Below are 44846 nucleotides of genomic sequence, written 5' to 3'. Positions count from 1 at the left end.
TACTGCTGGAGAAGCGGTTCGCGGAGCGCACCCGGGACGAGTGGGCGGAACTGTTCGAGGGGACCGCCTCCTCCTCGTGTACGCCTCGAACCAGCAGATTGTCAGGGCGCGTCGAGGGCGTTCGTGATCGCCTTCACGCCACCGTGGGCCGCGTAGCCGCCGTCCACCGTGATCTCCGCGCCGTTGACGTACGACGCCTCGTCCGACAGCAGGTACACGACCAGGGGCGCCACCTCGTCCGTGGTGCCGGGGCGGCCCTGGGGCGTCATCGCGAGATGCGCACGCACGAACACCGGGTTGGCGGTCGCCATCAGCGGTGTCTCGATGTACCCGGGGTGGATCACGTTCGTACGGATGCCACGCGGCGCCAACTCCAGTGCGGCCACCCGCGACAGGCCCCGCAGCGCCCATTTGCTCGCCGTGTACGCGACCGCGTGATGGGCCGTCAGACCGGCCACCGAGCCGACGTTGACGATCGACGAACCGGACGGCATCAGCGGCGCCAGCGCCTGGATACCGAGCAGCGTACCCGTCGTGTTCACCGCGAACGCCCGGTTCCAGTCGGCGAGTTCGACCTGACCGAGCCGCGCCCGTACGGCGATGCCCGCGTTGTTCACCAGCCCGTGCACGACGTTCAGTGAGGCCGCGAGGGCTGCCCAGTCGTCCTCCGACGACACGTCCAGGTGTCGGTAGGTGACATCGAGGCCGTCGGCGCGCAGGGCGGCGGCGAGCTTCTCGCCGGGCTCGTCGAGGACGTCGGTCGCGATCACCGACGCGCCCTCCCGGGCGGCTGCCGTGACCTCGGCGGCGCCCTGTCCCTGCGCGGCTCCGGTGACGACGACGGTACGGCCGGCCAGACGCGTACGGCTCACGGTTCCTCCAAGGGGGCTCGGGACTCCCCTCCCACGCTAGGAAGCGGGCGCCAGCTCCGGAAACGCACGTTCCTCATGGCTGGCATCCGTGTCCACGATCCCGTCGGTACCGTCGGCCTCCGGCTCCTCGTCCAGGGAGGCGCCCACCCTGCGCATGGTCTCGCGCAGCCAGCGGTGCGCCGGGTCGGAGTGCCGGTTGTGGTGCCAGTACATGGCCTCCACCAGCGGTACGTCCGGGAACGGCGTCGGTACGGCGACACAGCGCGCGAAGCCCTCGTAGCGCCGCGCGAGCCGCTCGGGCACCAGGGCGACCAGGTCGGTGCCTCCCACCAGGAACGGCAGCACGCTGAACCCCGGCGCGCTGACCTGCACCTTCGGCACGATACCGAGGGTCTCCAGCTGCCGGTCCGCGGGCGTCTGGCTCTTCCCGAACGCGGAGGCGGCATGCGGCATCTCCGCCAGGTCACGGAGCGTCAGCCGGCCGTCGACGAGGCGCGGGTTGTCGGGGTCGACGATGCACACGAACCGGTCGTGCATGACGGCCTCGCTGATCCCGGGCAGCCGGTAGCCGAGCGGCACCACCATCAGGTCGTGGCAGCGCAGATGGGTCTCGTTCTCCGGCTGGCCGTGGACCAGGGGGTGGAAGTCGATGCGTACGCCGGGTGCCTCGTCCGCGATGGCCCGCAGCAGCGGCTCGACGAACACCGTCATCACGTAGTCCGACATCACCACCGAGAACCGCTGCCGACTGTGCTCCGGATCGAAGCGCCGGGTCAGCGACAGGGCCTCCTCGGCCTTGTACAGGGACGCCTGTACGACCGGCAGCAGCCGCTCGGCCAGCGGGGTCAGCTCGTACTCGCGACCCACCCGCACCAGCAGCTCGTCGTTGAAGTGCCGGCGCAGCCGGGCGAGCGAACCGCTCATCGCGGACTGGCTGGTGGAGAGGCGGACGCCGGCGTGCGTGACGTTCTTCTCCTCCAGCAGGGCCTCCAGCGCCACCAGAAGATTGAGATCGATCGCTCCCAGACCCACGGATGTCCCCTTCCGTCCCGCCTGGCGGCAGGCGCCGGCCACGTCGTCGTACGGCCGTGAAACCGGAGCGTAACCAGCGGGAGAGGGCATGAGGAAGGCTCGTGCCCGCATTCTCAGGAAGACGGATGCGAGGCATCGCGGCCGGGAATACGCGCAGGTCGGCTGGCCTGCGCGCACAGGGGCGACGTACAGGCCGGCCTCCGTGACCGCACAGGATTCCGTGCTAGGGCCGTGGGGTGCGGCCCCGCTTCCGGGCGCGCGGAAGGTACACGTCCGTACGTCCGGTGACGATGCGGTTGGAGAGGCTGCCGAGGCGTTCCACGGTGAGCGTCACCTCGTCGCCGGGCGCGAGCGGCGGGGGAGTGCGCTCGCCGACGCGGCCCCAGAACTCCGCCAGGGCGCCCCAGCCGCAGGTGCCCGAGCCGAGGATGTCGCCGGGGCGTACCCAGGTGTCCCTGGCCGCGTAGGCGACCATCTCCTCGAAGGTCCAGGAGACGTTGGCGAGCGTGTCCCGGCCGATCAGCTCGCCGTTCAGGGTCGCGGTCATCTCCAGGTCGAGGAAGCCGTCCGCGTCCCTGCGGTCCTCGACCTCGTCGGCGGTGACGAGATACGGGCCGAGCGTGTTGGCGAAGTCCTTGCCCTTGGAGAAGCCGAGGCCCAGGTTCTTCTCCGGTTTCTGCAGGTCACGGGCCGACCAGTCGTTGAAGACGAGATAGCCGGCGATGTGCTCACGGGCCTGCTCGGGCGTGAGGTCGCGCCCCGCCCGCCCGATGACCGCGCCCACTTCCAACTCGAAGTCGAGCACCGAGCAGCCCGCCGGTATCGGCACCTCGTCGTGAGCGCCGTAGGCGGCGTGCGGGTTGGTGAAGTAGAAGTTGGGCGCCCGGTACCACTCCTCGGGCACATGCTCCAGCCCGTCGAGCGACTTGGCGACCCCCTCGATGTGCGCCTCGAAGCCGACGAAGTCCCGGATGGACGGCGGCTTGAGCGGCGGCAGCAGCCGCACCTGATCCACCGTCAACTCGCTTGCCCGGCCCAGTGCTTCGGCCCCGGCCGCGTGCAGTGTCGCCGTCTCGACGAGCGAGAGGACGGTGACCCCGTCCGGCAGTGGGTGGACGGTCTGCCCCTGGACGACCCCGGCGCGCTCCACGCCCTCGTACTCGTATGTCGCGAAACGCATGCCTCACTGCTCCCAGTGGTTGGTGTTGGTGACGGCCCCGGTGCTCAGATATCCCGCGAAGAGGCCCTTCGGGTCGCGCGCGGCCCGGATCTCGCCCAGCCGCCGCCACTGCGCGTCACCCATGAACCTGACCTGCCGGACGGTGAAGTCGGAGTCCCCGAGGTACTGGCCGGCGGTCACCGGCCGCATCTCCGCCATCGCGTCGTCGAGCCAGGCCCGCAACTCCTCGTCCCGCTCGGGCTCGTCGTGCACGACGTACGTGGCGCAGTAGATCTCCGACTGCAACGAGAAGGCCATGTCGGGGAGTTCGCGCAGCGGGGCCATCGAGAACCAGATCGTGAACGTCTGCCGAGTGGGCTGCTCGGTGAACGCCTTCTGGATGGCCGGCACGACCTCCTCGGCGGGCCCGGTCAGCCAGGCGTTGTCGACGAGATAGCGATGCCCCTCGGGGTTCGCGGTCCGCTGGTTGAGGAGCTGCTCGGCGAGCGTGGTCGGCTGCGCCTCGACACGGAAGACGGCGCGGTCGGCGTACGGACTGGCGTGCAGCGGTGCCAGCGCCTCGGCGGCCTGCTCGGCGGTGTCGGTCATCGACACGCCCGTGACCAGCAACAACGGCTCGTCGTGGCCGGGCGGGGTCTGAGTGAGGGCGACGATCTCGACCAGCTCCGACACCGTGTGGTGCATCCCGTGCAGCCAGGTCATGACCTCGTCGAAGAGGGCGAGCGGGTACGCGTGGACCGTGTGCGCCAGCCGCTTCGGCAGGGGACGGGTGCGGAGGTGGAACCGGGTGACGACGCCGAAGAAACCCGGGCCGGCACCCCGCGCCGCCCAGAACAGGTCGGAGTTCGTCGTCTCGTCCGCGCGCACCAACTCGCCCTCAGCGGTGACGACATCGATTGCCACGAGGTTCTCCGCGGCCCAGCCCCAGCCGCGCGCGTTCCAGCCCTGGCCGCCCTGGAGCAGGAACCCTCCGATACCGACCGAGGGGCAGTGCCCGCCGTTGAAGAAGCGGCCGAACTCGCCCAGGAACGGGTTGAGTTCGTCGCCGCCCTTGATACTGGGGGTGGCCGTGACGATCCCGGTCGTGTCGTCGTACGTCATCTCGCGCAGATCCCCGAGGTCGATCAGCAGTGCGTCCGTACGTACCGACCATGCGGCCCAGCTGTGCCCGCCGGAACGGACGGCGACCTGCCAGCCCCGCTCCAGGGCGAGCCGTACGCCCTCGACGACGTCCTGCTCGGTCGCCGCCCGCAGTACGGCGGCCGGTGAACGGTCCGACGGGCGGCGGGCGTTGAAGACGCGACCGAAGCAGGCCTCGTCGAAGTCCTCGTCACCGGGGAGGTGGAGGGTGCCGGAGAAACGGTTGCTCTGCGGGGGTTCGGGGGTCGTCCCCCGATTGATGACAGTCATCGACTTCGTACTCACTTGACCTCCCCCTTGGCCGCTCACTTGACCGCGATCGGGTTGACGGGGGCGCCCACTGCGCCGGTCACCGGCAAGGGTGCCGCGACCAGCAGGAACTCGTACACGCCGTCCGCTGAGCAGTCCTCCGACAGCTCCTCCAGGTCCCACATCTCGCCCAGGGGCAGACCCATGTTGGGGATCGCGATCTGGTGCAGCGGGGACATCGCCCGCTCGGCGAACTCGTACGGCCGTACCTCAAGTCCCCACGTGTCGGAGGCGATTGCCGCGATCTCCGTGCGGTGCAGCCAGCCGAGGGTGGTGAAGGAGAGGCCGGGGGCGTCGCCGGCCGCGTAGCCGCCCCAGTCGCCGAGCCGTCGTACGCGGCCGAGCTGTCCCGTGCGGACGAGGACGAGGTCGCCGCGGCGGACCGTCGAGGTGGCGCCCTGGGCGTCGATCGTGGCGCGCAGGTGTTCCTCCAGGATGGGGAAACCGTCGGGGAGTTCGCCGTGTTCGTCACCGATCGCGCGGCCGACGTCGAGGAGGACACCACGGCCGGTGAAGGCGTCCTTCATGTGCTCGATGCCCGTGACGGAGTCACCGTCGCCGTTGACGATCGTGCACGAACGGCCGTTCCACGCCTGCTTGTTGTCGAAGATATGGCCGAGCCCGTCCCACTGCGTGGACGCCTGGAGCGGCATCACCACATGGTCGTCGGCCCCGCCGAACCCGTGCGGAAAGCCCTGCGTGCCCGCCGCCGCGTCCGAACCGGTGTCCTTCATGTAGTGGACGGGGTTGATCCGGCCCCGGAAACCGCGCTGTGGGCCCTGCTCGTTGAACTCCTGCGCGAGCGAGAAGGGCCGCCCGCGCCGCACCAGACCCACCGCGTGCGCGCGCATCGCGTCGTCGATGTGGTTGAGGGTGCCCAGCACGTCGTCCGGTCCCCAGCGCCCCCAATTGCGGTACGCGGAACGGGCCTTGGCCAGCTCTTCCTCAATGGGACCGAGATTGGGACCAGGATTCGGGCCGGCGTTCATCGGACGCGTCCTTTCAGGAGCAGGTCGTAGGCGTTGCCCCCGGCTACGGCGGACCGGTCGGCGGGGATCAGCCCGGCGGCGCCCAGGCGGTCGAGCGGGTCGTCCACCCCCATGTCGAAGGGGTAGTCGGTGCCCAGGACGACCCGGTCCGCGCCCACCTCCTCGACCAGATGGCGCAGCGCGCGCGGGGTGTACACGAGCGAGTCGAACCACATGCGCCGCAGATACGCGCTCGGCGGCTCGGCGCACCCGCGTGCGTCCTCGCGGACCCGCCAGGCGTGGTCGGAGCGCCCGATGTACGTCGGCAGATAGCCGCCGCCGTGCGCGACGACCAGCTTCAGCCGGGGGAACCGGTCGAGGACGCCGGTGAAGATGAGATGCGAGAGCGCGACCGTCGTCTCGACCGGCTGACCGACCGTGTTGCCCAGGTAGTTGGTGGCCAGGCGGGTGCCGAGCGAGCAGCCCCACGGATGTACGAACACGACCGCGCCCAGCTCCTCTGCCCGCCGCCACACCACGTCGTGCGCGGGATCGGCCAACTCGCGCCCCTCGACGGTCGTGGACACGCTGATCCCGTACAGGCCGTGGTCGACGACCGCCTCGCCCAGCAGGGCGACCGCGAGGTCCGGGTGCTGGAGCGGAACCGTGCCCAGCCCGTACAGCCGCTGCGGCGCCTCGGCACAGTGCGCGGCCACCGCCTCGTTGACGGTCCGGGTGAGTCGTACGGCGAGTTCGAGGTCGGCCCAGTAGTGGTGCATCGGCATCGGCCCGACCACCTGGGCGTCCACGCCCATCGCTTCGAGATCGGCGAGCCGAGCGTCGACGTCCGTCAACTTGGGTGCCAGGCACTGGAGTTGGGCCCGGTTGACGGCGAGGGAGGCGGGGGAGTGGGCGCGCTGCTCGGCGGCGAACTCGGCGGCGAGACCGGGCGTACGCGCGCACAGCGCGTCGGCGGCCGGTACCGCGAGATGCCCGTGGAAGTCGACGACGGGCCCGCTCACGCCGCCACCGTCAGGGAGTTCAGCGTCCGCGACATGATGCCCGCCGGATCGGCACCCGGTGTGCCCGGGGCGATCTCCCACGCGGCCAGCTGCAGCGAGTTCTCCAGCACCATCCGCACCCTCGGCAGCCGCCGCGCCATGAAGTGCTCCAGCGCCTGCTCCACCGGCTCGTCCCCGGTGACCAGTTCGGCCAGCAGCACCGCGTCCTCCGCGCACATCGCCGCACCCTGCGCGATGAGCGGCGGGCACGCGTGCGCCGCGTCGCCGATCACCACCGTACGGCCGCGATGCCAGGCTTCGTCGACGAGGATCGCCTCGATCCAGCGGTAGTCGACCGTCGTGTCGTCGGGCAGCGAGGCGAGGATCTTGCCCCAGGTGCCGCCGTACCCAGTACCGCGCTCGCGCAGCAGCCCGAGGGGAGCGCGCGGGCCGACGAGGGAGGCGTCGAGGTTCTCGTCGAGGAGGTAGGCGTAGCACTGGTCCGGGGAGATCGGGCTGTAGCCGGCCTTGTAGCGGGGGCCGCCGTAGTACACCTCCGCGCAGTCCATCTCGGCGGGACGGTCGGCGACGACCCGGAAGATCGACATACCGACCGGGTGGGGACGCGTACCGATACCGAGGTGCGCGCGCATCCGCGAGTTGATTCCGTCGGCCCCGACCACCAGGTCGTACCGCCCGGTCGAGCCGTCCGTGAAGGTGACGTCGACGTGGTCGGAGGACTGGTCGAGCCGCTCGACGCTCAGCCCGAGCCGGACCCGTACCCCGTGCGCGTACACGGCGTCGCACAGCGCGTTCTGGAGATCGGTGCGCAACGCGCCTGCTGTGGACGGCAGTTCGGGTCCGCCGGTGTGGGGTGTCGGCAGCTCGGTGATCAGCTCCCCGTCGGCGCGGCGCAGCCGCATGATGTCGAACGGCACCGCCCGGGCCAGCACCCGTTCCAGAACGCCCACGGAACGCAGCGCCTTGAGGGCGTTGCCCTGGAGGGTGATGCCGTGCCCCACCCCGAACCACTGGGGCGACAGTTCCACCAGCTCGGCCTCGGCACCGCGCTGGGCCAGCGCGAGGCACAGCACGCTTCCGGTGATGCCGCCGCCGACGACGAGCACCTTTTCAACGGGCATGGAGATCCTTGCGAATGTAGAGGGGGGAGGTATGGGTGCCGGCAGGGTCAGCCGGTGAAGCGGGCGGCGCGCTCGCTGTAGTGCTCGACCACCGGCGGCGCGGCGAAGAACGGGCCGACCAGCGCACGCCAGTGGGCGAAGCGTTCGGACTCGCGGAACCCGACCGTGTGGTGGGCGACGGACTCCCAGCCGACCAGCAGCAGATAGGTGTCCGGCCGCTCCTCGCAGCGCAGCAGCTCGGTCCAGCGGAACCCGTCCGCCTCGGCGAGAACGAGGCGGGCCTTCTCGTACGCCTCCTCGAACGCCCGCTCACGCCCGGCCTCGACGGCCAGCTCGGCATGCTCCACGATCATGGCTAGCTCCTCGGCCTCGGTGGGTGGTCCGAGCCTGCGTGGGTGGTGGACGCAGGGTCAACGGATCGAGGCATCGGCAAGGGGCACGTCATCCATTGCGCATGGCGATGGGCCCCTGATCACGGGCCGTACGGGCCGCTGATGCCAGGCATCGCGAATCACCATTTCCGCCGCCGGGCCGCGCTGCCTAGCGTCAATGGCAGCCAACGCCCCCGCTCACCGGTCCGCCCGCCCGTACGTCGTCCGAGGAGACAGCCCGTGCCCGACCGACCCCCCTCCCACGCCGGCCCGTTCGCCCTGGGCACCTTCGAGGCCGGCACCGGCACGTTCCCGGGCCTGGTCGTGGGGCCGAGGGTGCGCGATCTCACCGACCTCGCGCCGTCCGTGCGCGCGTTCGTCGAGGACTGGGACACCTGGCTGCCCCGCCTCCACGACCTCGCCGCGACCGCCGACGGCCCGTGGCACGACCTGGCGGCGTTCCAGGTGCTGGCCCCGATCGAACCCGGCCAGATCCTTCAGAGCGGAGCCAACTACCGCAAGCACGTGGTCGATCTGGTCGCCGCCGAGAAGGAGAGCGTGCACGGCGCGACCCCCGAGGCGGCTCGCGCCGACGCCGAGAAGATGATGGACGTACGGGCGCGGAACGGTGTCCCGTACGTCTTCCTCGGCTCGCCGCGCGCGATGTGCGGCCCCTACGACGACATCGTGCTCCCCGCGCTCGGCGAGCAGCACGACTGGGAACTCGAACTCGCCCTCGTCATCGGTAAGTCGGGCAGGAACATCCGCACCGAGGACGCGATGGAGTACGTCGCCGCCTACACGATCTGCAACGACCTCACCACCCGCGACCGCCTCTACCGGCCCGACCTGAAGGCCATCGGCACGGATTGGTTCACCGCGAAGAACGCCGACACGTTCCTGCCGACCGGCCCCTTCCTGGTGCCCGCCGCCTTTGTCGGGGACCCTTCCGACCTGCGGATCACCCTGCGCCACAACGGAGTTGTCCGCCAGGACGAGTCCACCAAGGACATGATCTTCGACATCCCGCGGCTCATCGCGTACGTCTCCACGACCACCACCCTGCGTCCCGGCGACCTACTTCTCACCGGCTCCCCGGCGGGCAACGGCGCGCACTGGGGCGTGTTCCTCAAGCCCGGGGACGTCGTGGAGTCGGAGATCACCGGCCTGGGCCACCAGCGCAACACCGTCAGGAGCCACGCATGAGTACCCCGGACACCGTCTTCCAGCCCATCACCCACCTCCGCCATGTCGACCTGGCCGTACCGGACTTCGCGGCCCAGCGCGTCTTCTTCGGCACCACCTGGGGCCTGACCGAGGTCGCGAACGACAACGGCATCGCGTTCTTCGCCGCCGAGGGCAGTCCCGAGCAGTACATCGTGCGGATCCGCCAGGACGAGCGGAAACGGATGGACCTGATCGCCTTCGGAGCCGTCTCGCCCGCCGCCGTCGACGAACTCGCGGTACGGCTGGCCCGGGCCGAGGTCCAACTCATCGCCGAACCAGCCGAGTTGGACACCCCGGGCGGTGGCTACGGATTCCGGTTCTTCGACCCGGACGGACGCGTCGTCGAGGTCTCGGCCGACGTCGCCACCCGTGCACACCGGAAGATCGAGGAACGCGAGGCCATCCCCGTACGGCTCTCGCACTGCGTGGTCAACTCCCAGGACCCCGAAGGGCTGCGGGACTTCTACGTCCGGCACCTCGGTTTCCGGCTCACCGACACGCTCTGTTCGACGCACATGGGCGACCTCATGTACTTCCTGCGGTGCAGCCCCCTCCACCACTCCTTCGCCATCGCACGCGGCCCCCATGTCTCCCTGCACCACGCCTCGTTCGAGATGCGGGGTGTCGAGGAGTACATGCGCGGCACAGGGCGTGCGCTGCGTGCCGGGACCCGGCTCACCTGGGGCCCGGGCCGTCATCTGGCCGGCGACAACACCTTCTCCTACTTCCACGACCCGCACGGCAACACCGTCGAGTACACGACCGAACTCGCTGTCCTCGAAGAGGACTTGTGGCACCCCGGCCGCCATGACGTCGACGACCCGATCACCCAGGACCAGTGGGGGACGGCCGACCCGATGAGCGAATCGGTCGCGAAGGAGCAGTTCAACGACCCCGACGTGCTGTTCACCGCGCCGCCCGTCTGAACCGAACTACCCACGGAAAGGCCGCAGTTGTGGCAGAGATCCTGAAGCACGCCGTACCCGGGGCCGAGGTGGTCGCCTCCCTCGCCCAGGTGCGCGAGACCGTGACCGGTGTCATCGCGGACATCCGCGAACGCGGTGACGCGGCCGTGCGCGAGTACTCCGAGAGGTTCGACGACTGGAGCCCGGACTCCTTCCGGCTCTCCGCCGAGGAGGTCGAGAAGATCGTCGCGTCGGTGCCCGAGCAGGTCATCGCCGACATCCGCTTCGTCCAGGACCAGGTCCGCGCCTTCGCCCACCAACAGCTGGACTCCCTGCGGGAGTTCGAGGTGGAGACGCTGCCGGGTGTCCGGCTGGGGCAGAAGCACATCCCCGTACAGGCCGCCGGCGCCTACATCCCGGGCGGCCGTTACCCGCTCACCGCCTCCGCCCACATGACCATCGTCACGGCGAAGGTCGCGGGCGTACCGCGTGTCGTAGCCTGCACGCCGCCGATCCGTGGCGAGATCCCGGCCGCCACCGTCGCCGCGATGCACCTGGCCGGCGCGGACGAGATCTGGCTGTTGGGCGGAGTACAGGCGGTCGCCGCGATGGCGGTCGGGACGGACTCGATGCGGCCCGTGAACCTGATCGCCGGGCCCGGCAACGCCTATGTGGCCGAGGCCAAGCGGCAGTTGTTCGGCGGGATCGGCATCGACCTGTTCGCCGGGCCGACGGAGATCCTCGTCCTCGCCGACGAGAACGCCGACCCGTTCGTCTGCGCGGTCGACCTGCTCTCCCAGGCCGAACACGGCCCCGACTCCCCGGCCGTCCTCATCACCACCTCCCGCGAGATCGCCGAATGGACGATCACCGAGGTGGAACGCCTCCTGCCCGGCATGCCGACCCGAGACTTCGCCGGGCCGGCCTGGCGCGACCACGGCCAGGTGCACGTCGTCGACACCCTGGACGAGATGTACGCGCTGGCCGACGACTTCGCCTTCGAACACGTCGAGGTCCTCACCGCCGAACCACGCCTGGCCCTCGACAGGATGACCCAGTACGGCGCCCTGTTCCTCGGCGAGGGCACCTGCGTGTCCTTCGGCGACAAGGTCATCGGCACCAACCACGTCCTGCCCACGCGCGGCGCCGCCCGCTACACCGGCGGCCTCTGGGTGGGGAAGTACCTCAAGACGGTGACGTACCAGGAGGTCACCGACTCCGCCTCGCAGGCACTGCTCGGCCGTCTCTGCGGGCGCGCCTCCCGCGTCGAGCTGTTCGAGGGCCACGCCCGCTCCGGCGACGTACGCGCGGCGAAGGCCGAGGGCGACGCCCTGCCGTGGAACGGCGCATGAACCCACACACGGACCTGCACGGGCGTACGGCGCTGATCACGGGCGGGGGAGGACCGCTCGGCCGGGCGTTCGCGTCGTCCCTGTCGGACGCGGGCGCCCGGGTGATCCTCGTCGGCCGCGACGAGGCCGCCCTCGCGGACGCGGCGGCCCGGATCACCAAGGAGGGCGGCGAGGCACGCACGGCGGTGTGCGACGTCTCCGCCCCGGAGTCGGTACGCGCATTGTCCTCCCAACTGACCGACGAGAACGTGTCGTTGCTGGTGAACAACGCGGGCGTCGCAGGCCCCGTGAAGCCGCTCGTCGACATCGAACCGGACGAGTGGGACGACGTGTTCGCCGCCAACGTCCGGGGTGTCTACCTGATGTGCCGGGCCTTCCTGCCGCCGATGCTGACGGCGGGCCGAGGCGACATCGTCAACATCGCCTCGGTGAGCGGCAAACGCCCCCTGCTCCACCGCACCCCGTACACGGCGTCGAAGATGGCCCTCCTCGGCCTCACCCGCACCCTCGCGGGCGAGGTCGGCCCGCAGGGCGTCGCGGTCAACTCCCTTTCCCCGGGCCCGGTTCGAGGCCCACGCATGGACCGCAACTTCCGCCTGACGGCCCAACTGACCGGCTGCACACCGGAGGAGGCGGAACGGGACTTCGCCTCCCGGGCGGCACTGGGCCGCCTGGTGGAGGCGGACGAGGTCGCCCGGGCCCTGCTGGCGATGCTCGCGATGCCGGGCCTGTGCGGGGCGGACATCGACCTGTCGGCGGGGATGATCGCCCCGGCGTAACGGACCGCGTTCGCCTCGCCAACAGGCACTGTGGCCACTCTGTGTGAACGCCATGAACCGGGCTGCGCGATCCGAGGCATCGGGTTCCGGGGATGTGTACGCCGGGTCCCTTCTCCCCGATGTGCAGGGCTGATTCACTCCCAGGAGTGCTTCATCGGGCCCCAAGTCCGAGCCGTGGCCGCCGTGTTGAGGCGGCAGGACAGTCACTCTGCGCGATTCCGCATCCGTGTCCACTCGGACCGCACCGCGCATTCGATCCCTGGGAAGGCATGCCATGACGCTGATCACCCGACGTTCGATTCTCATCGCCGGTACCGCGACCGCCGGTGTCGTACTGGCCCCGGTGACGTCCGCGACCGCCGCGCCGGCGACCGCTCGGGGCACGCGGATCACGGTCGCCGCCGGGGAGACGTACGAGTTGTCCGCGACCACCCGGGTGGCCCGACTGTCCATCGCTGAGGGCGGAAAGGTCGTCGCCCCCGACGGCCACAGCGTCACCCTGACCGTCGACGGCGTGGAGACGGGCCAGTCGCTGACCGAGACCGGCGGTACGGAGACGCTGATCCAGGCCGGTACCTACCGGGGCGATGTCGTCCTCACGGTGGCCGAGGCGAACCCGGTGACCTACGAGACGCTCACCTTCCCCTTCCGGCAGGCCCTCTACGTGGACGCCGACGGCGTGGCGCGCGCCAAGTCCGTGTTGACCAGCGTCATCGGGGGCCGGCTCACCGACACCGTCGCGAAGAACGTGTCGATCACCTCGACCGGCGAGTGCTTCGACGGCGTGTATGTGAAGGACGCCGAGTACACGCTGGAGCGGCCCTTCATCTCCTTCACCGGGAACGGGCGTTCCGACTTCGCCGGGTACGGTGCCGCCGTGGTCGGTACCGGATCGGCGACCACGCTCGTCCTCGACGGTGCCCGGATCGCGACCAAGGGCGTCGTACGCACCGGTGTCATCGCCGACGCCGGTGCGAACGTCGTCGTCAAGAACTCCCGGATCCACACCCGTAACGGCGTTCTGCCCGCCGACTACCAGGCCACCGTCGAGACGCCGTACATGCAGTCGGTGCCCTGGATGCTCGGCCTCGACGGGAACGTCCGCGCCACCAACCTCATCGGGGCGGGCAGCCGGGCCACCTATCTCAACTCGACCGTGTTCTCCGAGACTTGGGGCGCGCTGTCCGTGGAGGGCGGCCGGGGGCTCAAGCTGACGGTCGTCAACAGCCAGGTCGGCAACACCGGTTCGTACGGCTACGGCACCTACGCCATCGGCGACGCGACCGTCCGCGTCCTCGGCTCCCGGTTCGACGTCGGCAGCTACGCGACGATCATCGCCGGCCCGGCGGCGGTCGTGCACTACGGCGACAGCACCCGCGAAGCCGTCGCCGCACTCAACACCGAACTCGAACTGGGGCTCAGCGCCGCCGAGTTGAGGGCCGTGCCCGCCCGGAACACGGTCGTGAACTCGGGGCACTTCGGCTACATGTTCTTCGGCGCCGGAACGCTGACGCTCGACGGCGGGACCGTCGTCAACTCCGAGAAGGCCACCTTCCTCAACAAGGGGCAGCAGACCACCATCACCGTCGACGGCTCGCAGGGCGCCCGGCTCAACCCGCGCAACGGGATCGTCCTGCAGATGATGGAACTGGACGACCCGGGTCCGGTCCCCGTCGACGGCAGGATGATGAACGTCGGCGTCTACACCGAGCCCACCGGCGACCCGGCCAAGGACACCACCTTCGACGTCACCGCCGTCCACACCACCGACGGGGCCGCCACCTTCACCTCCATCGCGCTGAAGGGCGACTTCTACAACGGCATGCGCAACGGCAAGAACCTGGTCCTCACTTTCGACGACAGCACTGTGAAGGGCGTCATCTCGGCCTCCAGGACCCAGCACCGCGTCTCCACGATCGATGCGTCCACCTTCTACGAGCTGGGCGAGGTCACCAACACGACCCGGGCGGCCGTCAACAACGGGGTGATCGTCCAGCTGGGCGCCGGTTCCGCGTGGACGGTCACCGGCACCTCGTACCTGACGAAGCTCACCCTCGCGGCCGACGCCGTGGTCGAGGCACCCCGTGGCAGGAAGCTGACCATGACCGTCGACGGGACCGTCACGAGCCTCGCGGCCGGACAGACGTACGCCGGAGCGATCACGCTGACCGTGGCCTGAGAACGCCCCTAGGGGAGGTCCGGGGTCCGCTCAGGCGGACCCGGCGGCCTGCGCCTCCTGCGCGATCCGCTCGAACTGGGCGCCCATGGCCGCCGACAGCGCCTGCGCGGCCGACAGCGGGCGGACCATGACCGTCAACTCGTCGATCAGACCGTTCTCGTCGAGGTGCAGGAAGTCGCAGCCCTGAAGCGTGCGCTCGCCGACCCGCGCCGTGAACACCAGCGCGTGGTCACGGCTGTCGGGCGCGCCGATCTCCCGCTCGTACCGGAAGTCCTCGAACACCCGGGTCACGCCGCGCAGGATCGCCGCGGTGATCGCCTTGCCGGGGTACGGCCGGAACGCGACCGGACTGGTGAACACGACGTTCTCCGCCAGCAACGCCTCGACGGCGTCGAGGTCACCGGCCTCCACTGCCTCACGAAATGCACGCATCCGCTCACCCTAAAGGGTGAACCGCTCGACCGAGTGCCCCAGGTGGAGGCCAGTCGGCTCCCCCTAAGCTGAGCCGATGTTCAGCCCCGAAGGACCCACCCTCCGCGAACTCGCCGTGCAGGCCCTGTCGTCCGTCGAGCGCGGCTACGACCTGCTCGCACCGAAGTTCGACCACACCCCGTTCCGTACGCCGGACACGATCCTCGACGCCGTGGCGTCGGCGCTCGACGGCCTCGGGCCCTTCGATGACGGCCTCGACCTGTGCTGCGGCACCGGCGCCGGTCTGGACGTGCTGTCGCGGGTGTGCCGGGGGAGTGTCACCGGGATCGACATCAGCGCGGGCATGCTGGAGATGGCCCGGCAGGGGGCGGGGACCGGGGCGGGCGAGCGGGCCGGTGGGCCCCGCGTCTCCCTGGTGCGCGGCGACGCCCGTGCCCTGCCCTTCGGCACCGCACCCACCCCCGCCTTCGATCTGGTCGTCAGCTTCGGGGCGTTCGGGCACTTCCTGCCGGGCGAACTGCCGGGGCTGTTCGCCCAGGTCCACTCCGTACTGCGGCCGGGCGGGCGCTTCGCGTTCCCCGTCGTGGCGCCGGCCCGCCCGGGAACACGCGCCTACTGGGCGCTACTCGGCTTCGACGCGGTGATGCGGGTGCGCAACGCCGTGTGGAGGCCGCCGTTCGTCATGTACTACCGGGCCTTCCGACTGGCCGACGTACGCAGGGAGTTGACGCACGTCGGATTCGACGTCGAGACCTGCGCGCTGCCCGAGTTCGGGCGGCGGCCGGACGGCAGTCCGCGCTGCCGGATGGTGGTGGCGACGCGGACACCGGCTGGGTAGCCCGTCAGCTCTGGATGAACTCCAGCAGATCGGCGTTGAACGCCTTCTCGAAGTCGCCCACCAGGCCGTGCGGGGCGCCCGGGTAGACCTTCAGCGTCGCGTCCTTGACCAGCTGTGCCGTCTTCTCCGCCGACGCGGCGATCGGCACGATCTGGTCGTCGGCGCCGTGCGCGATCAGCGTCGGTACGTCGATACGGCCGAGGTCCCCGGTGAAGTCGGACTCCGAGAACTGCCTGACGCAGTCGTAGGCCGCCTTGAGGCCGACCTGCATGCTCCACAGCCAGAACGAACGGCGCAGACCCTCCGACGGGGTCGAGTTCGAATCCGGCCGGTTGAAGCCGAAGAAGGCCTCGCTCAGGTCCCAGTAGAACTGCGAACGGTCCGCCTCGACGCCCGCCCGGATGCCGTCGAAGGCATCGATGGGCGTGCCCTCCGGATTGGCGTCCGTCTTCAGCATCAGCGGCGGCACCGCGCCCAGCAGCACGACCTTGGCGACCCGCGCCGTCCCGTGGCGGCCGATGTAGCGGGTCACCTCGCCGCCGCCGGTCGAGTGCCCGACCAGGATCACGTCGTTCAGGTCGAGCGACTCGATCAGCTCGGCCAGGTCGTCCGCGTACTGGTCCATGTGGTTGCCCTGCCACGGCTGACCGGAGCGGCCGTGCCCGCGCCGATCGTGCGCGACCGCGCGGAAGCCGTGGTCGGCGACCAACCGCGCCTGCCCGTCCCACGTGTCCGCGTTCAGCGGCCAGCCGTGGCTGAACACCACCGGCTGCCCCGTGCCCCAGTCCTTGAAGAAGATCTCGGTGCCGTCGGAGGTGGTGAACGTGCTCATGGGGGTGTGCCTTTCGAGAGGTGGGACATCATCCGACGGGCGCGCGACCCGCCGCGCGTCATCGGATGCCATGCCCCGACGCTATGCGCCCGCGGCCCCCGGGGAATCTGTCATCCGACTGCGTCTTCCTCCCCCTCGGTACGGCTCACCACCCACTCACGGTCCTTACCCCGTCAGAGCGCGCTGTACAGGGCGTCGACCAGCGCCATCTTCCGCGGGTCGTCGGCGATACGGGTGCCCATGCGGTTCATGACGTACCCCAGCGACACGCCCGCCTCCGGGTCGGCCAGCCCGCAGGAACCGCCGAAGCCGTCATGGCCGTAGGCCCTCGGGTTCGGCCCGTACGAGCCGTTGGGGCCGCTCAGCCACAACCCCAGCCCGATCTCCGTCTCGTGGTCGAAGCCCGCGCCGAGCACCAGGTCGCGGCAGCTGCCCTGCCCCTCGCGCACCCGCTCGGCCGCCTCGGGGGAGAGGACCTGCTGTCCGCCGTACGAGCCCTGCCCGGCGAAGACGCCGTACAGCGCGGCGACCGCGCGTGCCGTGCCGTGGCCGTTGGCGGCCGGTATCTCGGCGGCCCGCCACTCGGGGCTGTTCGCCTCGGCGGCGCCCAGGAGGGGATTGGCCAGGGCTGCGATCGCGGCGGGCGTCAACTGGGCGAAGATCGCGGCCTGTTCACTGGACGAGGCGGCCGGCGGCTGCACCAGCTCGGCCGCCCGCCCCGCCTCCTTCTCCGGCAGCCCGATGGTGAAGTCGACGCCCAGCGGCCCGGTCACCTCCCGCTCCAGGAAGGCGCTCGGCAGCAGCCCCGACACCCGGCGGACCACCTCACCGACCAGAAAGCCGTACGTGGACGCGTGATAGCCGGACCGTGTCCCCGGCTCCCACCAGGGCTCCATCGCCGCCAGCCGGCTGGTCGTCAGCTCCCAGTCGTAGAACTCGGCGAGCGTGTGCGGCTCCCGCAGACCGGACAGACCCGCGCGGTGCGACAGCAGATGCCGTACGAGCACGCCCTCCTTGCCGGCCGCCGCGAACTCCGGCCAGTACGTGGCCACCGGGGCGTCCAGGTCGAGCAGCCCCCGGTCGGCGAGGATGTGCGCGCACAGCGCCGTCGGGCCCTTCGTCGTCGACCACACGTTGACGAGCGTGTCGCGCTCCCACGCGCGCGTGCGCTCCGCGTCGGCCCAGCCGCCCCACAGGTCGACCACCGTCTCGCCGCCGACTGTGACACTCACCGCCGCGCCCAGCTCCCCGCGCTCGCGGAAGTTGTCCTCGAACGCCGTCCGCACCGCCGAGAAGCGTGCGTCGCAGTCACCGTGAACGTCTGGCACGTGCTCGGCCATGGGCCCTCCGTCGTCCGTCGGAACACCGGGCCACGACAGTGTGACCCGGCACCGCCGAACATACCGACTGGTCGGATCGCGGGGAAGGCATCGGAATCGACCAGTTGGGCCGCCTGCCGCCTGCGGACCGGTCAGGCGTACGCGCGCAGCCAGCTCACCTTCGCCGCCTCCTGGAACGGGCCGCCGCCCTCGTGGTCGTTGAAGTCGTAGACCTCGACCGTCTTGTCCTCGTGCGCCCAGGCGTTGAAGGCTGCGAAGACCGTGGACGGCGGGCAGGTCTGGTCCTCCAGGGCCGCGGAGAAGAGAGCCGGGGCCCGGCCGCGTGCCGCGAAGTGCACACCGTCGAAGTAGGCGAGCGTGTTCAGCACGTCGGCGCTGCGGCCCCGGTGGGTCTTGAGGTAGTTGCCGATCTCGCGGTACGGGTGGCGGTCCGTGAGGGTCGCCGCGCGCGGGAAGTCGCACAGGAACGGCAGGTCCGGGGCGATCGCGACCAGGTCCGGGACCAGCCCGCCGACCGCGATCGTGATCCCGCCGCCCTGGCTGGTGCCGATGGCCACCGTGCGCGCCGGGTCGGCCAGGGGATGCGAACGGGCGGCCTCCACCGCGCGGACCGCGTCCGTGAACACCCGCCGGTAGTAGTAGTTCTCGGGGGCGTCGATGCCACGGGTCATGAACCCGGGGAACGCGGGCGCGTTGCCCACCGGGTCCGCCGTCCCGCCACCGCCGCCCCAGGCGCTGCCCTGGCCTCGCGTGTCCATGACGAAGTGGGCGCGGCCGGTCGACGCCCACAGGAGATGCTCGTGCGCCAGGCCGCGCCCGCCGCCGTACCCGATGAACTCCACCACCACGGGCAGCGGCTCCGAGGCACCGGCGGGCAGCCGCAGCCAGCCCTTCACCGGGTGGCCGCCGAAGCCGGCGAACGTCACGTCGTACACGTCGACCGTGGACAGACCTGTGTCCACCGGCTCGAAGCGGACGTCCAGGTCGTGCTCCCGGGCTTCCTGGAGGGTTTTGGACCAGAAGGCGTCGAAGTCCTCGGGCTCGGTGGACGCGCTGCGGTACGCGTGGAGTTCGTCGAGGGGGAGGTCGAACTGTGCCATGCAGGACCGCCTTTGTGGGGTGAAAGCAAGCGATTGCGGGTGATCACACCGTACGTGGGAGGCCTGGACGCCCGCCAGGCCTCATGCCCCGGACGGGACCCGGACGCAGCCCGGACGCGGGCCTGGACGAGGTCCCTTAGGGGGCTCGCGCCGCTCTACGATGGCGCCCATGTCGATTCCTGTGGAACTGCTGGTCAGGGACGCCGAACTGCTCGTCGTGGACGGCGCGCGCGAGATTCCCGGCGGGTGGGTCGCCGTCGACGGCGGACGTGTCACCGCCGTGGGCGCCGCCGGGACCGAGCCCGAGGCCGGGACGACCGTGTCGGCGGCCGGGCGCCTGGTCACCCCGGGCCTGATCAACACGCACCACCACATCTACCAGAACCTCACCCGCTCCTACGCGCCCGCCGTCAATGGGACGTTGTTCGACTGGCTGACCACGCTCTACCCCCTGTGGGCGGCGCTCGACGAGGAGGCGGCGTACGTCTCCGCGTACGTCGGCATGGCCGAACTCCTGATGGGCGGCTGCACCACCTCCTCCGACCACCTGTACGTCCATCCGCGCCCCGGACTCGTCGACGCCGAGATCCGCGCCGCCCGCGACATCGGCTTCCGCTTCCACGCCACGCGCGGCTCCATGACCCGGTCCGTGGAGGACGGCGGCCTGCCGCCCCGGAGCGTCACGCAGACCGAGGACGAGGTCCTCGCCGACAGCGAACGCCTCATCAAGACCCACCACGACCCGGAACCGGGCGCGCTCATCCGGGTCGCCCTCGCGCCCTGCTCACCCTTCTCGGTGACCAAGGAGCTGATGACGGCCACCGCCGAACTCGCCGAGCGCCACGACGTACGCCTGCACACGCACCTCGCGGAGGACCACGACGAGGACACCTACTGCCTGGAGACCTACGGCTGTCGGCCCGTCGAGTACTTCGAGGAGGCCGGGTGGATGAGCGACCGCACCTGGGTCGCCCACTGCATCTATCCCAACGACGCCGAACTGCGCCGCCTGGCCGCCGCGGGCGTCGGTGTCGCGCACTGCCCCAGCTCCAACATGCTCATCGGTGGCGGCACCGCGCGCGTGAAGGAGATGCGCGAACTGGGCCTGCCCGTCGGCATCGGCTGCGACGGCTCCGCCTCCACCGACCACGCCTCGCTCTGGATGGAGACCCGCGGCGCCCTGCTGCTCGGCCGCTACCGGGGCGGCCCCGGTGCGATGACCGCGCGCGACGCCCTCGACATCGCCACCCGGGGCTCGGCGCGCTGTCTGGGCCGCGCCGACGAGATCGGGCATCTGCGGCCCGGGGCCTGCGCCGACCTGGTCGTCTGGGACCTGCACGAGGTCGCGCTCGCCGGTGCGCTCAGCGACCCCGTGGAGGCGTGGCTGCGCTGCGGACCCGCGCGCGCGTGGACGACGGTCGTCGCCGGGCGCGTCCTGGTCGACCGGGGCGAACCCGTCCTGCCGGGCCTGCGGGACGCGCTCACCGACCACGGCCGGATCGCCCGCCGGATGCAGGAGCTGGTGTAGGGCCTGTTCGTCACGCCCAACGCCCGGTCCACTCCGGCCCGGTGCGCGCCCATGCGCGTTCCCACTCCACGAGCCGACGCTGAACGACCGTACGGTGCACGGCGGTTCGGGCGAGGAGGGTGATGCCGACGGTCGCGCCCGCGGCGCAGATGCCGACCGCGACCGCGTGCTGCCGGACCGCGGCGGCGCCGGGCGGCGGTGCGACGGTCCGCCCGCGCGCGTCGAGCCACAGGTCGACGGCGTCACCGCGCCGCGTACCGGCCGGCACGTGCGCCGTAGCCGTACGCGCCCCCGCGCCCGGCTCCGTCCACAGGACCCGTACGCGGTACACGTGCTGTCTGCCGACGAGTGCCGAAGATGCTCCGGGTCCGGCGACGGCCACCGCGCGGACCCGGTGCCGCTCCGTCCGCTGGGCGTCGGCCGCCGCTTGCGCCTCGTCGTGCGCCCACCCGGCCGCGAGGGCCCCGACCAGGGGCGCGCCGACGCACAGCACCACGGCGACGGCGAGCACCGTCCACGCCTCCACGACGTCCGATCGGCGGCGCAGCGGATTGCGCCGCCAGCGCCAGCCGTACACCCGCGTTCGCCTTCCCCTTCGGACCTCCACCCGCCCATCGTCGCGCGCGACACCGACCGGAGGGGAGCCGCGTACGAGGGTTCGGGCGCACGACCGGACCGCGCCCCCGTGGCTCCGGCGCACCACCGTGGCCGTGGCCTCAGGTGTGCTCGGGAAGGTGCGGGGGCCGCACACTCACGCCGGGAGGCTGTCGACCGCCCGCCCCGCGCACCCGCGGGCGCATGGGGCACCGCCAGGGGGCCGGGTCCTCAGCCGAAGCGTTCGATGCGGATCCGGTCCACGGGCTGGCCCGCCGCCACCAGCAGCCGTGAGGCGTGCTCGGCGAAGGCGTTGGAGCCGCACACGTACGCCTCCCAGCCGCCCGGCGGCTGCTCGGCGCCCAACAGCGGTGCTACATGGGACGCCGCCAGTCGCCCGACCGGTACGCCTTTGGGCGCCCGGCGGGTGAAGACGGGCGTGGTCTCGGGGCCGTACTCGCGCGCGTAGATCAGGTCCTCGGGCCCGCGCGCGGACACCAGCAGCCGCAGCGGTACGGACAGGGCACGCGCGCGGTGGTGGCGGATCATCGACATCAGGGGTACGACCCCGGAGCCGGCGCCGATCAGCAGTGCGGGGCGGTCGCCCGGCCAGGCGAAGAAGCCGCTCAGGGGGCCGCGCACCTCCACCTCGTCGCCGGGCTTGGCCACCGAGTGGAACCAGCCGGAGACCTCGCCGCCCTCGACATGGTCCAGGGTCAGCTCGATGTGCCCGGCGTCGTCCGGGGACGAGGCGATCGAGTAGTGGCGCTGGGCCGTGTAGCCGTCGTCGGCGGTCAGCCGCAGCATCAGGTGCTGGCCGGGCAGATGACCCGCCCAGCCTGGCACCGCGAACCGGAACGTGGACGCCTCGGGCGTCTCCCGGCGGACCTCGGTCAGCGTGGCCGTCTGCCAGAGGGCCGCCGCGCGGTTGCTGACGGCGATCCGGCCGGGGACCGCGAACCGCGTCACCGGCACGAAGTCCGGTTCGGCCACCCGGGTGTCCGCGCCCGGAAGCGGCGCGGTCGGCCACGACGCCGCCGCGGACGGCCGACGGCCCGTCGCGGAACTTTCAGCGGAGCGCTCAGTCACCGGAGTACCTCTGTTCCTCCCACGGGTTCCCGCGCGCGTGATAGCCGTTCTGCTCCCAGAACCCCGGCTCGTCGTGGTCGAGGAGTCGCAGCCCCGCGATCCACTTGGCGCTCTTCCAGAAGTACAGATGCGGCACCAGCAGCCGCGCCGGGCCGCCGTGCTCGGCGGGCAGCGGCAGGCCGTCGTACTCCCAGGCGATCCATGCCCGGCCGCCGGTCAGGTCGGCGAGCGGGAGGTTCGTGGTGTACCCGGTGTGCGAGTAGGCGACGGCGTGCGTCGCGGACGCGTCGGGCCGTACCGCGTCGAGGAACGCGTCCAGGGACACGCCCCCGAACCGCACCCCGAACTTCGACCAGCTCGTCACACAGTGGATGTCGCCCTCGTACGCCGAAGCGGGCAGCGCGTGGGCCTCCGCCCAGTCCCAGGTGCGCGGTGCGGCCACCAGGCCGTCGATCCGGAAGGACCAGTCCGCGGGCGCCAGATCCGGGGTGACCTCGGCGGACAGGACGGGCCAGTCGTCGCCCGCGTCGTACTGGCCGGGCGGCAGGCCGGCGTTGTGGACGCGCGGGCGTCCGGTGAAGCCTCGGGTGACGTTCATAGGGTGGGCGCCTCACGGTCAGGCCTGGTCAGTCGGTACGCGTACCACCGTACGGGGTCACCGCGCGTGCCCCGGACCCCGGGCCCGTGGTGATCATTGCGGCCGTATGAACTCTCAGCCGTCACGGGAATAGCACTCCGGCGATCCACCTTGCCCTGAATACCGGCTCCGGTGATCGGCTGATCCGGTGTGAGCGAAGGAGAGTGGGAGCACATGCCCAAGGCGTACGTCTTCACACGGTTCGGCGGTCCGGAGACCGAGGCGTTGGTCGACGTGGACCGGCCGCGCCCCGGCCCCGGTCAGCTGCTCGTGGCGGTGCGCGCGGCCGGTGTGAACCCCGTCGACTGGAAGCAGCGCACCGGTTACGCCCGCGCGGGCGGCGGGGCGCGCGAGCTGCCCGCCGTCTTCGGCAACGAGGTCGCCGGGGTCGTCGCGGAGGTCGGTGAGGACGTCACCGGCTTCGCCGTCGGGGACGAGGTCTTCGGCAACCCGGTCGCCGGCGGCTACGCCGAGTACGCGCTGCTGCCCGTCACGGTGACCGCCCACAAGCCCGCCGGGCTGTCCTTCACGGACGCGGCGGCCCTGCCCGTCGCTGCGGCGACCGCGTACGACGGCATCGCCCAGCTAGCCCTGCCCGAGGGCGCGACCCTGCTGGTCACCGGCGCGGGCGGCGGGGTCGGCGCCGCGATCCTCCAGATCGCCCGGACCCGAGGGCTGCGGGTCGTCGGGGTCGCGAGCGACGGCAAGAAGGACTTCGTCGAGTCGCTGGGCGCGGTCCACGTGCCGTCCGGGCCCGACCTGGCGGCACGGGTGCGGGCGGCGGCCCCGGAGGGCGTCGACGGCGTCTACGACCTGGTCGGCGGTGAGGTGCTCGACGAGGCCGCGACCCTGCTGACCGACCTTGCGAAGCTGATCACGGCCGGCGCGTCCGCGGAGGTCGTGGAGCGGCTGGGCGGCGCCCGTGTCGTCCGCGCCCGCGACGCCGCCGTCCTCGACGCGGTCGCGGACCTCGTCGTACGCGGCGACCTGGACCCGTATGTGACCCGGACCTTCCCGCTCGACCGGGCCGCCGAGGCACTGCGCACGGTCGAGGAGGGCCATGCGCGCGGCAAGACGGTCATCACGGTCGGGGGTGCCCGATGAGCGACCGCACTCCGCACGTCCTCGACAACCCCGCTCTGGCCTCGCTGACCGGCCCGCACGCCCATTTCGCCGAGCGGCGCGGCCGGGTGCTGCGCTACCCCGTCGACGTGTCGCCGTGGCTGGCGTTGCCCGACCAGCCCGACGCCGACGACTGGGCCGATGCCGCCGCGCTCGCGGGCCCCGGCGCCGAGGTGCCCCTGGCGGGCTTCGTGGGACAGGTCCCGAAGGGCTGGGAGATCACGTTCGAGGTCGACGGTGTGCAGTTCGTGGACGACGGCATCGCCGCCGCACCGGACCCGGAGGCGGTCCGCCTCGGTCCCGCCGACGTGCCCGAGATGCTCGACCTCGTCGAACGAACCCGGCCAGGACCGTTCCTGCCCCGCACCGTCGAGATGGGCACCTATCTGGGCATCCGGCGGGACGGCGCCCTCGTCGCCATGGCGGGGGAGCGGCTTCACCCGCCGGGCTGGACCGAGATCAGCGCGGTCTGCACCGACCCCGCCGTTCGTGGCCAGGGCCTGGCGACCCGGCTGATCCACGCGGTCGCCCACGGCATCCGGGAACGCGGCGAGACGCCCTTCCTGCACACCGGAGCCGGGAACACCCACGCCATCCGGCTCTACGAGTCCCTCGGTTTCCGGCTGCGCCGTAGAACCGCGTTCCTGGCCGCCCGCGTACCCGAACGCCTCGGCGACGAGCGGGAGTTGGCGGTGCCGTAGCAGGAGTGTCGGGTGAAGGAGGGCGTGCGCCCGACTGTTCGGGTAATGTTGCCGTCCGGCTGTGGAACGCCCCAGCCGGACGTCATCTGGGAGGTGAGACCCATTACCGCTGTGTCAGGTCGGGTGCTCTCACCTCAAGGCAACGCGGACCGCCTCCGCTAGGCGGCCGTGAGAGCGCCCTTCGGCTTCCCGAAAGGCTCTCGGCTCCATGCCCCCCAGTTCCTCCGGTTTTTCTTCGCTCGATTCCTCCCCGGCCTCCGTCGTCGCCGCCCTGCGTGCCGCCGGGTGTGTCTTCGCCGAGGACGAGGCACGGTTGATACTCTCCTCCGCCCGTGGCCCGGACGAGCTGGCCGACATGGTCGCCCGCCGCGCCTCGGGCCTTCCGCTCGAACACGTCCTCGGCTGGGCCGAGTTCAGCGGTCTGCGCATCGCCGTCGAGCCGGGCGTCTTCGTACCGCGCAGACGCACCGAGTTCCTCGTCGCCGAGGCCCTCGCCCAGGCCCCGGACGCCTCCGTCGTCGTGGACCTGTGCTGCGGCTCCGGCGCGGTCGGCGCCGCGCTGGCCGCCGTACTCACCGGCGTCGAACTGCACGCCGCCGACATCGACCCCGTGGCCGTGGACTGCGCCCGCCGCAACGTCGCCGCGTACGGCGGCCATGCCCACGAAGGCGACCTGTTCGACGCGCTGCCCGTCGGTCTGCGCGGCCGGGTCGGCATCCTTGCCGCCAATGTGCCCTACGTCCCGACCGAGGAGGTCGGACTGCTGCCGCCGGAAGCGCGCGACCACGAACCGCTCGTCGCTCTGGACGGCGGTGGTGACGGGCTCGACGTGCTGCGCAGGGTCGCTGCGCGGGCCTCGCAGTGGTTGGGCCCCGGGGGGTGCTTGCTCGTGGAGACGAGTGAACGCCAGGTGCCTTCGGCGGTTTCGGCGTTCGAGAGGGGTGGGTTGGATGTGCGGCTGGCGGTGTCGGAGGAGCTGTACGCGAATGTGGTGATCGGGGTTCGGAGTTGAGGGGTTTGTGGGGGCTTGTGCTTCGGCTGCTGCGCCGTCGTGGCTGGTCGCGCAGTTCCCCGCGCCCCTAGCGGGCGCGCTGGCGCGCCCCGCCCCGTCCCCGTCCGCCGGTCCGGGGGACGGGGGACGGGGACGGGGCGGGTGGCTCAGAGGCGGTACGGCTTTGCGCGGCGACGCAGTACCCACGCCGCCGCCACCGCGCCGCATACCACCAGGGCGCCGCCTGCCGCGAAGGTGAGGGTGCCGTAGTCCTTGGTGGTGCCGCCCAGGCCGCCCATGACGCCCCGGGAGGGGGAGGCCGTGGCCGAGATGGTGGGGGTGGAGGCGGCGCTGACGATGACCGCCTGGGAACCGGCGGTGTCGCCGTTCGCGCAGCGCACGGTGACGGTGTGGGTGCCGGTGCCGACGTCGGACCAGACGGCGGACTGGCTGGCGCTCGTGCCCGAGAGCGTCACCACACGCCCTTCGTTGAAGGACCGCTGACTGCTGTTGAGGAGGGAGGCGCTGCCGTAGCCGCTGCCGCTGCTGGTGGGGCACGCGGTGGTGGTCACCGAGACCGTGGACCCGCTGGTGCTCACGGAGATCCCGGCCGCCGAAGCGGTCTGGGCGGTCAGGGCGAGCGGAAGCACGGCGGCGGCCACGGTCAGGCCTGATCGGAGGAGTAGTGGAACGGTTCGCATGTGGACTGCCCTCCGGCGGCACGGTTGGCGGTACGTCCCATGCGCCGCCGAGGGTCGGGGATCGCCCGTGCTGCCTCGGGGCCAGCCAACGGGCCCTCGCCCCGGCCCGCACCCGGACGTCGACCGGGCAGGTGACGGATTCGTTCGTACGGCGCACCGGTGAGGGGCCGGCAAGGTGATCCGGGGTCGTCGGAGGGCTCGGCCTCTACGGTGCCGTCACCGCCGTCCGCTCCGCCGAGAACCCGCCCCACGTCCCGTCCGGCAGCCGCGCCCTGATCCGCACCCGGTACGAGACCCCCGCCTCCCGGCCCACATAGAAGCTGTACGACGCCCGCCCGCTCGGAACCGGCCCACCCCACACCAGCGAGGTGGCAGGACGCCCGTCGAGCTGGATCTCGTACTCCGTGATCACGCCGTCCGCGCGCGGCGGGATCCAGGACAGGTCCAGGTAGTACGCCCCGTCGGCCCGATGGGTCGCCGCCCGGAAGGCGGTGGGGGCGGTCCCCTGTCCGGTGTCGGTGCCCGGGGCGGTCGTGAGCCGTACGGGGGCGCCGGCCGCGGAGACGTTGTCGGCGGCGTCGCGGGCGCGGACGGTGAAGGTGTAGCGGGTGCCCGGTCGCAGCCCGGTGACCACGGCCGTCGTCCGGTCCCCGCCCACGGTGTGGATTCTCGACGCGCCCTGGTGGATGTCGTACGAGGCCACGCTCCTGTCGTCCGTCGACGCATCCCAGGACAGCCGCACCGACCGGCTGCCGGTGGTCTCGCCCCGGGTGCGGTCGGGGCGGGTCGGGGCGGTGGTGTCCGCCGCCGACGCTGCCGGGGTCGTCGCGCGGACGCTCTTGCTGCGGGGGCCGGAGTGTCCGTCCGTGTTCCGGGCCCGGACCGTGAAGACGTACGTGGTGGACGGGGTGAGTCCGACGACGTCCACCATGTGCTCCGACCCGGGGACTTCCTTCACCTTCGCCGTGCCGCGATACACCTCGTACGCGGAGACCTCGGGCCCGTCCGGCGCGCGGTTCCACATCACGTGCACGCTGGTCGCGCTGCCCGCGGCGGCCGTGACCCCGGCCGGGGCGGGCGGGAGCAGGCCCCCCGTGCCGCTCCCGCCCGTGTCCCCGGTCCAGGTGCAGGAGGCGGTGAGCAGCAGCGCTCCGCAGACGTACGTGACGTACCGGGCGACGCGTCGCACAGCTGTCCCCTCCTCCGCCCCTCCCGCACGGTATTGGTCCGGACCAATATGGACCCGGTGGGGCGTGTGCATCAAGAGGGGTGCGGTTGCTCCGTGTCCGCCGTGATTACGTATGCTGACCTTCGTCAAGGCTGAACTCGCCCCGCTGTCAGGGCAGTTCATGTCAGAGGCGCGGAACCGCTGTCGTCGCAGGACCCGCGCCGGCGCGGGTGGCCGGGCGGCCGGAGCCGACACGGGCTCAGGCGCCCGGCCCCTGTCGCGAGTTCGGGGCATGCACCGTACGGCCCCCTAACGGTGGACGCGTGATCGGACCGGTACCAGATTGGGCCGAGTGTCCGTCAGATCCCCCAGGAGAGGGCCCCTATCGTGCGTGTCCACACGCTGACGCTCGCCGCGGCCGGCGCCGCCCTGCTCGCCCCGACCACACTGCCCGCCGCCGTCCACACGAACGAGCCGGCGCGGTACGAGGGCAGCGTCCGGGCCGCCGACCTGCTGGCCAGGGTGCAGGGCTGCACGCCCGTGTCCAACGGCAACTACCGCAGCGACGCCGGATCCCGCGCGGACATCCCGGTCTGCGGCACCGAGGAGGCCGTCTACTGGACGGCCGACATGGACATCGACTGCGACGGCCAGGCCGGCCCGCGCTGCAACGCGAGCACCGACCCGTACTTCGCCGACACCACCGCCTACCAGCAGTCCGACGGCCGCCAACTGGACGCCGAACGCCTGCCGTTCATCGTCGTACCCATCGCGAGCAGCATCTGGAACTACCGCGACTACGGCATCCGGGGCGGCTCGGTCGCCGCCGTCGTCTACAAGGACCGTGTGCAGTACGCGGTCGTCGGTGACACCGGCCCCCGCGACATCATCGGCGAGGCGTCCTACGCGACCGCCGACGCGCTGGGCATCAACCCCGACCCGCACGGCGGCGGAACGGCCTCCGGCGTCACGTACATCGTCTTCAAGAACTCGAAGGTGTCGCCGATCGAGGACCACGCGGCGGCGGTGGAGGAGGGCGAGCGGCTGGCGAAGCAGTTCGTGGGCGAGGGCATCGGCCGTGCCGGGGCCGTGGACGGCGGCTGAGCCGACCCTTGAGGGACGGCGGGCCGGTCCTCGAACCGGCGCCCGCCGCTCCCGACCCCTCTACACCTTGCGGTACGTGTACGCCTCCATGGCCGCCGCCTCCACCGCCGCGAGGTCGGCTCCCGTCGACGCCGTGACGACCGCCGCCACCGCTCCCTCGACGAACGGGGCGTCCACCAGGCGGGTGCCGTCCGGGAGTTCGTCGCCCTCCGCCAACAGCGCCTTCACCGTGAGGACCGCGCTGCCCAGGTCCATCAGCACCGCGACCCCGGCACCCCGGTCCACGGAACGGGCCGCCGCGCTGATCAGCTCGGGACTCGTGCCGAGTTCGCCGGACTCGGTGCCGCCCGCCGCGGCGACGGGAACGCTCGCACCGCCGCCGACCAGCCCCCGGGCCAGGTCCGCCACCGAGGCGGCCACCGCAGCACTGTGCGACACCAGCACGACCCCGACCAGGCCGGTCCCGTCACTCACCGGCGGTCTCCGCGAGAGCCGCGATCAGCAGCGCCGCCGAGGTGGCCCCCGGGTCCTGGTGACCGATGCTGCGCTCGCCGAGATAACTCGCCCTGCCCTTGCGGGCCTGGAGGGGCGTGGTCGCGAGGGCGCCCTGTTCGGCGGCCGTGCGCGCTGCGGCGAACGAGTCGGCGAGGGCGTCCACAGCGGGTACGAGGGCGTCGATCATCGTCTTGTCGCCGGGCGCCGCACCGCCGAGCGCCATCACCGCGTCCACCCCGGTGCGCAGCGCGTCCGTGAACTGCTCCGCGCTCACCTCGGCCGCCTCGCCGAGCGCCTTGCCGGTGCGGCGCAGCAGCGTTCCGTACAGCGGCCCCGAGGCGCCGCCGACCGTCGAGATGAGGGTGCGTCCGGCGAGGACGAGGACGGCACCGGGCGTGTCCGGGGCCTCCTTCTCCACGACGGCTGCCACGGCCTTGAAGCCGCGCAGCAGATTGCTGCCGTGGTCGGCGTCGCCGATCGGCGAGTCCAGGGCGGTGAGCCGTTCCGCCTCATGGCCGACGGACACGGCCGTCGCCGCCAGCCAGCGGCGGAAGAAGTCGGCGTCGAGCACAGGATCTCCTTGCGTGGTAGGTACGTCGGTCACTGCTGTACCCGAGTGCGTGCCGGGCAGTCGGCCCGGGCGGCGACCGCCATGCGTACACGGCCGGGCCCGGGCTCACATGCCCCAGCGCAGACCCGCCGTCCGCACCGGCGCGTCCCACAGCCGCAGCAGCTCCTCGTCGATCTCGCACAGGGTCACCGAAGCGCCCGCCATGTCGAGCGAGGTGACGTAGTTGCCGACCAGCGTGCGGGCCACCGCGACCCCGCGCCCGGCCAGCACCCGGTGCACCTCCGCGTTGAACCCGTACAGCTCCAGCAGCGGCGTCGCGCCCATCCCGTTGACCAGGAGCAGTACGGGATTGCGCGGGTTCAGATCCTCCAGCACCGCTTCCACCGCGAAGTCGGCGATCTCGCCCGAGGTCATCATCGGCCGCCGCTCCCGGCCCGGTTCGCCGTGGATGCCGACGCCCAACTCCAGCTCACCCGGCGGCAGATCGAAGGTGGGGCTGCCCTTGGCCGGGGTGGTGCAGGCGCCGAGCGCGACGCCGAAGCTGCGGGAACTGTCGTTGACCTGCTGGGCGATGGCGCGCACCTGCTCCAACGGGCGCCCCTCGTCCGCCGCCGCGCCGGCGATCTTCTCCACGAACAGCGTGCCGCCCGTACCGCGTCGGCCGGCCGTGTAGAGGCTGTCGGTGACGGCGACGTCGTCGTTGACGAGGACCTTCGCGACCTGGATGCCCTCGTCCTCGGCGAGTTCGGCCGCCATGTCGAAGTTGAGGACGTCGCCGGTGTAGTTCTTCACGACGAACAGCACGCCCGCTCCGCTGTCCACGGCCGCCGCGGCCCGCACCATCTGGTCGGGCACGGGAGACGTGAACACCTCACCCGGACAGGCCGCCGACAGCATCCCCGGTCCCACGAACCCGCCGTGCAGCGGCTCGTGCCCCGAACCGCCACCCGAGACCAGGGCCACTTTTCCGGGTACGGGAGCGTCCCGCCGTACGATCACCCGGTTCTCCACGTCGACGGTCAGCTCGGGATGGGCCGCCGCCATGCCCCGCAGCGCGTCGGTGACCACGGTCTCCGGAACGTTGATGAGCATCTTCATGGGTACCTCCTGGTGACTTTGGTGATGGTTCGTCAGGTTTGGCTGGAGTGCAGTCAGGCGGTTCTGGAAACCCCCTCACGAAAGTATCGACGCTGAGTGAACGGGGGGCACGTGTGCGGACGCCAACGGGATTGCGCGGGTTGCGCGGCCGGGGAAGCGGCGAGCGCAAGCCACGGACCGGCCGTGGGTGAGGGTGCCAGACACCCGGCAGTGGGGCATGACCGATGCTGGAGGCGCTCAGTAAGTGGTGTGTGGATGCGTGAGGGCCAACGCGGTTACGTTACGACGCGGGGACGGGGTTCCTTCGGGGCCGTATCCGAGGCGGATCACCATGTGGGCGTGGGCGGGGCCGGTGGCCGTCGAGGAGACGAGCTGTCGGCGTATGTCGGGCCATTCCAGCGCCTGGTGCAGGAGCGACGCCCGGATGCCGTTTGCGGTGGCGACCAGCAGGACTCGCTGAAGGGCCTGCCCCGCCCGCAGCCAGTCCGCCCTGCGGTCGTGCAGGGTGGACAGGACGGCGATGGCGGGCCGTTTCTCGAAGGGGCGGGCGGGCAGCCCGTCGGGAGTTCGGTGGGCGCTGAAGTCCCGCATGGGGACGATGTCCCGGAAGTCCTGCGGGCCGAGTACCTCGGGCGGGATTCCGAGGCCGGTGCCGTCCTTCTCGCGCACCCAGCGGCGGGTCTCGGCCGCTCGGTCGTGATCGATGGTGTTTCGGCGTTCCGCGTCGCCGGTGAGCCGGAGAACGCGGTCGGCATCGGTGCGGGAGAGGTGTGTCAGGGCGGCGCCTTCGGAGTGGGCCGCTTCGGTGAGTTCGGCCAGCGCCGCGGCGGGCACGGGGCGCTCGGAGAACGGGAAACGGCTGCTGTGCCGGCGCCACAGAGCGTCGTAGAGACCGGGAGAGGAGCCTCTGACGAGGCCACCGAGCCGAATGGCCGCGAGCAGGTCGGGCTGGTCGGGGCGCGGCAGCAGGCGGGTCACCGGCTCCCAGCCGAACTGCGTGATCGCCACCCTCAGATTGAGGACGGCGCAGCCGACCGAGAGATGGAGGGCGCGGCCGGCCGGGTCGGTGTGCCGAAGGCCGCGGTCCGTGGCCGCGCGGACCTGCAGTGTGACCGTGTCCGCGTCGAGCCTGAAGCGCCAGGGCTGGGTGTTGTGGATCGAGGGGGCTGTCACGGCGGCGGAGATCAGCGTTTCCAGGGTCCGGACATCGAGTACGGCGGAAGGCATCGGGGGCTCATCCCCTCACTCTGCTCACGGGTGCCGCCGGTATCGGCGGTCGCCCCAGCGTCCCTGGTGGGGGAGCGCCGGGACAGAGGCCGTCCGGCCCATCGCGCGGTCCCGATGGGCCCGCCCTTCCTCACTTGGGCCGCTGTTCGCCTGCCTCGGTCTGCCCCAGGTGCGAGGCGAGGACGGCGGCCTGGACCCGGCGCTGGACGCCCAGCTTGGCCAGCAGGCGGGAGATGTGGTTCTTGACGGTCTTCTCCGAGAGGTAGAGCCTCTTGCCGATCTCGCGGTTGGTCAGGCCGTCGCCGATCAGAGCCAGGATGTCCCTCTCACGCGGTGAGAGGCTCTCCAGCTCGGACGGCACTGACGGGGTCTGAACCGGGTCGGCCCGCAGCGACTGCATCAGGCGGGCCGTGGTCGCGGCGTCCAGCATCGACTGGCCCGAGGCCACCGTGCGTACCGCCGAGACGAGGTCGGAGCCCTTGATCTGCTTGAGGACATAGCCGGAGGCGCCGGCCATGATCGCGTCGAGCAGGGCCTCCTCGTCGTCGAACGAGGTCAGCATCAGGCAGGCCAGCTCCGGCATCTGGCTGCGCAGCTCCCGGCAGACCGAGATGCCGTCGCCGTCCGGCAGACGCACGTCGAGAACGGCGACGTCGGGGCGCAGAGCGGGGCCTCGGGCGAGCGCTTGGTCGACGGTGCCGGCGTCGCCGATCACCGAGATGTCGGGTTCGGCGTCGAGCAGATCGGCCAGGCCACGGCGGACGACCTCGTGGTCGTCCAGCAGAAACACCCGGATCGGGTTCTGCTCTGTGAAGGCGCGTGGCTCTCGCATGGTGACCTCTCATTCCCCGACGGAGGACAGACTGCGGGCTGTCCGTGAAGCCGATCATCACGCGTCTGGGCCGAACGCACTAGGGCCGACCGGCCCCACTCACCCGGAGGAAGCTGCCCCGACAGGCCCACGGCCCCCTGGTCCCGGCAGGTTCATGCGGAGTCGACGTTCTCTGCGTCGTCCGTGGGCGCTTCCTTCGGGTCTTCGCGCCGGGTGAGGCCGAACTCCACGTCCACGACCCCCTCGACCGCGCGGACCAGCCGTGCCGCCACCGGCACCAGTGAGGTGTCCCGGACGCGGCCGACGAGCGTCACGACGCCGTCGCGTACGTTCACGCGTACGTTCGAGTCCGGCGTGGGGAACAGGTAGGACACGACCTCGCGCCGTACCTCCTCGGCGATCTCCTCGTCGGTACGCAGGAAGACCTTGAGCAGGTCGGCACGGCTGACGACGCCTTCGAGCAAGCCCACGGCGTCGACCACGGGCAGCCGCTTGACCCTCGCCCGGGCCATGGTGCGGGCGGCCTGGGCGAGCGTGGCGTCCGGGCGGACGGTGAGGGCGGGGGAGGTCATGAGTTCCTCCGCGGTGACTGCGCCGGCCTTCTCCAGGTCGGACAGGCGGCGCAGCTGGGTGTACCGGTCGGGATCGCTGTCGCGGAACTCCTCCTTGGGCAGGAGATCCGCCTCGGAGACGACGCCGACGACACGGCCCTCGCCCTCGATGACGGGCAGGGCGCTGACCTTCCAGTCCTGCATCAGTCGCACGATCTCCTTGAAGGCCGCCCTGCGGCCGACCGCGGCGACCGTGTGGGTCATGACATCGCTGACGATGTGCGGGGTGCCGTGCATGGTCACTCCTCCGTCATGTGTTCGGGTCAGATGGCGCTTCCGGCGCCGTACGGGGCGTACAGGTCCAGCAGACGGGTCCTGGCGGCGCGGAGGCGGTGGGCGAGTACTTCACCGACCCACTGGGCGACGTCGTTGCCCAGTGCCGCGTCGTCCTGGCACATGGCCCGGACGGCGGTGGCGTCGAACTCGTAGGCCCGCACCGGCGTGGTCGCCTCGGCACCCAAGTGCCAGGCGTGCGGGGAGAAGAGCCAGGACCAGCCGACCAGTTCGTTGGGCCCGAGGTCCTCGATGACGGCCGCCCGACGGCCCGGCACGTGCGTGTCGAGCGCGATCCTGCCGCTGCGGATGATCCAGAAGCGGTCGGCGCGTCCGCCCTCGTCGAACAGACGTGTTCCCTGGGGGATGGACACCTCCCGGGCGACGCGCATGAGCCGCTGACGGTGTTCGGCGGACAGCGCGCGCAGCATGCTGGGGCTCGGGGTGAGGGAAGCGTTCATGGTGTGCCTCCGTAGCGGGGTGTACGGACTTCCAAGGCCAGCTTGTGCCGGGCCCTCCGGGCAGACCATGGGCCACTTGGTCCAAAGCCGCGCCATACGGCACCGAAGAGGGACCTTTCGGGTGCTGTGGTGACAGCCGCCTCTGTGGGAGGGGCCGGCGGCGACGCGCGGCTCAGGGCGACGCCAATCATCGTGCCCCCATGGCGAGTTGGGGCTGTGCGGACCTCTTCGACCGGGACCTTCGGGCCCTCTGCGGGCCCGGGTGGCCGCTGCCCTGATCCGGCGTGGCGCAGAAGCATCGTTCGGGGATCGCCCCATCCGCAGCAATCCGCACAAGGAGCACAGCCATGCCCAGGACCTCGTCGACCGGTGACCGGGCCGCGCCCGAGCCGAAGGCGGCGCTCGGTCTCCCGGCCGCGTCCGCGCTGGTGATCGGGACCATCATCGGCACGGGAATCTTCGCCCTGCCCTCCGCCCTCGCCCCGTACGGTCTCGCTGGTCGCCTTCGTCATGGTGACGCTGGGCGCGCTGGCGCTCGCGGTGACCTTCGGGGCGCTGTCGAAGCGAGTGCCGGCGAGCGGCGGGCCGTACGTCTACGCCCGGGAGGCGTTCGGAGAGTTCGCGGGATTCCTCAACGCTTGGTCGTACTGGATCACCGCATGGGCGGGCAACGCCGCGATCGCCGTGGCGTGGGTCGGATACGTCGAGGTGTTCGTCAACACGGGTCACAGGACCTGGATCTCCATGAGCATCGCCCTCGGCGGGCTCTGGGCGGCGGCTGCGATCAACCTCACCGGCGTCCGCAACATCGGGGCGTTCCAGGTCGTCACCACCGTGCTGAAGTTCGTGCCGCTCGTCTTCATGGCCACCATCGGGCTGCTGTTCATCGACCCGGACAACTTCGGTGCCTTCAACGCCGGCGGTCAGTCGGCGCTCGGCGCGATCTCCGCCGCGGCGGCCATCGCCCTGTTCAGCTATCTCGCACGGGGTGCTGGGCGACACCGTCGCGCCGTTCACCGACGCCGCGAACAACATCGTCGGCGGCACCTGGGCGGGAGACGTCGTGGCTGTCGCCGCGATCATCTCGGGCATCGGCGCCCTCAACGGCTGGACCATGCTGTGCGCCGAGATGCCCTACGCCGCCGCCCGCGACGGGCTCTTCCCCGACGCCTTCGCGAAACTGCGCGGACAGAGCGGCGTCCCGGTCTTCGGCATCATCGCCTCCACCACGCTGGCCTCGCTGATCACCGTGTTCAGCTACACCCGCTTCGACGACGTCTTCACGAAGATCGTGCTGCTGAGCGTGTTCACCGCGGTTGTCCCGTACCTCTTCTCCGCCGCAGCACAGCTGTACTGGCTGCTGGTGCGCGGCCGGGAGACCCTCAGCCCGCGGCGCCTGGCCCGTGACGTCACCGTCGCCGCGCAGGTCAACGACAGGACGCTGGCCGCCACCGGCAACCCGGACGTGAGGTTCATGCACTGCCTGCCGGCCCTGCACGACCGCCGCACCCGCCTCGGGCAGGACCTCTTCGACCAGGCCGAGAACCGGCTGCACACCATCAAGGCCGTACTCGTCGCCACCCTGGAGGACTGAAGCCATGCGTATCGTCGTCGCCCTCGGCGGCAACGCCCTGCTCCACCGCGGCGAACGCCCCGACGCCGTGATCCAGCAGGCCAACATCGACCGCGTCGCCACCGCCCTGGCCGCCCTGGCCCACGAGCACGAGATCGTCCTCACCCACGGCAACGGCCCCCAGATCGGCCTGCTCGCCATGGAGAGCGCGGCCGACCCCGACCTCAGCGCCCCCTACCCGCTCCATCTGCTCGGCGCCCAGACCCAGGGCATGATCGGCTCCCTGCTGGCCTGCACGCTGCACGACGCCCTCCCCGGCCGCCCCATCGCCACGATCGTCACCCACACCCTCGTACGGTCCGACGGCCCGGCGTTCGCACGGCCCACCAAGTTCGTCGGCCAGGTCTACTCCCGTGAGGTGGCCGGCGCCCTCGCCCGCAAACGCGGCTGGCGCGGGTGGCGGAGGCGTCCCCGTCACCGCGGACAACGACACCGGCGCGTTGACGGGCATGGAGGCCGTCATCGACAAGGACCTCACGGCCGCCCTGCTCGCCGAAGACCTGAAGGCCGACTTCCTGCTGATCCTCACGGACGTCCCGTGCGTGTACGAGGACTACGGGACCCCCGCCCAGCAGCCCGTTCTCGACGCCACCCCCGCCGAGCTGCGACGCAGGGGTTTCCCGGAGGGCTCCATGGGGCCGAAGGCCGAGGCCGCCGCCCGGTTCGTCGAACGGACCGGAGGGCTCGCCGCCATCGGAGCCCTGGACGCGGCGTACGAGATCGTGCAGCCGGTCGGGCACCCTGATCCGCCCGGACCTCACGCCCGGCTGACGGGCGGGTGCGGGGAGCGGCCGGGCCGTCCGGCCCTCTGGACCCGGGCCGGACGGCCCGCTCGTGGGCGCTGTCCGGCACTCCCCGTGACGATCACGAACGACGAGCATCGAGGTGCAGGACACGAACCGAGGAGAGGAACGGCGATGACCACAACCGTGACAGTCGGCGACCGGGTCACCGCGGCCCGGCGAGGCTTCGCCGGGACCCGCTGGCGCGAGCTGATCGACGTGCGCGACTTCATCCAGGCCAACTACACCCCGTACGAAGGTGACGCGTCCTTCCTGAGGGGCCCCACGGACCGTACCCGGGCCGTCTGGGAGAAGGTCAGCTCGCTGTTCCCGGAGGAGCGAGCCCGCGGCATCCTCGACGTGGACACCGCGACGCCCTCGACGATCACCTCGCACGCGCCCGGACACATCGACCGCGACCGGGAGCTGATCGTCGGCCTGCAGACCGACGCCCCACTGAAGCGGGCGATCATGCCCAACGGCGGGCTGCGCATGGTGGAGAGCGGCCTGAAGGCGTACGGCTACGAAACCGACCCGTTCGTGACGAAGGTCTTCGGGACCTACCGCAAGACCCACAACGACGGTGTCTTCGACGCGTACACGCCCGAGATGCGCACCGTCCGCAAGGTCGGCATCATCACCGGGCTGCCCGACGCCTACGGCCGCGGCCGGATCATCGGCGACTACCGACGCGTCGCCCTGTACGGCACCGACCGGCTGATCGAGGCCAAGCGGGCCGAGAAGGCGCTGCTGGATACCCGGCCGTCCACCGAGCACGTCATCCGCGACCGCGAGGAACTCGCCGAGCAGATCAAGGCGTTGGGCGAGCTGACCCGCATGGCGGCGACCTACGGTTGCGACGTCTCCCGGCCAGCGGTCACCGCGCACGAGGCCGTGCAGTGGCTCTACCTCGGCTACCTCGCCGCCGTGAAGGAGCAGAACGGCGCCGCGATGTCGCTGGGCCGCACCTCCACCTTCCTCGACGTGTACCTCCAGCGGGACCTGGACGAGGGGACCATCGACGAGTCCCGTGCCCAGGAGCTGATCGACGACTTCGTGATCAAGCTGCGGATCGTCCGGTTCCTGCGCACCCCCGAGTACGACGCGCTGTTCTCCGGCGACCCGACCTGGGTGACCGAGTCCATCGGTGGCATCGGCGACGACGGCCGCACCCTGGTCACCCGCACCTCCTTCCGCTTCCTGCAGACCCTCCACAACCTCGGCCCCGCCCCCGAACCCAACCTCACCGTGCTGTGGTCGCCCAGGCTGCCCGCCGGCTTCAAGGAGTTCTGCGCCCAGGTGTCCATCGACACCAGCGCCCTCCAGTACGAGTCCGACGAACTGATCCGCCCCCGCAACGGCGACGACACCGCGATCGCCTGCTGCGTCTCCGCCATGGCGGTCGGCAAGGAGATGCAGTTCTTCGGAGCACGGGTCAATCTGGCCAAGGCCCTGCTGTACGCCGTCAACGGCGGCCGTGACGAGATGACCGGCGACCAGGTCACCCCCGGGATGGCACCTCTGACAGGGGAGTACCTGGACTACGAGGAGTTGTCGGCGGCGTACGACCGCGTCCTGGACTGGCTGGCGGCGACGTACGTCAACACCCTCAACGTCATCCACTACATGCACGACAAGTACGCCTACGAGCGCATCGAGATGGCGCTGCACGATCACCCCGTGCACCGCTTCATGGCCTGCGGCGTCGCCGGGCTCTCCGTCGCCTCCGACAGCCTGTCGGCCGTCAAGTACGCCCGGGTGAAGGTGATCCGGGACGCCACCGGGCTGGCGGTCGACTTCCTGACCGAGGGCGAGTTCCCGGCGTACGGCAACAACGACGACCGCGCCGACAGCATCGCCGTAGGACTGGTGGAAGACTTCATGGCGAAGGTCCGCCGGCACCCCACCTACCGCGACGCCGAACACACCCAGTCGGTGCTGACCATCACCTCGAACGTCGTCTACGGCAAGCACACCGGCAACACCCCCGACGGGCGCCGGGCCGGACAGCCCTTCGCTCCCGGCGCCAACCCCATGAACGGCCGTGACCGGCACGGGGTCGCCGCCTCCGCGCTCTCGGTCGCCAAACTCCCGTACGAGCAGGCCCGCGACGGCATCTCCCTGACCACGACCATCACCCCGGAGGGACTGGGACACGCCCCCGACGAGCGCGCGGGCCACCTGGTGGGCATCCTCGACGCCTACACGGCCTCCGGCGGATTCCACATGAACGTCAACGTCCTGAACCGGGAGGTGCTTCAGGACGCGATGGAACACCCGGAGAAGTACCCGGAGTTGACCATCCGAGTCTCCGGTTACGCCGTCAACTTCGTCCGCCTGACCCGTGAGCAGCAGTTCGACGTGATCAGCCGCACCTTCCACGGAACCCTGTGAACGCGGTGAGCACGGTGAGGACAACGCCGACCGGGCGCATCCACTCCTGGGACCTGTCCACCGGCGTGGACGGTCCCGGGACCCGGTTCGTCCTCTTCCTCAGCGGCTGCCCCCTGCGCTGCCTGTACTGCGCCAACCCCGACACCTGGCACATGCGGGACGGCCGTGAGGCAACGGTCGACGAGGTGATGAAGGAGATCGGAAAGTACCGGGCCTTCGTCACCACGGCCGGGGGAGGGGTCACCCTCACCGGCGGCGAGGCGCTGCTCCAGCCCGCCTTCACCGCCGCCGTGCTGCGCCGCTGCAAGGAGGCAGGACTGCACACCGCCCTGGACACCTCCGGCTTCCTCGGCGCCCGCGCCACCGACGAACTCCTCGCCGACACCGACCTGGTCCTGCTCGACATCAAGTCCTTCGACATCGGCACCTACCGGAAACTGACCGGCGGGCGGCTCGCCCCCACGCTCAGTTTCGCCACCCGCCTCGACCGCCTCGGCATCCCGATGTGGATCCGCTATGTGCTGGTCCCCGGCTGGACCGACGATCCAGGGTCCGTGGACGCCCTGGCCCGTTTCGTCGCGGAACTCGGCTCGGTCGAGCGGGTCGACATACTGCCCTTCCACAAACTCGGAGCAGCGAAGTACGAGGCCCTCGGCATCCCCTTCCCGCTGCGCGACGCCCCGGTTCCCGACCAGGCCCTGATCGACAGCGTCCGCGAGCGCTTCAGGGAGCGGGGCGTGCCCGCCTACTGACGGCCGAGCCACGGGCGGTACGCGGCGACGGCCGTCGGGAGCGTCGGGAACATCCGCAGACCGGGGATCGTACGGGCCTGCGGGCAGTCGCCGACATCGTGCATGCCGGCCACCAGCGAGTACGCCTGACTGGGGGCGCCCGCGGAGGCAGCCGGCGCGGTGCGGCCGGCGCTGCACGAGGACGACCGCCGAGAAGACGACAGTGGCCAGGTGCGCGCCCGTCAAGTGGCTGAGGAAGGACCACAGTTGGGGGAAGAACTCCGCCCCGGTCGTCCGCACCCCGGTGAGTTCGGCAGCTGGTCCACCATCATGACGAGGGCCACGCCCGCCAGACAGCCGATCAGCACAGGGCGGGACAGCAGGTCCGCGAGGAAGCCGAGCCGCATCGCCCGGGCGGCCAGGCAGAGCAGCCCGACCGTGACCGCGAGGGTCGCCGCCGGCGACAGACCTGGCGCCAGTCGGCGCCACTCCGGGACGTGTCTGGCCGGGCCCTGGGACATGGGCCGCCTTCCGTCGTCGGCCCCCATGATCCATCGGTGCGGGGACCAGGGCGAGAGGCCGTGCGCCCGGCGTGCCGCACTCGGCCCAACGGCCTTGGCAGACAGGGCCGTTCGGCCCCATGGCCGCGGACCTTCGGCATCCGCCGTCGACCGGCGTGCGCGGCCAGAGTGAGTGGTGTCAGGCACCGCCCCGACCGCTCTCGAAGGGAACCATGACCATGGCCGTGCACGAGCACCCGCACCGGAGCTCCGGCTTCCACCTGCCGTCGCTGCGCAGGAACCGGACCGCCTCCGCATCCGAGCCGGACGTGTCGGCAGCCACCGGCACCGCGCGGGCCTACGCCTTCGCCTCCCTGCGTCTGTTCACCGGGTTCGTCTTCCTGTGGGCGTTCCTCGACAAGACGTTCGGGTTCGGCTACGCGACCCCGTCGGGCAGGGGCTGGGTCGACGGCGGATCGCCGACGCAGGGCTTCCTCGGCTCCGTCGCCGTCGGACCGATGGAGTCCACCTTCCACTCCTGGGCCGGCGACCCGTGGGCGAACTGGCTGTTCATGCTCGGTCTGCTCGGGATCGGCATCGCCCTGGTCGCAGGAGTCGCGCTGCGGCTCGCCGCCGTCGCCGGCACCTTGATGATGGCGCTGATGTGGATCGCCGAGTGGCCGCCGGCCAAGCACCTCTCGGACGGCTCGGCGAGCATGTCGACGAATCCGTTCGTCGACTACCACCTGATCTACGCCGTCGCCCTGATCGTCCTGGCCGCCGTCGCCGCCGGTGACACCCTGGGCGCCGGTCGGCTCTGGGCCAAGCTGCCCTTCGTTCGCGACCACAGCTGGCTGCGCTGAGCACCGACGGTGCGGTGGGCCCGTCATCCGGCCCACCGCACCGAGCGTGCAGGGGGGTCGGTCGGCCCCGAATCGGGACCAGTGGCCCCTGCACACCGAATCGCCCGAAGACGACGCTGGAATCGGATCCGTCACCCCAGGAGGTGGAGATCATGCTCCGCACCATCATCGTAGGTCTCGACGGCTCGCGGGAGAGCCGGTCCGCCGCGGAATGGGCGGCCCGCGAGGCGAAGCTGCGCGGCCTGCCGCTGAAGATCGTGCACGTGTGGGAGCCGGTGCCGGCCCCCATGGCACAGGCCCCGCTCCTGGGAGCCGAGACCCAGCAGCACTGGACCGAGCGGATTCCCCGGGAAGCCGCCGCAGGCATCCGGCTGCGCCACCCCGGCATCGAGGTGTCCACTGAGCAGGTCTCCGGCAATCCGGGTGACGCACTGGCCGAGGCGGCGAAGAGCGCCGAACTGCTGGTCCTGGGCTCGCGCGGCCTCGGCGGGATCGGCGGGTTCATGGTCGGCTCGGTCGGCCTGTCCGCCGTCGCGCACACGGACCGCCCCGTAGTGCTGGTCCGCGCGCAGGAAACGGCCGCCGACGAGCACGAGATGGACCCCACGGGTATTCCGTCCGCCGCGACCCCGTTCCGGCCCGTTGTCCTCGGACTCGACGTCGCACACCCTGACGAGACGCTGATCGAGTTCGCCTTCGACGCCGCCAAGCGACGCGCGACCTCCCTGCGCGTCGTCCACGGCTGGAACCCGCCGCCGTACTACGCGTACGGCACGCCCGTGAACCCCGCGCTCCACGAGGCCCTGGCCCTCAGCGACGCCGAGGCCCTGGCCGAGGTGCTGCTGCCCTGGCGGCAGAAGTTCCCGGACATGGAGGTCGTCGAGACGTCCCGTTACGGCAGCGCGGCCGTCCACGTCGTGGACGCCTCCCGCGAGGCCTCCCTGGTCGTCGTGGGCCGGCGTATCCGCCGCAGTCCGTTCGGCGCCCACATCGGCCCCGTCACGCACGCTGTCCTGCACCACTCCGCCGCCCCGGTCGCCGTCGTCCCCCACGGCTGACCCGTACCACCCGAGGAGGAGAGAAACCATGAAGGCAGCGGTCGTACGAGCGTTCGGTGAGCCCCTGGTCATCGAGGAGCGCCCCGATCCCGAGCCCGGCCCCGGCCAGGTCACGGTCCGTGTGGAGGCCTCCGGGCTGTGCCACACCGACATCCACGCCGCCCACGGAGACTGGCCGGTGAAGCCGAAGCCGCCGTTCGTCCCCGGCCACGAGGGCGTCGGCCTGGTGGAGGCTCTGGGCGACGGCGTCACCCACCTCTCCGTCGGGCAGCGGGTCGCCGTGCCCTGGCTGGGGAAGACCTGCGGGCGGTGCGAGCACTGTCTGTCCGGCTGGGAGACGCTGTGCGAGCAGCAGATCAACACCGGGTACGGCTGCGACGGCGCGTACGCCGAGAAGATGCTCGCCTGGGCGGACTTCGCCCAGCCGGTGCCCGACGGGATCAGCCCCTTCGAGGCCGCCCCGTTGACCTGCGCCGGCGTCACCACGTACAAGGCGCTCAAGGTCGCGGAGGTCAAGCCCGCGCAGCTCGTGGCCATCTCCGGCATCGGCGGGCTCGGGCATCTGGCCGTGCAGTACGCGAAGATCGCCGGGGCGACCGTCGCCGCGATCGATGTCACCGACGAGAAGCTCGAACTCGCCGCGGAACTCGGCGCCGACCTCGTCATCGACGCCCGCAAGGACGACCCGGGCGAGGTGCTCCAGCGGCACGGCGGCGCCCATGCGGCCATCGCGCTCGCCGTGAACGAGCAGGCCTTCGAAGCGGTCAACTCCGGGCTGCGGCGCGGCGGAAAGCTCGTCATGGTGGCCCTGCCGGCGCACGGCACGATCCAGGTCCCGATCTTCGACACCGTTCTGAACGGCACCTCCGTCATCGGCTCCATCGTCGGTACCAGGCAGGACCTGGCCGAGGTCTTCCAGCTGCACGCGGCCGGCCGCACCCGGGTGAGTTACGAGACCCGCCCCCTCGCCTCCGTCAACGACTCCATCGACGAGGTCCTGCGCGGCGAGGTCAAGGCCCGGATCGTCTTCGACCTCGGCACAGGACGGTGAGAGCGATGGACCTCCCGATCGTCGTCGGCGTGGACGGCTCCGAACCCAGCCTGCGCGCCGTCGACTGGGCGGCCGACGAGGCCGCCCTGCGCGGGGCACCCCTGCGACTGGTGTACGCCTCCCTCTGGGAGCGCTACGAGGGCGCCGCGCTCGCCCAGGATCTCGGCAAGCCGTCCGAGCAGGTCACGGCAGAGGACATCGTGCGGACCGCCGCACAGCGCGCCCGCCTGCGCCAGGCCGACGTCAGGATCACCACCGACGTGCTGCCGGAGGAGCCCGAGTACGCGCTGGTCCGCGAGGGGCACCTGGCCGCCGCGCTGGTGCTCGGCACCCGCGGGCGCAGCGGCGTCGTCGAGATGCTGCTCGGGTCGGTCAGTCTGGCCGTCGCCGCCCACGCGGACTGCCCGGTGATCGTGCTGCGCGGCAGCCACGGCAACCAGGTCCGCGCCGGGACGCACGGCCGCGTCGTCGTGGGCGTCGGCGAGAAAGCGACGGACTCCGCCGCCCTGCGCTTCGCCGTCCAGGAGGCGAAGCTGCGCCACGCGACCCTGGACGCCGTACGAGCCTGGCGGTGCCCCGCGTACGAGACCACCGACCACCCTCTGCTCTCCGGCGAACCCGCCCGGCTGCACGAGGAGCAGGCCGCCGAGGTCCTGGAGCGGGCGCTGAAGGACGTACCCGCAGAGATGGACCTGCGTCGGCGCACGGTCGAGGGCGCCGCCCGCAGGGTCCTGCCGGACGCCTCGCGCGAGGCCGACCTGCTGGTGGTCGGGGCCCGGCGCAACCCGGGGCACCTCGGACTCCAGCTGGGGCGCGTCGCCCACGCGGCGCTCCACCACTCCGCCTGCGCCGTCGCGGTCGTACCCGAGCAGGTGTGAGAGATGACCGGCTGTTCAGAGGCTCGCCGTGTGGTCGGGGACGTAGGTCTCCAGATCCCGCGGCGAGCGCTGGTAGCCGGTCGACGGCGGCCGTTCCGGCAGCTCCAGCACCGGCGGCGGCACCTCGTGGTGGGGCACGGACGACAGCAGGTGGGCGATCGTGTTGAGGCGCGCCTTGCGTTTGTCGTCGCTCTCGACGTACCAGGTGCCTCGGAGATGTCGGTGTGGACCAGCATCTCGTCCTTGGCCCGGGAGTACGCCTCCCAGCGGGTGATCGATGTGTTCGACGCCGGCCCGGGCCGCTGCGCAGCGGCCATGGACACCGCAGCCCAGGACCGGTCGAACAGCACGATCTCCCCGGCGGCCGGCAGCTGCTCGACGTACCGCTGGGTGCGCTCGCGCTCGGTCGGCTTCGGCAGCGCCGCGATCCGGGCCACACGCGGGTTGAGGTGCTCGGCGACCCGCTTGATCGTCCCGCCCCTGCCCACGGCGTCCCGCCCATCGAGGACCACCACCAGCCGGGTGCCCGTCGCCCGCACCCACTCCTGCGGTTCACCAACTCGGTCTGCAGGCGCAGCAGTTCCTTCTCGTACGACTTGCGCGGCAGCTCCGCCGCCCGATCACCCCTACGCCGACGACTTCCGGAGTCTCCCCCATGTCCAAGGTCGAACACCAGGACAGCACCGCACTGACCGACGAGGAACTACGTACCCTGGACGCCCATTGGCGGGCCGCCAACTACCTGGCGGTGGGC

Annotated in this window: 41 protein-coding genes and 8 pseudogenes; 22 read left to right on the top strand and 27 right to left on the bottom strand. The window is 71.4% G+C overall.

Annotation, left to right across the window (positions count from 1 at the left end; genetic code table 11):
* Positions 1-101: 101 nt before the first annotated feature.
* The 8 genes from ACWDR4_RS41995 to ACWDR4_RS41960 all read right to left on the bottom strand — a co-directional run bounded on the left by ACWDR4_RS41995 (position 102) and on the right by ACWDR4_RS41960 (position 7997).
* On the bottom strand, positions 102-872 hold the full coding sequence (locus ACWDR4_RS41995) for an SDR family NAD(P)-dependent oxidoreductase (protein ID WP_450416427.1): 771 nt from the start codon (positions 870-872) through the stop codon (positions 102-104).
* A gap of 36 nt (positions 873-908) precedes the next feature.
* On the bottom strand, positions 909-1904 hold the full coding sequence (locus tag ACWDR4_RS41990) for a LysR family transcriptional regulator (RefSeq protein ID WP_450416425.1): 996 nt from the start codon (positions 1902-1904) through the stop codon (positions 909-911).
* A gap of 223 nt (positions 1905-2127) precedes the next feature.
* Complete coding sequence (locus tag ACWDR4_RS41985; RefSeq protein WP_450416423.1) at positions 2128-3084, bottom strand: fumarylacetoacetate hydrolase family protein; 957 nt, start codon at positions 3082-3084, stop codon at positions 2128-2130.
* A gap of 3 nt (positions 3085-3087) precedes the next feature.
* Positions 3088-4494: an FAD-binding oxidoreductase gene (locus ACWDR4_RS41980; RefSeq protein ID WP_450416432.1), complete on the bottom strand. Its 1407-nt coding sequence runs from the start codon at positions 4492-4494 to the stop codon at positions 3088-3090.
* Positions 4495-4529: 35 nt separating this feature from the next.
* Positions 4530-5522, bottom strand: coding sequence for a cyclase family protein (locus ACWDR4_RS41975; RefSeq protein ID WP_450416421.1), 993 nt, complete (start codon positions 5520-5522; stop codon positions 4530-4532).
* Positions 5519-6523 carry an amidohydrolase family protein gene (locus ACWDR4_RS41970; protein WP_450416420.1) on the bottom strand — a complete coding sequence of 335 codons (1005 nt, stop codon included), beginning with the start codon at positions 6521-6523 and terminating at the stop codon, positions 5519-5521. The genes ACWDR4_RS41975 and ACWDR4_RS41970 overlap by 4 nt, the downstream gene beginning before the upstream one ends.
* Positions 6520-7644: an FAD-dependent monooxygenase gene (locus ACWDR4_RS41965; RefSeq protein ID WP_450416418.1), complete on the bottom strand. Its 1125-nt coding sequence runs from the start codon at positions 7642-7644 to the stop codon at positions 6520-6522. Before ACWDR4_RS41965 ends, ACWDR4_RS41970 begins: the two co-directional genes overlap by 4 nt.
* A gap of 47 nt (positions 7645-7691) precedes the next feature.
* On the bottom strand, positions 7692-7997 hold the full coding sequence (locus ACWDR4_RS41960; protein ID WP_450416416.1) for an antibiotic biosynthesis monooxygenase family protein: 306 nt from the start codon (positions 7995-7997) through the stop codon (positions 7692-7694).
* Positions 7998-8255: 258 nt separating this feature from the next.
* On the opposite strand from ACWDR4_RS41960, the gene ACWDR4_RS41955 reads away from it, so the two are divergent.
* From ACWDR4_RS41955 to ACWDR4_RS41935, 5 genes are all read left to right on the top strand, one after another.
* Positions 8256-9221, top strand: coding sequence for a fumarylacetoacetate hydrolase family protein (locus ACWDR4_RS41955; RefSeq protein WP_450416414.1), 966 nt, complete (start codon positions 8256-8258; stop codon positions 9219-9221).
* On the top strand, positions 9218-10168 hold the full coding sequence (locus ACWDR4_RS41950) for a VOC family protein (RefSeq protein ID WP_450416412.1): 951 nt from the start codon (positions 9218-9220) through the stop codon (positions 10166-10168). Before ACWDR4_RS41955 ends, ACWDR4_RS41950 begins: the two co-directional genes overlap by 4 nt.
* Before the next feature lie 29 nt (positions 10169-10197).
* Positions 10198-11499 carry a histidinol dehydrogenase gene (gene hisD, locus ACWDR4_RS41945; RefSeq protein ID WP_450416411.1) on the top strand — a complete coding sequence of 434 codons (1302 nt, stop codon included), beginning with the start codon at positions 10198-10200 and terminating at the stop codon, positions 11497-11499.
* Positions 11496-12278: an SDR family NAD(P)-dependent oxidoreductase gene (locus ACWDR4_RS41940; protein WP_450416409.1), complete on the top strand. Its 783-nt coding sequence runs from the start codon at positions 11496-11498 to the stop codon at positions 12276-12278. The genes hisD and ACWDR4_RS41940 overlap by 4 nt, the downstream gene beginning before the upstream one ends.
* Positions 12279-12552: 274 nt before the next feature.
* Positions 12553-14457 (top strand): hypothetical protein, encoded by a 1905-nt coding sequence (locus ACWDR4_RS41935; protein ID WP_450416407.1) that lies wholly within the window; start codon positions 12553-12555, stop codon positions 14455-14457.
* 30 nt (positions 14458-14487) lie between these two features.
* Here ACWDR4_RS41935 and ACWDR4_RS41930 read toward each other — a convergent pair whose 3' ends face one another.
* Positions 14488-14889: a nuclear transport factor 2 family protein gene (locus tag ACWDR4_RS41930; RefSeq protein WP_450416405.1), complete on the bottom strand. Its 402-nt coding sequence runs from the start codon at positions 14887-14889 to the stop codon at positions 14488-14490.
* 76 nt (positions 14890-14965) lie between these two features.
* Between ACWDR4_RS41930 and ACWDR4_RS41925 the strand changes: the two genes are divergently transcribed.
* Positions 14966-15727, top strand: coding sequence for a class I SAM-dependent methyltransferase (locus ACWDR4_RS41925; RefSeq protein WP_450416403.1), 762 nt, complete (start codon positions 14966-14968; stop codon positions 15725-15727).
* A 4-nt stretch (positions 15728-15731) separates the two neighbouring features.
* Here ACWDR4_RS41925 and ACWDR4_RS41920 read toward each other — a convergent pair whose 3' ends face one another.
* From ACWDR4_RS41920 to ACWDR4_RS41910, 3 genes are all read right to left on the bottom strand, one after another.
* A complete protein-coding gene (locus ACWDR4_RS41920; RefSeq protein ID WP_450416401.1) occupies positions 15732-16559 on the bottom strand; it encodes an alpha/beta fold hydrolase in 828 nt (275 codons plus the stop codon).
* 173 nt (positions 16560-16732) lie between these two features.
* The gene (locus ACWDR4_RS41915) at positions 16733-17899 is read right to left on the bottom strand and encodes a serine hydrolase domain-containing protein (RefSeq protein ID WP_450416399.1); all 1167 of its coding nucleotides are present in this window, start codon (positions 17897-17899) and stop codon (positions 16733-16735) included.
* Positions 17900-18030: 131 nt separating this feature from the next.
* The gene (locus ACWDR4_RS41910; RefSeq protein ID WP_450416398.1) at positions 18031-18999 is read right to left on the bottom strand and encodes an acetylxylan esterase; all 969 of its coding nucleotides are present in this window, start codon (positions 18997-18999) and stop codon (positions 18031-18033) included.
* Between the two features lie 169 nt (positions 19000-19168).
* Between ACWDR4_RS41910 and ACWDR4_RS41905 the strand changes: the two genes are divergently transcribed.
* Positions 19169-20527 (top strand): 8-oxoguanine deaminase, encoded by a 1359-nt coding sequence (locus tag ACWDR4_RS41905; RefSeq protein ID WP_450416396.1) that lies wholly within the window; start codon positions 19169-19171, stop codon positions 20525-20527.
* A gap of 10 nt (positions 20528-20537) precedes the next feature.
* Here the strand turns inward: ACWDR4_RS41905 and ACWDR4_RS41900 are convergent, their stop codons facing one another.
* The 3 genes from ACWDR4_RS41900 to ACWDR4_RS41890 form a co-directional block, all read right to left on the bottom strand.
* On the bottom strand, positions 20538-21104 hold the full coding sequence (locus ACWDR4_RS41900; protein WP_450416394.1) for an Rv1733c family protein: 567 nt from the start codon (positions 21102-21104) through the stop codon (positions 20538-20540).
* Positions 21105-21352: 248 nt separating this feature from the next.
* On the bottom strand, positions 21353-22114 hold the full coding sequence (locus tag ACWDR4_RS41895) for a ferredoxin reductase (protein WP_450416430.1): 762 nt from the start codon (positions 22112-22114) through the stop codon (positions 21353-21355).
* A gap of 88 nt (positions 22115-22202) precedes the next feature.
* Positions 22203-22808 carry a sulfite oxidase-like oxidoreductase gene (locus ACWDR4_RS41890; RefSeq protein WP_450416392.1) on the bottom strand — a complete coding sequence of 202 codons (606 nt, stop codon included), beginning with the start codon at positions 22806-22808 and terminating at the stop codon, positions 22203-22205.
* A 213-nt stretch (positions 22809-23021) separates the two neighbouring features.
* Here ACWDR4_RS41890 and ACWDR4_RS41885 point away from each other — a divergent pair, with 213 nt between their 5' ends.
* The 3 genes from ACWDR4_RS41885 to ACWDR4_RS41875 all read left to right on the top strand — a co-directional run bounded on the left by ACWDR4_RS41885 (position 23022) and on the right by ACWDR4_RS41875 (position 25682).
* Positions 23022-23951 carry an NADP-dependent oxidoreductase gene (locus ACWDR4_RS41885; protein WP_450416391.1) on the top strand — a complete coding sequence of 310 codons (930 nt, stop codon included), beginning with the start codon at positions 23022-23024 and terminating at the stop codon, positions 23949-23951.
* On the top strand, positions 23948-24670 hold the full coding sequence (locus tag ACWDR4_RS41880; protein WP_450416389.1) for a GNAT family N-acetyltransferase: 723 nt from the start codon (positions 23948-23950) through the stop codon (positions 24668-24670). Before ACWDR4_RS41885 ends, ACWDR4_RS41880 begins: the two co-directional genes overlap by 4 nt.
* Positions 24671-24878: 208 nt before the next feature.
* Entirely contained in the window at positions 24879-25682 is an 804-nt protein-coding gene (locus ACWDR4_RS41875; RefSeq protein WP_450416387.1) for a putative protein N(5)-glutamine methyltransferase, read from the top strand.
* A 146-nt stretch (positions 25683-25828) separates the two neighbouring features.
* On the opposite strand, the gene ACWDR4_RS41870 is transcribed toward ACWDR4_RS41875, so the two are convergent.
* Together ACWDR4_RS41870 and ACWDR4_RS41865 are read right to left on the bottom strand one after the other, a co-directional pair.
* A complete protein-coding gene (locus tag ACWDR4_RS41870) occupies positions 25829-26362 on the bottom strand; it encodes a hypothetical protein (protein WP_450416385.1) in 534 nt (177 codons plus the stop codon).
* Positions 26363-26567: 205 nt separating this feature from the next.
* Positions 26568-27551: a fibronectin type III domain-containing protein gene (locus ACWDR4_RS41865; RefSeq protein ID WP_450416383.1), complete on the bottom strand. Its 984-nt coding sequence runs from the start codon at positions 27549-27551 to the stop codon at positions 26568-26570.
* Between the two features lie 366 nt (positions 27552-27917).
* Between ACWDR4_RS41865 and ACWDR4_RS41860 the strand changes: the two genes are divergently transcribed.
* A complete protein-coding gene (locus tag ACWDR4_RS41860; protein ID WP_450416381.1) occupies positions 27918-28634 on the top strand; it encodes a glycoside hydrolase family 75 protein in 717 nt (238 codons plus the stop codon).
* Positions 28635-28694: 60 nt separating this feature from the next.
* On the opposite strand, the gene ACWDR4_RS41855 is transcribed toward ACWDR4_RS41860, so the two are convergent.
* The 7 genes from ACWDR4_RS41855 to ACWDR4_RS41825 form a co-directional block, all read right to left on the bottom strand.
* A complete protein-coding gene (locus ACWDR4_RS41855) occupies positions 28695-29108 on the bottom strand; it encodes a PTS-dependent dihydroxyacetone kinase phosphotransferase subunit DhaM (protein WP_450416380.1) in 414 nt (137 codons plus the stop codon).
* Positions 29101-29700: a dihydroxyacetone kinase subunit DhaL gene (dhaL, locus tag ACWDR4_RS41850; protein ID WP_450416378.1), complete on the bottom strand. Its 600-nt coding sequence runs from the start codon at positions 29698-29700 to the stop codon at positions 29101-29103. Before dhaL ends, ACWDR4_RS41855 begins: the two co-directional genes overlap by 8 nt.
* 105 nt (positions 29701-29805) lie before the next feature.
* Positions 29806-30798, bottom strand: a complete 993-nt coding sequence (dhaK, locus tag ACWDR4_RS41845) for a dihydroxyacetone kinase subunit DhaK (protein ID WP_450416377.1) — start codon at positions 30796-30798, stop codon at positions 29806-29808.
* Between the two features lie 237 nt (positions 30799-31035).
* Positions 31036-32025, bottom strand: a complete 990-nt coding sequence (locus ACWDR4_RS41840; protein WP_450416375.1) for an Acg family FMN-binding oxidoreductase — start codon at positions 32023-32025, stop codon at positions 31036-31038.
* Positions 32026-32155: 130 nt separating this feature from the next.
* Positions 32156-32857, bottom strand: coding sequence for a response regulator (locus ACWDR4_RS41835; protein WP_450416373.1), 702 nt, complete (start codon positions 32855-32857; stop codon positions 32156-32158).
* A gap of 152 nt (positions 32858-33009) precedes the next feature.
* Positions 33010-33705, bottom strand: a complete 696-nt coding sequence (locus tag ACWDR4_RS41830; RefSeq protein WP_450416371.1) for a CBS domain-containing protein — start codon at positions 33703-33705, stop codon at positions 33010-33012.
* A 26-nt stretch (positions 33706-33731) separates the two neighbouring features.
* Positions 33732-34202 (bottom strand): Crp/Fnr family transcriptional regulator, encoded by a 471-nt coding sequence (locus ACWDR4_RS41825; protein ID WP_450416369.1) that lies wholly within the window; start codon positions 34200-34202, stop codon positions 33732-33734.
* A gap of 510 nt (positions 34203-34712) precedes the next feature.
* Here ACWDR4_RS41825 and ACWDR4_RS41820 point away from each other — a divergent pair.
* The 7 genes and pseudogenes from ACWDR4_RS41820 to pflA form a co-directional block, all read left to right on the top strand.
* A pseudogene (locus tag ACWDR4_RS41820) lies at positions 34713-35114 on the top strand (amino acid permease); the annotation flags it as partial.
* Positions 35107-35499 (top strand): annotated as a pseudogene (locus ACWDR4_RS41815) (amino acid permease); the annotation flags it as partial. The pseudogenes ACWDR4_RS41820 and ACWDR4_RS41815, both read left to right, overlap by 8 nt.
* 126 nt (positions 35500-35625) lie before the next feature.
* A pseudogene (locus tag ACWDR4_RS41810) lies at positions 35626-35796 on the top strand (ornithine carbamoyltransferase); the annotation flags it as partial.
* A 4-nt stretch (positions 35797-35800) separates the two neighbouring features.
* Positions 35801-36001: pseudogene (locus tag ACWDR4_RS41805) on the top strand (amino acid kinase family protein); the annotation flags it as partial.
* Positions 36002-36284: 283 nt separating this feature from the next.
* A pseudogene (locus ACWDR4_RS41800) lies at positions 36285-36452 on the top strand (amino acid kinase family protein); the annotation flags it as partial.
* 300 nt (positions 36453-36752) lie between these two features.
* Positions 36753-39011: a formate C-acetyltransferase gene (pflB, locus tag ACWDR4_RS41795; protein ID WP_450416429.1), complete on the top strand. Its 2259-nt coding sequence runs from the start codon at positions 36753-36755 to the stop codon at positions 39009-39011.
* Between the two features lie 5 nt (positions 39012-39016).
* Entirely contained in the window at positions 39017-39763 is a 747-nt protein-coding gene (gene pflA, locus ACWDR4_RS41790) for a pyruvate formate-lyase-activating protein (RefSeq protein ID WP_450416367.1), read from the top strand.
* 177 nt (positions 39764-39940) lie between these two features.
* Here the strand turns inward: pflA and ACWDR4_RS41785 are convergent.
* Positions 39941-40200, bottom strand: a pseudogene (locus ACWDR4_RS41785) (SulP family inorganic anion transporter); the annotation flags it as partial.
* A gap of 281 nt (positions 40201-40481) precedes the next feature.
* Here ACWDR4_RS41785 and ACWDR4_RS41780 point away from each other — a divergent pair.
* The 4 genes from ACWDR4_RS41780 to ACWDR4_RS41765 all read left to right on the top strand — a co-directional run bounded on the left by ACWDR4_RS41780 (position 40482) and on the right by ACWDR4_RS41765 (position 44092).
* The gene (locus tag ACWDR4_RS41780) at positions 40482-41105 is read left to right on the top strand and encodes a hypothetical protein (RefSeq protein ID WP_450416366.1); all 624 of its coding nucleotides are present in this window, start codon (positions 40482-40484) and stop codon (positions 41103-41105) included.
* 152 nt (positions 41106-41257) lie between these two features.
* The gene (locus tag ACWDR4_RS41775) at positions 41258-42163 is read left to right on the top strand and encodes a universal stress protein (RefSeq protein WP_450416364.1); all 906 of its coding nucleotides are present in this window, start codon (positions 41258-41260) and stop codon (positions 42161-42163) included.
* Between the two features lie 28 nt (positions 42164-42191).
* A complete protein-coding gene (gene adhP, locus ACWDR4_RS41770) occupies positions 42192-43214 on the top strand; it encodes an alcohol dehydrogenase AdhP (RefSeq protein ID WP_450416363.1) in 1023 nt (340 codons plus the stop codon).
* A 5-nt stretch (positions 43215-43219) separates the two neighbouring features.
* Positions 43220-44092: a universal stress protein gene (locus tag ACWDR4_RS41765; RefSeq protein WP_450416362.1), complete on the top strand. Its 873-nt coding sequence runs from the start codon at positions 43220-43222 to the stop codon at positions 44090-44092.
* 15 nt (positions 44093-44107) lie between these two features.
* Here ACWDR4_RS41765 and ACWDR4_RS41760 read toward each other — a convergent pair.
* A pseudogene (locus ACWDR4_RS41760) lies at positions 44108-44370 on the bottom strand (polyphosphate kinase 2); the annotation flags it as partial.
* Positions 44371-44424: 54 nt separating this feature from the next.
* A pseudogene (locus tag ACWDR4_RS41755) lies at positions 44425-44699 on the bottom strand (polyphosphate kinase 2); the annotation flags it as partial.
* Positions 44700-44846 lie beyond the last annotated feature (147 nt).

The sequence above is a fragment of the Streptomyces sp. NPDC000878 genome (assembly GCF_053599695.1).
This window is presented reverse-complemented; position numbering and strand designations above follow the sequence as displayed.

What these genes read in the sequence shown, in the direction of transcription:
- ACWDR4_RS41825 (WP_450416369.1), bottom strand. Translation starts at nt 34,202, where the DNA reads ATGAACGCTTCCCTCACCCCGAGCCCCAGCATGCTGCGCGCGCTGTCC.
- ACWDR4_RS41875 (WP_450416387.1), top strand. Translation starts at nt 24,879, where the DNA reads ATGCCCCCCAGTTCCTCCGGTTTTTCTTCGCTCGATTCCTCCCCGGCC.
- ACWDR4_RS41930 (WP_450416405.1), bottom strand. Translation starts at nt 14,889, where the DNA reads ATGCGTGCATTTCGTGAGGCAGTGGAGGCCGGTGACCTCGACGCCGTC.
- ACWDR4_RS41780 (WP_450416366.1), top strand. Translation starts at nt 40,482, where the DNA reads ATGGCCGTGCACGAGCACCCGCACCGGAGCTCCGGCTTCCACCTGCCG.
- ACWDR4_RS41840 (WP_450416375.1), bottom strand. Translation starts at nt 32,025, where the DNA reads ATGCCTTCCGCCGTACTCGATGTCCGGACCCTGGAAACGCTGATCTCC.
- ACWDR4_RS41920 (WP_450416401.1), bottom strand. Translation starts at nt 16,559, where the DNA reads ATGAGCACGTTCACCACCTCCGACGGCACCGAGATCTTCTTCAAGGAC.
- ACWDR4_RS41960 (WP_450416416.1), bottom strand. Translation starts at nt 7,997, where the DNA reads ATGATCGTGGAGCATGCCGAGCTGGCCGTCGAGGCCGGGCGTGAGCGG.
- ACWDR4_RS41940 (WP_450416409.1), top strand. Translation starts at nt 11,496, where the DNA reads ATGAACCCACACACGGACCTGCACGGGCGTACGGCGCTGATCACGGGC.
- ACWDR4_RS41890 (WP_450416392.1), bottom strand. Translation starts at nt 22,808, where the DNA reads ATGAACGTCACCCGAGGCTTCACCGGACGCCCGCGCGTCCACAACGCC.
- ACWDR4_RS41775 (WP_450416364.1), top strand. Translation starts at nt 41,258, where the DNA reads ATGCTCCGCACCATCATCGTAGGTCTCGACGGCTCGCGGGAGAGCCGG.
- ACWDR4_RS41915 (WP_450416399.1), bottom strand. Translation starts at nt 17,899, where the DNA reads ATGGCCGAGCACGTGCCAGACGTTCACGGTGACTGCGACGCACGCTTC.
- ACWDR4_RS41870 (WP_450416385.1), bottom strand. Translation starts at nt 26,362, where the DNA reads ATGCGAACCGTTCCACTACTCCTCCGATCAGGCCTGACCGTGGCCGCC.
- ACWDR4_RS41830 (WP_450416371.1), bottom strand. Translation starts at nt 33,705, where the DNA reads ATGCACGGCACCCCGCACATCGTCAGCGATGTCATGACCCACACGGTC.
- adhP (WP_450416363.1), top strand. Translation starts at nt 42,192, where the DNA reads ATGAAGGCAGCGGTCGTACGAGCGTTCGGTGAGCCCCTGGTCATCGAG.
- pflB (WP_450416429.1), top strand. Translation starts at nt 36,753, where the DNA reads ATGACCACAACCGTGACAGTCGGCGACCGGGTCACCGCGGCCCGGCGA.
- dhaK (WP_450416377.1), bottom strand. Translation starts at nt 30,798, where the DNA reads ATGAAGATGCTCATCAACGTTCCGGAGACCGTGGTCACCGACGCGCTG.
- ACWDR4_RS41980 (WP_450416432.1), bottom strand. Translation starts at nt 4,494, where the DNA reads ATGACTGTCATCAATCGGGGGACGACCCCCGAACCCCCGCAGAGCAAC.
- ACWDR4_RS41765 (WP_450416362.1), top strand. Translation starts at nt 43,220, where the DNA reads ATGGACCTCCCGATCGTCGTCGGCGTGGACGGCTCCGAACCCAGCCTG.
- ACWDR4_RS41975 (WP_450416421.1), bottom strand. Translation starts at nt 5,522, where the DNA reads ATGAACGCCGGCCCGAATCCTGGTCCCAATCTCGGTCCCATTGAGGAA.
- ACWDR4_RS41950 (WP_450416412.1), top strand. Translation starts at nt 9,218, where the DNA reads ATGAGTACCCCGGACACCGTCTTCCAGCCCATCACCCACCTCCGCCAT.
- ACWDR4_RS41935 (WP_450416407.1), top strand. Translation starts at nt 12,553, where the DNA reads ATGACGCTGATCACCCGACGTTCGATTCTCATCGCCGGTACCGCGACC.
- ACWDR4_RS41965 (WP_450416418.1), bottom strand. Translation starts at nt 7,644, where the DNA reads ATGCCCGTTGAAAAGGTGCTCGTCGTCGGCGGCGGCATCACCGGAAGC.
- ACWDR4_RS41880 (WP_450416389.1), top strand. Translation starts at nt 23,948, where the DNA reads ATGAGCGACCGCACTCCGCACGTCCTCGACAACCCCGCTCTGGCCTCG.
- ACWDR4_RS41835 (WP_450416373.1), bottom strand. Translation starts at nt 32,857, where the DNA reads ATGCGAGAGCCACGCGCCTTCACAGAGCAGAACCCGATCCGGGTGTTT.
- ACWDR4_RS41925 (WP_450416403.1), top strand. Translation starts at nt 14,966, where the DNA reads ATGTTCAGCCCCGAAGGACCCACCCTCCGCGAACTCGCCGTGCAGGCC.
- ACWDR4_RS41985 (WP_450416423.1), bottom strand. Translation starts at nt 3,084, where the DNA reads ATGCGTTTCGCGACATACGAGTACGAGGGCGTGGAGCGCGCCGGGGTC.
- ACWDR4_RS41905 (WP_450416396.1), top strand. Translation starts at nt 19,169, where the DNA reads ATGTCGATTCCTGTGGAACTGCTGGTCAGGGACGCCGAACTGCTCGTC.
- ACWDR4_RS41885 (WP_450416391.1), top strand. Translation starts at nt 23,022, where the DNA reads ATGCCCAAGGCGTACGTCTTCACACGGTTCGGCGGTCCGGAGACCGAG.
- ACWDR4_RS41910 (WP_450416398.1), bottom strand. Translation starts at nt 18,999, where the DNA reads ATGGCACAGTTCGACCTCCCCCTCGACGAACTCCACGCGTACCGCAGC.